The following is a 54,542-nucleotide window of genomic DNA, read 5'->3' as shown; positions in this document are numbered from 1 at the left end:
ACCCAGTCGCCGATGTCGGCGTGGTCGGCGGCGTCGAGCCGCAGGTATGCGTGCTGGTCGTTGAGCTTGGTGACGGCGCCTGACATGCCGTAGGGCACCGGCAGGTCCTGGTCGAACGACACGTCGCGGCGCCCCATGGTCAGCAGCGCCAGTCCCGGTTCGGGCCGCGACACCACCTGCGCCCACACGCTCAGCGCCGCCTCGAGTGCGCCGTCGCTGGTGCGGCCCAGCGGCGACGTCCGCCGGTACAACCCGTCGTCATGGGTGAGGTAGCACCCGCTGCGGACGACGGTCCGCACGGTCAGCCCGTCCGGCCAGCCGCCGGTGAGGACGTCGGCGACGAGGTCGAAGTACGTGCTGCCGCCGGCGGTGACCATGACCTCGTCGGATTCGAACAGGCCGGCCAGCCGGACCACGGCGGCCCGTAGGTCGTTCAGGTAGCCGGTGACCACGTCCAGCGCGTCGGCGGTGACGGCGTGGCCACCCGACGCCTCGTAACCGGCCACCCCGACCAGCCGCAGCCGCGGCGCCGCGACGGCCGCCCGCGCGACCGCGTCGACGGTCGCCGCGTCCCGGCAGCCCGTCCTGCCGCCCGCCATGCCGACCTCGACGCACACGTCGACCGGCCGGCCCGCGGCCCCGAGCGCCGCGGACATCGCCTCGACGCCGCGCACCGAGTCCACCCAGCAGACCAGGCCGAAGTCCGGGTCGGCGTCGAGTTCGGCGCCCAGCCACGCCAACCCGGCCGCATCGACCAGCTCGTTGGCCAGCACCATCCGCCGCACCCCGAACGCCCGGAACACCCGGACCTGGCTGATGGTGGCCACGGTGACCGCCACCGCTCCCGCGTCGAACTGGCGGGCCAGCAGCTGCGGAGCCATGTGCGTCTTCCCATGCGGCGCCAGCTCGACGCCCCGTCGGCGGCACCACCGCGCCATCGTCACGAGGTTGTGGGTGAGCGCCGACGCGCGCAGCACGCACACCGGTCCGACGGCGCCCGCGGCGAACAGATCGGGGGTGCGGCGACAGATCTCGGCGGGGCGCAGACCCCACCACGGCGCGGGGATGCCCTTGAACCGCCAGTCCAGTGGTTCGTCGGACAGGGCGGCCACCCGCTGCGCGTCGATTTCACCGGTCATTTGTTCATTTAAGCTGGCACCTCGTGATGGCAGCCGATGACCGCCCCGACGCGGAGCACGACGGACCCGACCTCCCGGAGCAGTTCCGGATCCGCCAGGCCAAGCGGGAGCGGCTGCTCGACGAGGGCCGCGATCCCTACCCGGTGGTGGTGGCCCGCACCCACAGCCTCGCCGAGGTCCGTGCCGCGCACCCCGACCTCGCCGCCGACACCGCGACCGGTGAGATGGTGGGCGTCACCGGCCGGGTGGTCTTCGCCCGCAACTCCGGCAAGCTCTGCTTCGCGACGCTGCAGGAAGGTGACGGCACCCAGCTGCAGGCCATGGTCAGCCTGGCGCAGGTGGGCCAGGAGTCCCTCGATGCGTGGAAGGCCGACGTCGACCTCGGCGACATCGTCTTCGTGCACGGCGAGGTGATCAGCTCGCGCCGCGGGGAGCTGTCTGTGCTCGCCGACAGCTGGCAAATGGCCTCCAAGGCGTTGCGGCCGCTTCCCGTTGCCCACAAGGAGATGAGCGAAGAGGCCCGGGTGCGGCAGCGGTACGTCGACCTGATCGTCCGCCCCGAGGCGCGCACCATCGCCCGGCAGCGCATCGCCGTGGTGCGGGCGGTGCGTTCGGCGCTGGAGCGCCGCGGCTTCCTCGAGGTCGAGACGCCGATGCTGCAGACGCTGGCCGGCGGCGCCGCGGCGCGCCCGTTCGTCACCCACTCCAATGCGCTCGACGCCGATCTGTACCTCCGTATCGCGCCGGAACTCTTCCTCAAGCGGTGTCTGGTCGGTGGATTCGAGCGGGTCTTCGAACTCAATCGAAATTTCCGGAACGAAGGCATTGATTCGACGCATTCGCCGGAATTCGCGATGCTCGAGACTTATCAGGCCTACGGTGACTACAACGATTCAGCCGTGGTGACGCGTGAGCTTATTCAGGAGGTCGCCGACGAGGCGATCGGCACCCGGCAGGTCCCATTGCCCGATGGCGATGTCTACGACCTGGACGGCCAATGGGACACGCTGGAAATGTACCCGTCGCTGTCGGAGGCCCTCGGCGAAGAGATCACTCCGCAGACTCCGGCCGAGACCTTGTGGTCGACGGCCGACCGGCTGGGTGTGGAGATTCCCCGGGACCGGGGCTACGGCCACGGGAAATTGGTGGAAGAACTGTGGGAACACACCGTCGGCGAGACGTTGTGGGCGCCGACCTTCGTGCGCGACTTCCCGGTGGAGACAACCCCGCTGACCCGGCCGCACCGCAGCGAGGCCGGGGTGACCGAGAAATGGGACCTCTACGTCCGGCGCTTCGAACTCGCCACCGGATACTCCGAACTCATCGACCCGATAATCCAGCGGGAAAGGTTCCAGGCCCAGGCCGCCGCGGCCGCCGCCGGTGACGACGAGGCAATGTCACTCGACGAGGATTTCCTCGCCGCTTTGGAGTACGGCATGCCACCCACGACCGGCACCGGAATGGGTATCGACCGGTTGTTGATGGCGTTGACGGGACTGTCGATTAGGGAGACGGTTCTTTTCCCCATAGTTCGCCGGCACGGTGGTTGAGCGACCGGGTATACCGGTTCGTTTAATGACGTACACTGCGAGCACATAACCGTTGTGGTCGAGAGACGAACAACTCGTCAATGCGCAGGCAGAAGGGTCAGTGTGAGCTGATGGCTAAGAAGGTGACCGTCACTTTGGTCGACGATTTCGACGGTTCGGGTAACGCCGACGAAACGGTCGAATTCGGCCTCGACGGGGTGAGCTACGAGATCGACCTTTCTGCGAAGAATGCGAAGAAGTTGCGCGAAGACCTGAAGCAGTGGGTCGAGGCAGGCCGTCGCGTCGGCGGCCGCCGCCGGGGCCGGTCGGCGGGCGCGAGCCGGGGCCGCGGTGCAATCGACCGCGAGCAGAGCGCCGCCATCCGGGACTGGGCGCGCCGCAACGGCCACAACGTGTCGACCCGCGGCCGGATCCCGGCCGACGTCATCGACGCATTCCATGCGGCAACCTGATTCGGTGTTGCCAGATCCGCACGTCGCGGGCTTTTCGGGGCGGGGCCGGGCCGGGTCGCTGACGTTTCGCTGACGGCGAAGCGCTCCGGCCGTGCCTGCGGAAACGATTGAGCCGACCGCTGCGTTGATGCAGGCAAGCACCGGGAACAGGGCAGACGCGGCGGGCGGCAACGACTCGCGACGGCTGCGGGCCGGATGGGGAAGGAACCGCCAACCACGGCACCCGGGGCAGCCGCCCGATACAGTGGACGGCAGGTGCAATGCGACTCGAAGCACACTTTCGGGACGCGGGGCGCCACCTATGCGATGGAGAGCAGGTAACCACCGATGTTCGAGAGATTCACCGACCGTGCCCGCAGGGTCGTCGTCCTGGCTCAGGAAGAAGCCCGGATGCTCAACCACAACTACATCGGCACCGAGCACATCCTCCTTGGACTCATCCATGAAGGCGAAGGCGTAGCGGCCAAGTCACTGGAGTCGCTGGGCATCTCGCTCGAAGGTGTCCGCAGCCAGGTCGAGGAGATCATCGGCCAGGGCCAGCAGGCGCCGTCGGGCCACATCCCCTTCACCCCGCGCGCCAAGAAGGTGCTCGAGCTGTCGCTGCGTGAGGCGCTGCAGCTCGGCCACAACTACATCGGCACCGAGCACATCCTGCTCGGCCTCATCCGCGAGGGCGAGGGCGTCGCCGCTCAGGTGCTGGTGAAGCTCGGCGCCGAACTGACGCGCGTCCGCCAGCAGGTCATCCAGCTGCTGTCCGGCTACCAGGGCAAGGAGGCCGCCGAGGCGGGCACCGGAGGCCGTGGTGGCGAGTCGGGCAATCCGTCCACCTCACTGGTCCTCGACCAGTTCGGCCGCAACCTGACCGCGGCCGCGATGGAGGGCAAGCTCGACCCGGTGATCGGCCGCGAGAAGGAAATCGAGCGGGTCATGCAGGTGCTGAGCCGCCGCACCAAGAACAACCCGGTGCTGATCGGCGAGCCCGGCGTCGGCAAGACCGCCGTGGTCGAGGGCCTCGCCCAGGCGATCGTGCACGGCGACGTGCCGGAGACGCTGAAGGACAAGCAGCTCTACACCCTCGACCTCGGGTCGCTGGTGGCGGGCAGCCGGTACCGCGGTGACTTCGAGGAGCGCCTGAAGAAGGTGCTCAAGGAGATCAACACCCGCGGCGACATCATCCTGTTCATCGACGAGCTGCACACGCTCGTGGGTGCCGGTGCCGCCGAGGGCGCCATCGACGCGGCGTCGATCCTCAAGCCGAAGCTGGCCCGCGGCGAGCTGCAGACCATCGGCGCGACCACGCTCGACGAGTACCGCAAGTACATCGAGAAGGACGCCGCTCTGGAGCGGCGCTTCCAGCCGGTGCAGGTCGGCGAGCCGACGGTCGAGCACACGGTGCTGATCCTCAAGGGGCTGCGCGACCGGTACGAGGCCCACCACCGGGTCTCCATCACCGACGGCGCGATCGTGGCCGCGGCGACGCTGGCCGACCGCTACATCAACGACCGCTTCCTGCCGGACAAGGCGATCGACCTGATCGACGAGGCCGGCGCCCGGATGCGCATCCGCCGGATGACCGCTCCGCCGGACCTGCGCGAGTTCGACGAGAAGATCGCCGACGCGCGCCGGGAGAAGGAGTCCGCGATCGACGCGCAGGACTTCGAGAAGGCGGCGAGCCTGCGTGACCGGGAGAAGACCCTGGTCGCCCAGCGTGCCGAGCGGGAGAAGCAGTGGCGCTCCGGCGACCTCGACGTGGTCGCCGAGGTCGACGACGAGCAGATCGCCGAGGTGCTCGGAAACTGGACCGGCATCCCGGTGTTCAAGCTCACCGAGGAGGAGACCACCCGTCTGCTCCGCATGGAGGACGAGCTGCACAAGCGGATCATCGGCCAGGAGGATGCCGTCAGGGCCGTCTCCAAGGCGATCCGGCGCACCCGTGCCGGGCTGAAGGATCCCAAGCGTCCGTCGGGCTCGTTCATCTTCGCCGGCCCGTCCGGTGTCGGTAAGACCGAGCTGTCCAAGGCGCTGGCGAACTTCCTGTTCGGCGACGACGACGCGCTCATCCAGATCGACATGGGCGAGTTCCACGACCGCTTCACCGCCTCGCGGCTGTTCGGTGCCCCTCCGGGCTACGTCGGCTACGAGGAGGGCGGCCAGCTCACCGAGAAGGTGCGTCGCAAGCCGTTCAGCGTGGTGCTGTTCGACGAGATCGAGAAGGCCCACCAGGAGATCTACAACAGCCTCCTGCAGGTCCTCGAGGACGGCCGCCTCACCGACGGTCAGGGCCGCACGGTCGACTTCAAGAACACCGTGCTGATCTTCACCTCGAACCTCGGCACGTCCGACATCAGCAAGGCGGTGGGCCTCGGCTTCACCCAGGGTGGCGGCGAGAACAACTACGAGCGGATGAAGCAGAAGGTCAACGACGAGCTGAAGAAGCACTTCCGCCCGGAGTTCCTCAACCGCATCGACGACATCATCGTCTTCCACCAGCTCACGACCGATCAGATCGTGATGATGGTCGACCTGATGATCGGCCGGGTCTCCAAGCAGTTGAAGGCCAAGGACATGACGATGGAGCTGACCGACAAGGCCAAGTCGCTGCTCGCCAAGCGCGGGTTCGACCCGGTGCTCGGGGCGCGGCCGCTGCGTCGGACCATCCAGCGCGAGATCGAGGACCAGCTCTCCGAGAAGATCCTGTTCGAGGAGATCGGCCCCGGTCAGCTCGTCACCGTCGACGTCGAGAACTGGGACGGCGAAGGTGCCGGCGAGGATGCGAAGTTCACCTTCAGCGGTGGACCGAAGCGGCCTGAGGCCGTCGAGCCGGATCTGGCCAGCGCCGGCGCGGCAGGCGCTCCGACCGCCGTCGTCGAATAGCAGCGCACGACCGTACGACGAAGCGGGCGGCTTTCCCTCACGGGAAAGCCGCCCGTTTTTCGTAGCGCGTCGCCAAGGAGTGCGACCAATGCTTACGATGCTCAGGTAATCGGCGGGCGAAGGAATCTGGTGAGAGTCCAGAACGGTCGCGCCACTGTGACAGTCAGACCCGACGTCCGCCACCCTGCCAACGGGACGCGACATCCCGAAAGGACCGGTCAATGACATCTCCTCAGGCTCGCGAGAGCGCAGCACCCGCACTCGACCTCTCCGCCACCCGCGCCGCGGTGTGGCTCTCGGCCACCGCCTTCCTCGCCCTCCTGGTGCTGTACTTCATCGGCCTGGACCAGGGGGCGACGTCGGTGTTCGGCAACAACACCGCCGTCCACGAGTTCGTCCACGACGCACGCCATCTCCTCGGGTTCCCCTGCCACTGACCAGCTGTAGGGAGAACAAATAAACATGGAGAAGCAGATCATCGGTCGCGGCCTGCTGGCCGGGGCCGCAGCGGGCGTGCTCGCGTTCGTCTTCGCCCGCATCTTCGTCGAACCCGTCATCGAGCGGGCCATCGGCTATGAGGAGGGTGTCGGCGCCGCGCACGAGGCGCTGGAGGCCGGCGCGCATGCGGGCCACAGTCACGGCGAGGACGGGGGCGGCTTCAGCCGCGCCGTGCAGATGAACATCGGCATGGGACTGGGCGTGCTGCTGTTCAGCCTGGCCATCGGCGCGATCTTCGCGGTGGTGTTCGCGGTGGCCTACGGCCGGGTCGGCGCCATCTCGGCCCGCCTGCTGTCGGTGTACGTGGCCGGCGGAATGTTGTTGAGCCTCTACGTCGTCCCGTTCCTCAAGTACCCGGCGAGCCCGCCCGCGCTCAGCCTGGACGAGACGATCCGGCAGCGCACGCTGCTGTACCTGCTGGTGGTTGTCCTCTCGGCTGCGATCCTGGTCGGCGCGGTCTACCTCGGCAGGCGGCTCACCGACCGGCTGGGCACCTGGAACGCCACCCTGGCGGCCGCGGGCGCCTATCTGGTGGCGGTCACGGTGCTGATGCTGGCGCTGCCCGCCGTCCACGAGACGCCGGGGCCGCTGAGAGACGACGCGGGTGCCATCGTGTACGAGGGTTTCCCGGCAGACGACCTGTACGAGTTCCGGTTGTTCTCGCTCGGCACGCAGGTGGTCATGTACGTGACGATGGCGCTGGTCTTCGCGGCCCTGGTTTCGCGACTGCTGGATGGCAAGCGCCACGAGGCGCTGAGCCGACAGTGAGTGAGGTCGTCCGGCTGACCCTCGTCTCGCACGCGATGACCGATGCGATGGCAGCCGGACGATTCCCCACCGACGAACCCCTGAACTCGACGGGCCACCGGCAGGTCGACGCGTGTGTGGAGCTCGGCCGCACCGACTCTGCCTACTGCGGGCCGGAGAAGCGCGCCCGGCAGACCGCAGAACTGCTCGGCCTGCCCGCTCGCATCGAACCTCAGCTGGCCGATCTGGACTGCGGCCGGTGGCGCGGTGACGTGCTGGGCGGGGTGCGGCCGGCCGAGCTGGCGATCTGGCTGACCGATCCGGCGCGCGCGCCGCACGGTGGCGAGTCGGTGGTGGACCTGATCGGCCGGGTGGGCACCTGGATGGAGTCACTGACCAGCCGGCGTGGCCGGCTGGTCGCCGTGACGCACCCGTCGGTGATCCGCGCCGCGATCCTGATCGCCCTCGACGCGCCGCCGAAGTCCTTCTGGCGCATCGACATCGCGCCGGTGAGCCGCACGGTGATGCACTTCCGGGGTCACGCCTGGACGCTGCGGTCCGCCGTCTAACGCCCGACCGGCACCAGCGCGAAGGTCTGGTGCACGATCGACAGCAGCCACGCCGCGGCGGTGGTGCTGCGGTACCTGGGCCAGTTGAGCTGGAAGCTCACCACCCACGGCTGGCCGGTGTTGTCGACGGCGTACCAGGAGAACGTCAGGTCGCCGGGCAGGTTGCCGCCCTTGGCGCCGATGTAGGTCCACTTCTTGCGGTCGAGGTCGACGCCGGGGATGGCCGACAGGATGTCTCGCACGGGAGCAGCGGGCCCGACCGCGGCCGCCTGCAGCGCCAGGTGCACGCGGCAGATGTCGGCGGCGCTGCCGTACCACTCGGCGCCGTGGGTCGACGCCGGGGTGTGGGTGCGGGCGGGGTCCGGCTCGTAGGGCCGGTTCTTGGTCTGCTGCAGCAGCTGTGCGCGCCGCGGGGGGTCGGCCTGCTTCCATTCCTCACGCAGGTCGGGCTCGCCCCAGCCGACCGAGAACAGCTCGTGCATCGTCGGGAACGGCGTCATGCTGGCTGGATCGTGGTGTCCGGCCGTCTTGAGCGCGTGCTCGACGGCGCCCGGCCCCAGCCGGTCGATCAGCAGGTCGGTGGCCATGTTGTCGCTGGCCGAGATCATCTGCTGCGCGGCGTCGCGGACCGACACCTGTGCGCCCGGCGGTAGCTCGTCGAGCCCGGCCGAGCCGACGGCCTTCGCCTGCTCGGTGATGGTCAGCCGGTCGTCCCAGGAGACCCGGCCCGCCGTGACGGCCTCGGCGACCGCGAGCAGCACGTAGAGCTTGAAGATCGACGCCAGCGGCAGCGAGAGGTCGAGATTGGTGCCTGCGACGGTGTCGCACCTGGCGCCGGTCCCGGGGGCGCCGGGCACCACCCGGGACACCTGGTAGGAGTACCGGGCGCCCGACGCGGTCAGTTCCCGGTCGATGTCGGCCCAGTTCCGGATGACCGTGGGTTGCAGGGCCACGTCGAACTGGTCGACCAGGCCGGCGTCGTCGGTGCGCAGCACGATGTCCTGGGCGACCCCGTATGACGTCTTGACGTGCAGGGTCGCGGTGCCCGCGCCGATGTCGACGCCGGTGACGGTGATCGGCCGGTCCCACCACAGATTGCCCATGGCGTCGATGATGTGGTCCACCTGATCGGGTGCGGCCATGGTGCGCACGTTGACGTCGCCGATGGGCCAGTCGGAGTTGACCATGTCCATGGTCTGCCTCGCGCGCAGGCCCTGCGGCGTGGTGGTCCCGATGTGAGCGCCGTAGGCGGCGTCCGCGGGTGCGGTGCCCGCATTGCCGCACCCGGAGGCGATGGTGACGACGAGGGCGGCAGCGGTGAGCAGGCCGGTGGCCCGGCGTCCCGCCCGCCTCGCGTCAGCTCTTGTCGTTGCTGCCGGCAACGTCCAACACGACCTCGAACTCCAGCAACGATGCCCCGGTCGCGACGGGGTTGTTCTGCTGGCCCTTGTGCGCCTCGATCGCCGGGCCGGTGGCCCAGGCCTGGAACGCCTCTTCGGTCTCCCACTGCGTCACCACGAAGTAGCGGTCCTCGCCCTTGACCGGCCGCAGCAACTGGAAGCCGAGGAAGCCGGGCTGGTTGTCCACCGCGTGCGCGCGGTGGGCGAACCGCTTCTCCAACTCGGGGCCGGCGTTCGGCGGCACCTCGATTGCGTTGATCTTCACCACGGACATGCGGTCAGGTTACCGCTTCGCCCACTGGGCAAGATGGCGGCATGCGCTCCGAACTGCTCACCCTTCGCGGCGGCCCGCCCGATGGCCGGGGCGCTCCGCTCGTGCTGGTCCACGGTCTGATGGGTCGCGGCAGCACGTGGTCGCGGCAATCGCCGTGGCTGGCGCGCTTCGGCGCGGTGTACACCTACGACGCGCCGTGGCACCGGGGCCGCGATGTCGTCGACCCCCACCCGATCAGCACCGAGCTGTTCGTCGCCGACCTCGGCGACGCCGTCGAGGAACTCGGCCGGCCGGTGGTGCTGGTGGGCCACTCCATGGGTGCGCTGCACTCCTGGTGTCTTGCGGCGGCGCGACCCGATCTGGTGAGCGCGCTCGTGGTCGAGGACATGGCGCCGGACTTCCGCGGCCGCACCACCGGCCCGTGGGAGCCCTGGGTGCACGCGCTGCCCGTCGAGTTCGGCACCGCGCAGCAGGTCTACGACCAGTTCGGACCGGTGGCCGGCCAGTACTTCCTCGAGGCGTTCGACCGGGTGGCCACCGGCTGGCGGCTGCACGGGTATCCGCGGCACTGGATCGAGATCGCCGCCGAGTGGGGTGTGCGCGACTACTGGGAGCAGTGGTCGGCGGTGCGGGCGCCGGCGTTGTTGATCGAGGCGGGCAACGGTGTCACGCCCACCGGGCAGATGCGGCGGATGGATGAGGCCGGCCACCGGACGACGTATCTGCTCGCGCCCGAGGCCGGTCATCTGGTGCACGACGACGCGCCGCAGCTCTACCGGAAGGCGGTCGAGACGTTCCTAGCGACGCTCGCCGACGGCGCCTGAGGCCGGCCACACGGGGTGCTGCTCGAAGCGGGTCCGGATGGCGTCGACGTCGTGGCTGACGCGGTGGAAGTCGCGGTCGTCCTCGAACAGCCGGCCCATCATCGGGGCCGACACCCGGAACTGGTCGAGGTGCAGTCGCAGTACGCCGGACCGGTGTGCCGCCCAGCCGAGCGTCGCGGCCAGCGCGAACGGTGCTGACATGATGAGGATGGCGAGTGCGATGTTCATGGCAGTAATTCTTTGCAACGCCACATACCGCCAACAGTGGCGGAACTGACACGGTGCGATAAAATGCTGCCATGGCGATCAAGAGCGTGTCGGCGATGGTGCTGGATGGTCTGGCGGTCTTCGAATTCGGTGTCATCTGCGAGGTGTTCGGCATCGACCGGTCCGCCGACGGCGTTCCCAACTTCGACTTCAAAGTCTGCGGCCCGGTCGCGGGTGTGCCCGTGCGGACGTCGGTCGGCGCGTCGGTCACCCCCGACCACGACTTCAGTCATCTCATCGGCGCCGACCTGGTGGCGGTGCCCGCCATCTCGGCCGGTCCGAACGGCTACCCGCCGGAGGCCCTCGAGGCGCTGCGGACGGCCAGTGCGGCCGGCTCGATCATCCTCACCGTGTGCTCCGGCGCGTTCGTCGTTGGCGCCGCGGGTCTGCTCGACGGCCGCCCCTGCACCACGCACTGGATGCACGCCGACGAACTGGCCCGGATGTACCCGACCGCGCTGGTCGACCGCAACGTGCTGTACGTCGACGACGGTGACCTGATCACCAGCGCCGGCACCGCGGCGGGCATCGACGCCTGCCTGCACCTGGTGCGGCGGGAACTGGGCAGCGAGGTCACCAACAAGATCGCCCGGCGGATGGTGGTGCCCCCGCAGCGCGACGGCGGCCAGCGCCAGTACATCGACCAGCCGATCCCGGTGCGCTGCTCGGAAAGGTTCGCCCCGCACCTGGACTGGATCCTGGCGCACCTCGAGAAGCCGCACACCGTGGCCACGCTGGCCCGGCGCGCCAACATGTCGGCGCGAACCTTCGCCCGCCGGTTCGTCGAGGAGACCGGCACCACCCCGATGCAGTGGGTCACCGACCAGCGCGTGCTCTACGCCCGCCGGATGCTCGAGGAGAGCGACCTCGACATCGACCACATCGCCGAGCGGTCGGGCTTCGGCACCGCGACCCTGCTGCGGCACCACTTCCGCCGGTTGATCGGGGTGACGCCGTCGGATTACCGCCGTCGCTTCTGCTGCACCGGCAACGACACCGGCAGCGCCAGCACACTGGACGACGAATTGGCCGCGGTGATAGCGGAATCCGAGCAGACGGCGTAGCGCTCAGCCGCCCTCGCCGGCCAGTGCGAACCGGCCGTCGGCGGTCTGCTCCACCAGCCCGTCGACCAGAAGCGAGTCCAGTGCCCGGTCGCGCTGGGCGGTGTCGGTCAGCCAGGCCAGGTCCAGCTGCGCACGGCTCACCGGAGAATCGTTGCCGCGCAACACGTCCAGCAGCCTGCCGCGGCACTGGCGGTCGGTGCCCGCGTACTTCTGCGGCCGCCGCGCCGGCGCGACGGCAGCGGGATAGCCCAGCGACTTCCACGCGCAGGCACTGAGCGGGCACAACCCGCAGCGCGGGCCGCGGGCCGTGCACACCGTGGCGCCGAGTTCCATCAGCGCCACCGAGAACACCGGCGCCCGTGCGCCGTCGGGCAGCAGCGCCTCGACGTCGGCGAGGTCACGGGTGCCGGCCGGGGCGTCGGCCCGGCCGTGCACCGCCCTGGCCACCACCCGCCGGACGTTGGTGTCCACCACCGGAACACGCTGCCGGTAGGCGAAGCAGGCGACGGCGCGGGCGGTGTAGGCGCCGATGCCCGGTAGCGTCAAAAGCGTCTCGACGTCAGCGGGCACCTCGTCGCCGTGGTCGGCGGCGATCACCGTCGCGCACTCGTGCAACCGCTTCGCCCGGCGCGGGTAACCCAGCTTCCCCCACGCCCGCAGCACCTCGCCCACGCCCGCCGCGGCGGTGGCCGACGGGGTGGGCCAGCGCGCGATCCAGTCGAGCCAGATCGGTTCCACCCGGGCCACCGGTGTCTGCTGCAGCATGAATTCGCTGACCAGGATCTGCCATGCGCTGACGCCCGGTCTGCGCCACGGCAGATCGCGCTGCGCGTGGGCGTACCACGTCAACAGCTCGGCCGGTGCGATCACCGGGAACCGCTCGGGCAGAATGTCGGCCATGCCCAATTCGAGTCCGAAGTCGGCGTGGAAGGCACTCACCGAGGGTAACGAGCGCTTCGTTGCCGGCCGTCCACAACACCCCAGCCAGAGCATCGAGCACCGGGCCAGCCTGGCCGCAGGTCAGAAGCCCACCGCCGTGGTGTTCGGCTGCGCCGACAGCAGGGTGGCCGCGGAGATCATCTTCGACCAGGGGCTCGGCGACATGTTCGTGGTGCGCACCGCGGGCCACGTCGCCGACTCGGCGGTGATGGGCTCCATCGAGTACGCGGTGACCGTCCTCGACGTGCCGCTGGTGGTCGTCCTCGGCCACGACAGCTGCGGCGCGGTGAAGGCCACCCTCTCCGCGCTCGACGACGGCGAGGTGCCCGGCGGGTATGTCCGCGACATCGTCGAGCGGGTGACGCCGTCGATCCTGCTGGGCCGCAACCAGGGCCTCACCCGCGTCGACGAGTTCGAGGCCAAGCACGTCATCGAGACGGTTCAGCAGCTGCGGGTGCGGTCGGCGCCGATCGCCCAGCGCATCATCGACGGCACGCTCGCGATCGCCGGGGTGACCTACCACCTGTCCGACGGGCGGGTGGTGCTGCGCGACCACGTGGGCGACATCGGCGAAGGCTGACTGGGCCTTTCTGCTCTTCGCGCAGGCGCTCATCGCGCGACACGCCGAGTCACCTCGGACGACTATGCGTGACCTGGCCTTACCGTGAACTTGTGCTGGATGTGGAACCGCAGGGCCCGCTGCCCCCTGAGATCTACCGGCGGCGCAGGGCGCTCGCGCTCGGTGTCGGCGTACTCGTCATCGGCATCATCGCCGCCCTCGTCATCATCATCGTGACCAGCGGTTCCGGTGGCGAGACCGCAGATCAGCAGACGCCGACCACCGCCGCCGCGCCCACCCCGCTGCCGGGCGAGAACCCCGAGATCAAGACGCCCGTCGTGCCGCCGGCGCAGGCCGCCCCGCCGCCGACGCCGACGCCGACCGCCGCGGTGACGCCGCCGCCGGTGCTCAAGGAGGGCGACGACTGCCCCGACTCCACGCTCGCGGTCAAGGGCATCACCAGCCAGCCCGAGTACGTCGTCGGCGACCAGCCGAAGTTCACCATGGTCGTCACGAACATCGGCCTGGTCGCCTGTCAGCGCGACGTCGGCGCCGCGGTGCTGGCCGCCTACGTCTACGCACTGGACAACACCCGGCTGTGGTCGAACCTCGACTGCGCGCCGTCCAACGAGACCCTGGTCAAGACGTTCGCCCCGGGTGAGCAGGTGACCACCGAGGTCACCTGGACCGGAATGGGATCGGCGCCGGACTGCCCGCTGCCCCGTCAGCCGATCGGCCCGGGCACCTACAACCTGATCGTCCAGTTGGGCAACCTGCGGTCCGCCACGGTGCCGTTCATCCTGGCCGCTCAGCCGGGCGCCCCTGCGCCTGTGGGTGCGCCGCCCGGCCCCGTGCCGCCCGTCGGCTGACGCCGGGTCAGGCCAGCCGGTCGGCGATCGTCGACTCGGCCAGCAACGACAGCCCTTCCCGAATGTGGCGCGCCCACATCGAGCCGATGCCCTCCACCGACTGCAGGTCGTCGGCGCTGGCGGCGAGCAAGCCCTGCAGCGACCCGAACGACCGGACCAGCAGGTCGACGTGGGCGAACTGCAGCCGCGGGATGCCCGCCATCGCCCGGTAGCCGCGCGAGCTCATCGCCGAGTCCTGCGCCTCCGGGGTGGACGGGTAGCCGAAAACCCTTGCCAGCGTGGTGAAGTCGAGCAGCTCCGCGTCCGACAGCCCGTCCAGCTCCTCCAACGTGGCGCCGACCTGCGCCGGGGACGGCGGATCGGGGTTGGCGTGATAGTCGCGCACGATCAGCTCGCGGGCGGTGTCGTTGTCGCCGACCAATTCCTCGAGCTGGAGCTTGAGCTGACGGCCGTCGGTGCCGAGTTCCACCACGTCGGCGTCGATCTCGAGGCTGATCCGGCGCACCATCTCCAGCCGCTGCACCACGGTCATCACGTCGCGCAGCGTCACGAAGTCCTCGATCTCGGCGGTGGACAGCTGCCTGCTCACCTCGTCGAGCCGGGTCTTGTAGCGCTCCAGGGTGTCGATCGTCTGATTGGCCCGCGACAGGATGGTCGGGGTGTCGGGGACGACGTGCCGCTCGCCGGCGACGTAGACGGTGACGATGCTCATCGAGTGGCTCACCGAGATCACCGGATACCCGGTCTGGATGGCGGTGCGCTCGGCCGAGCGGTGCCGCGTGCCGGACTCGTCGGTGGGGATCGACGGATCGGGCACCAGCTGCACGTTCGCGCGCAGGATGCGGCTGCCGTCGGTGGACAGCACCACCGCGCCGTCCATCTTGGACAGCTCACGCAGCCGGGTGGGCGCGTAGCGGATGTCGAGTTCGAACCCGCCGTCGCAGATGACCTCGACGCTGTCGTCGTAGCCGAGGACGATCAACGCGCCGGTGCGGCCGCGCAGGATGCGCTCCAGGCCGTCGCGCAGCGGGGTCCCGGGTGCGAGCCTGCCCAGCGTCTCCCGCAGCGTCGGACGCGTCAGTGGCACCACGTTGCGCCCGGTGCGGCCGGTCCGGCCGGTCGACTTCACTGCCATGGCTACTCCTCGGATCGGGCGCTATTGTCCGCGATCCGGCGCAGCACCCGCAATGCCGCGCCGATGTTGTCGGCGTGCAGCACGCGCATCCCCTTCGGGACGGACTTCAATCCGGCGGGCACCACGGCCGAGGTGAAGCCCAGCCGGGCCGCCTCGGCGAGCCGGCGGTCCATCCCGGTGACCCGGCGCAGATCACCGGCCAGCCCCACCTCGCCGATCACCACCGAGTCGGCGGGCATGGCCAGGTCCTTGCGCGCCGAGGCCATCGCGAGCGCGATGGCGAGGTCCGCCGACGGGTCGGTGAGCCGCATGCCGCCGACGGTGGACAGGTAGATGTCCTGGCTACCGACGCCGAGGCGGAGGTGCTTGTCGAGTACGGCGGCGATCATCGCGGCGCGGGCCGAGTCGATGCCGCTGACCGCGCGCCGCGGCATCGCCGCGGTCGGCGCACCGACCAGCGCCTGCACCTCACCGATCAGCGGCCGTTTGCCGTCGAGGGTGACGGTGACGGCGGTGCCCGGCACGGGTGTGGTGCGCTGGTCGCGGAACAGTCCGGACGGGTCGGCGACCCCCTCGATCCCGGTGTCGTGCAACTGAAAACAGCCCACCTCGTCGGCGGCGCCGAACCGGTTCTTGACGCCGCGCACCATCCGCAGCGTCGACGCCCGGTCCCCTTCGAAGTGCAGCACCACGTCGACCAGGTGTTCCAGCGACCGCGGCCCCGCGATGGCGCCGTCCTTGGTCACATGCCCGACCAGCAGCACCCCGACACCGCTGGTCTTGGCATAGGAGGTGAGCGCGGTGGTGACCGCCCGCACCTGCGTCACCCCGCCGGGGACGCCGTCGGTCTCGGCGCTGGTCATGGTCTGCACCGAGTCGACGATCACCAGCGTCGGCTGCACCGCGTCGATGTGGCCGAGCGCGGTCGACAGGTCGGATTCGGCGGCCAGGTACAGCTCGTCGTGGGTGCAGCCGGTGCGTTCGGCGCGCAACCGGACCTGGCCGGCCGACTCCTCACCGGACAGGTACAGCGCGCGCCGGCCTGCCGCGGCCCACCGGTGGGCGACCTCGAGCAGCAGCGTCGACTTGCCGACGCCCGGCTCGCCGGCCAGCAGTGTCACCGAGCCAGGGACCAGCCCACCGCCCAGCACCCGGTCGAGTTCGGCGACGCCGGTGTCGACATGGCGCGTGGTGCCCGCGGAGATGGTGCTGATGGGCACCGCGGGGGAGCCGGGCATGCGCAGCGCCGTGCCGGCGCCGCCGAGCTGGCCGGTCCGGACGGGCGCGAGGAGCGCTACCTCTTCGACGGTGCCCCAGGTGCCGCACTCAGCGCAGCGGCCGACCCACTTGGCGGTGATGTGCCGGCACTCCGAGCAGCGGTACTGCGCGCGCGCTCTTGCCACAGGTCGACGGTATCCCGCGCGACCGACAGAACGTCAGTGTCCGGCGCCGTGTCCTTCGTCGCCTTCGTTGTCGAGCTGGCCGGGATCGTCGCGGCGCTGTTGTTCGCCGGCGGAGATCGGCACCGCGACGGTGGTCTTGCCGCCGCGCTCGAAGGTGAACTCGAAGTCGTAGGTCAGGCCGTTGGAGATCGGCTTGGTCAGCGTCACCTCGGCGGTGACGGTGTCGGCGGCCTCGACGGCCTCCAGCGGCGCGATCTGCCCGTCGGGCTCGCCGACGATCAGGGCGCCACCCGCGGGCACCTGGGCGTCCCCGGCCAGGGTGACGGTCGCGACGTCGGACCGGATGGACACCAGCTTGTCGTTGACGTCGGGGGAGTTGTTGGCGGCCACGAAGAGCAGTTCGGCATCGCTGCCCGGGCGCACGTAGTCGGATGTCTGCGGGGCCCGCAGGTGCACGTTGCGCAGCGAGATCTCACCGGCGTTTGCGCTGACGCCGTTGATCGCGGGCTCCTGGGTGGCCGTCTGGGCGATCTGCCCGGCGCTGCATCCGCTGAGTGTCAGGGTCGCGGCCAGCCCGGCGACGGCCAGGCCGGTGGTGACCGCCGAAGCGCGCAGTCCGAAGCGGTTCACTCGAGCCTCCTGGGTGCGGGTCCGACGACGACGGACCGACGACATGCCGTTCGACTATGCAGAGTAGTAGGTGCGGTGAGCGGGCGGTACCGCAGGGCGGAGGGTGTTTGCGCGCAAGGCCGGTGCGGGTCGCCCAGGCAAGGGTTGCCTTGCACGGATTCCTGGCTCTGTCAACCCCTGGTCTTCCCGGTCAACGCCCCTGACCTGCATCGTTGATCCCCGCCTGTCCGCGCGTCGTGTTAACATGGACACGTGAAAGGGGCTCGAAACTGATGATTTTCAAGGTCGGAGACACCGTTGTTTACCCACATCACGGTGCTGCGTTGATCGATGCGATCGAAACCCGGACGATCAAGGGTGTGGCGAAGGAATACCTCGTCCTGAAGGTCGCCCAGGGTGATCTGACCGTTCGAGTGCCCGCCGACAACGCCGAATATGTGGGCGTTCGCGATGTGGTCGGACAGGAGGGCCTGGACAAGGTCTTCCAGGTGCTGCGTGCCCCGCACACCGAGGAGCCGACCAACTGGTCGCGCCGCTACAAGGCCAACCTCGAGAAGCTGGCGTCGGGTGACGTCAACAAGGTCGCCGAGGTGGTTCGCGATCTGTGGCGCCGGGATCAGGAGCGCGGTCTGTCGGCAGGCGAGAAGCGGATGCTGGCCAAGGCGCGGCAGATCCTCGTCGGCGAACTCGCACTGGCCGAGAACACCGATGACGAGAAGGCGATGAACATTCTCGACGAGGCGCTTGCTGCCGCGTCCTGACGCGCAATGACCACGGTGGCGGTCGTGCCTGCCGCGGGGTCCGGTCAACGGCTCGCGGCCGGTGCGCCCAAGGCGTTCGTCCATCTCACCGGTCGGCCGATGCTCGAACACGCGCTGGCCGGCCTGCGGGAATCTGGTGTCGTCGACAGCGTGGTGGTGGCGGTGCCGCCGAACCGCACCGACGAGGCCAAGCTGGTCTTTGGCGCCCATGCGGTGATCGTCGCCGGCGGGGCCGACCGCACCGAATCCGTGCGCTTGGCTCTCGAAGTGGTGGGCGACGCGGAATTCGTGCTGGTGCATGACGCTGCCCGCGCGCTGACCCCACCATCGCTGATCGTGCGCGTGGTGCGTGCACTGCAGGACGGCCACACCGCCGTCGTGCCTGCGCTCCCGCTGACCGACACCATCAAGGCCGTCGACGCGAACGGCGCGGTGCTCGGCACGCCGGAGCGGGCGGGACTGCGCGCCGTGCAGACCCCGCAGGGCTTCCACACCGACGTGCTGCGCCGCGCCTACCGGTCCGCAGTGGGTGGCGGGTTCACCGACGACGCGTCGATGGTCGAGCACATGGGCGGTCAGGTGCAGACCGTCGACGGGGACCCGCTGGCCTTCAAGATCACCACACCGAACGACCTGCTGCTGGCCGAGGCCCTGCTGGGCGCCCGGGTGTGAGTGGCCCCGCGATGAACCTGCCGCGGGTCGGCCTCGGCACCGACGTGCACCCCGTGCAGGCCGGCCGGCCGTGCTGGCTGCTCGGCCTGTTGTTTCCCGACGACGACGGCTGCGAGGGACACTCCGACGGCGACGTCGCCGCGCACGCGCTGTGCGACGCGCTGCTCTCGGCGGCCGGGCTCGGCGACCTGGGCTCGGTGTTCGGCACCGGCCGTGAGGAGTGGCGGGGCGTCGGCGGGGCGGACATGTTGCGCCACGTGCACGGTCTGCTGCGGGCCGAGGGCTTCCGCGTGGGCAACGCCGCCGTGCAGGTCATCGGCAACAGGCCCAAGATCGGGCCGCGGCGGGCGGAGGCTCAGCAGTTGCTGACCGAGCTGCTCGACGCGCCCGTGTCGGTGTCGGCGACCACCACCGACGGCCTCGGACTCACCGGGCGCGGCGAGGGGCTGGCGGCGATCGCGACGGCTCTTGTCGTCGCCGATGCCGGAATGTCGTAAACCTGCCGGTAAGCTGGCGCGTCGTGACCGAAGCCCGCGCCGGAGGCGACCTCCGCCTCCACGACACCTGGACCGGTGGCGTGCGCGACTTCGTCCCGCTGCGCGACGGGCACGTGTCGATCTATCTATGTGGCGCAACGGTTCAGGGCCTTCCGCACATCGGACACGTCCGCAGCGGCGTCGCCTTCGACGTGCTGCGCCGCTGGCTCACCGCCAAGGGCTACGACGTCGCGTTCATCCGCAACGTCACCGACATCGACGACAAGATCCTGAACAAGGCGGCCGACGCCGGCCGGCCGTGGTGGGAGTGGGCGGCCACCTTCGAGCGGGCGTTCTCGGCCGCCTACGACGCCCTCGGCGTGTTGCCGCCGTCGGCCGAACCCCGCGCGACCGGGCACATCACCCAGATGGTCGAGCTGATCGAGCGGCTCATCGACCAGGGGCACGCCTACACCGGTGACGGCGACGTGTACTTCGACGTGGCCAGCTATCCGGACTACGGCAGGCTGTCGGGGCACCGCATCGACGACGTCCACCAGGGTGAGGGCGTCGCCACCGGCAAGCGCGACCAGCGTGACTTCACGCTGTGGAAGGGCGCGAAACCCGGCGAGCCGTCGTGGCCGACGCCGTGGGGACCCGGCCGCCCGGGCTGGCACACCGAGTGCGTGGCGATGTGCGAGTCCTATCTCGGCGCCGAGTTCGACATCCACGCGGGCGGAATGGATCTGGTGTTCCCCCACCACGAGAACGAGATCGCCCAGGCCAAGGCGGTCGGCGACGGCTTCGCCCGTTACTGGCTGCACAACGGCTGGGTCACCATGGGCGGCGAGAAGATGAGCAAGTCGCTGGGCAACGTGCTCTCCATTCCCGCTGTCCTGCAACGGGTCCGGCCCGCGGAACTGCGGTACTACCTGGGCAGCGCGCATTACCGGTCGATGTTGGAGTTCTCCGAGAACGCACTGCAGGACGCGGTGAAGGCCTACACCGGCATCGAGGACTTCCTGCACCGGGTGTGCAGCCGCGTCGGCACCGTGGTGCCCGGCGACTGGACGCCGAGATTCGCCGCCGCTCTCGACGACGACCTGGCCGTGCCCGCCGCGCTGGCCGAGGTGCACGCCGCCCGCGCCGAGGGCAACCGGGCGCTCGAGTCCGGCGACCACGAGACGGCGATGGGCCACGCCCGCGCCATCCGGGCGATGATGGGCATCCTCGGGTGCGACCCGCTCGACGAGCGCTGGGAGTCCCGCGACGAGACGACGGCCGCGCTGGCCGCGGTCGACGTGCTGGTGCAGTGGGCGCTGGCCGGCCGCGCCGAGGCGCGCGCCGGCCGGGACTGGGCCACCGCCGACCAGATCCGCGACCGCCTCAAAGAGGCCGGCATCGAGGTCACCGACACCGCCGACGGTCCCCAGTGGACGCTGCTCGACGGCCACAGCAAGGACGACTGACCATGGCGGGTAATTCCAGGCGACGCGGCGCGGTACGCAAGGAAGGCACCAAGAAGGGGCCGACGGTCGGTTCGGGCGGGGTGCGCAGACGGGGCCTCGAGGGCCGCGGCGCGACGCCGCCGGCGAATCAGCGGCCGAGCCACCCGGCGGCGAAACGTGCCGCCAAGGCCGCGAGGTCACAGCAGGGCAGGCAGAAGAAGCCCGAGGACACCACAGAACTCGTGCTGGGCCGCAATCCGGTGGTGGAGTGCCTGCGGGCGGGGGTGCCTGCGACGGCGCTGTACGTGGCACTGGGCGCCGACAACGACGAACGCCTGACCGAGGCGGTGCAGATCGCCGCCGACGCCGGCATCTCCATCCTCGAGGTGCCGCGTTCCGACCTTGACCGGATGAGCGGGTTCACCCTGCACCAGGGGCTCGGCCTGCAGGTGCCGCCTTACGACTACGCCCATCCCGACGACCTGTTGAAAGCGGCCAAGGCCGCCGACGAGCCGCCGCTGCTGGTCGCGCTGGACAACATCTCCGATCCGCGGAACCTCGGCGCGATCGTGCGGTCGGTGTCGGCGTTCGGCGGCCACGGTGTGCTGATCCCGCAGCGCCGCTCGGCCTCGGTCACCGCCGTCGCGTGGCGCACCAGCGCGGGCGCCGCGGCCCGCCTGCGGGTGAGCCGGGCCACCAACCTGACCCGCACGCTGAAGTCGTGGTCCGACGCCGGTCTCCAGGTGGTCGGGCTCGACGCCGACGGCGACATCACGGTCGACGAGCTCGAGGGCACCGGGCCGATGGTGGTCGTGGTGGGTTCCGAGGGCAAGGGGCTCTCACGGCTGGTCCGCGAGACCTGCGACGCCGTGGTGTCGATCCCGATGGCCGGGCCGACCGAGTCGCTGAACGCGTCGGTGGCCGCAGGCGTGGTGCTCGCCGAGATCGCCCGCCAGCGGCGCAGCTGACCTATCCGCGTCGGGGCCGGGTCAACACGAACCGGTCCACCACCTCGGTGTCGCCGTACGGTCCGCGCACGGCGAGATAGGTGCCCGTCATCGTGGTCGGCCCGCCGGGCGGGCCGGGATCGACATCGAACACCAGGAATCCGCAGGGATTCTCGACGTCGCGCACCGCTGACCACACCGCGGCCTCCTCGACGTAGCGGGGCACCCGCAGGCCCGACACCGGGTCCACCTCGCCGACGCCGACGAGAACACGACACCGCGCGTCGGGGAAGAGCATCCGGTTCGACGGCACCGACGTGCCGCCCGCACCGGCCATCACGTGCACGGTGCCGCTGCTGGTGTCGACGGTCAGCGGGTCGGCGCCGACCGGGCGGGGTGTCAGCACGCCGGTGGGCAGGGTGCCGCGGCACGGATGGCTGCGTTCGTAGTGGTGCTCGTGGCCGCACAGCACCAGGTCGACGCCGTAGCGGTCGAACAGCGGCAACCAGTTCTCCCGGACGCCGAGGTCGGCGCCGTTGGTGCCGTCGCCGGTCGACACCGCCGTCTGGTGCATGCACACCACGATCCAGTCGATGTCGCCGTCCGCGGCAGTACGCGCGAGTTCGCCCTCCAGCCAACGCTTCTGGGCGCCGCCGGAGTAGCCGCGGATGTAGGAGTTGCCCGCATCCTGGTAGCAGACGTCGTCGTTGTTGAGGCTGATCACCCGGACCGCACCGGCGGTGAACGCATACCAGAGCCCGCGCAGGCCGGGCCCGGCGCCGGAGGCGGGCAGCGCGAAGTAGGACTGGTAGGCCGCATAGCCGACCGGGCCGTTGCCCAGTTCGTTCTCGTGGTTGCCCGCGGCGGGCATCCACGGCCGGTGCCTGGCCGAGCGGGAATTGTTCTCCAGCCAATCCGACCAGGCCCGGATCCGGTCGCCCGACAGGTTGGCGTAGGCCAGATCGCCGTTGCAGAGGTTGAACAGCGGCCGGGTCCGCTCGACGGCCGCGGTGATGTCACCCGCGGCGGGTGAGCCGATGCTGTCGCTGACGAAGCGGCCCTTGCGTGCGGCGTTGAGCATCGGGCTGCCCTGGTCGCCGAAGCTGGTGAACCGCAGCGGGACCCGGCCGCGAGGGGCGGTGCGCACGGTGCCCAGCGCGGGCTCGGCGCCGTCGTGCACGGCGGCGTAGACGTAGTTCGTGCCGGGCCGCAGCCCGGTCAGCCGGGCGTGGTGGGCCAGGATCTCCGTGCCCGACATGGCATCCCGGTAGCCGGTCGTCTCGGCGTCGGCCACCTCGCGGAACCCGTCGGCGGGCGTGCCGTAGTGCACGCGCGGGTGGCGCACCGGCGCCGCGGTGTGCCAGGACACGACGACCTCGGTCGCGGCGTCGGCGCCGAACTGCAGGTGGAGTCCGCCGACGCGCGGGGCGGCGGAGTCAGGATCGTCGGGCACGTCAGCCGTGCTACTCGGCCATTGCGAACGGCACCTCAATGGTGCGTGAACGCCGGCATGCGGACACCACGTCAGCCGACGCTGATGAGCGTGTTCGACTTCGGCTCGATGCCCGCCCCCGGTGTCATCCGTCGCAGCCGCCGGATCGCCCACGGTGCGGCGAACGAGATCGCCCACCGGACATTGGTGTACACGTCGGCGCCAGATGTCGGGGCGGGGACGAAGTTCGGTACCGGCGCCGCGCGCGACCCGGTGTCCGGGAGTGCCTCGAGCACCCGCGCCGCCATCACCTCGTGGCCGAGCGGCGAGAGGTGCACTCGATCGCCGTCCCACAGCAGCGGGTCGCGGAACTCGTCGAACCGCCAGAAGTCCACCAGGCCGATGCCGAGGTCGTCGGTGGTGGTGCGCAGCAGTTCGTTGTAGATGGCGGCGCGGCCGCGCAGTCCGCGGAACAGCGGCTTGGCGCCGAGGTCGGGTGCGGTGAAGGCGAGCACCACCGCGCCGGTCTGCTGCAGCGCCTTGAGCCCTTCGGCGTAGCGGGCCATCACCGCGTCGGTGTCGACGGCCAGCGCCATCAGGTCGTTCATGCCCGCGTACACGGTGACCAGGTCGGGTTCGAGCAGCGCGCACAGCGGGATCTGCTCGGCCACGATGTCGTCCATCACCCGGCCACGCACGGCGAGGTTGGCGTACCGGAAGCCCGGATGGTCCTCGGCGAGGTGGGCGGCCACCCGGTCGGCCCAGCCGCGCAGCCCGTTCCTGCTGCCCGGATGCGGGTCACCGACCCCTTCGGTGAAGGAGTCTCCGATCGCGACGTATCTGCTGAACGTCACCACGGGTGCAATTGTGCCCAGTCCCGGCCGGATCCGCTCGGTACGCCACGGCTCAGACGCCGATCAGCCGGATTCCGGCCCAGAGTGCGACCACCGCGGCGACCAGTGTCAGCGGCACGGTGACCACTCCGACCCGGCTGAACGCGAGCGCGCCCGCCGGGATGTCGTGTCTGCGGATCACGTTGCGCCACAGCAGGTTCGCCAGCGATCCCACGTAGGTGAGGTTGGGCCCGATGTTGACCCCGATCAGCACCGCGAGCACGGCGGCCGGACCTGCGCCTGCGATGAGCGGGAGCAGCACCAGCACCGCGGGCAGGTTGTTGACGACGTTGGACAGCACCGCGGCGACGGCCGCGATCCCCAGCAGCGCGGGCAGGGTGTGGCCGCCGGGCAGCACGTCGCGCATCGCGTCGTCGAGGCCGTGCACCATCACCGCCTTGACCACCACGCCGAGCGCCAGCACGAACGCCAGGAACGGCACGTTGACCGCTCGCGCGATGCCGGCCACCGAACTCCGGCGCTGCGCGAGGCTGCGCAGGCCGAGCACCACCGCCCCGGCCAGTGCCGTCCAGGCCGGTGCCAGCCCGGCCAGCGAGGTGAGCGCGAAGCCGAGCAGCGTGAGCGCCAGCACCACGAGCACGAACACCGGCACCTCCGCAGGCGGCGGGTGGTCGGCGTGCCGCGGTGTGACGGCCAGATCGCGGGCGAAGAACCAGCGCAGCAGCGCGAACTCGACGAGGATCGTGACCAGCCAGGGCAACGCCATCAGTGCGGCGAACCGGGTGAACGACAGTCCGGCCGCCGCGAATGCCAGCAGATTGGTCAGGTTGGACACCGGCAGTAGCAGCGACGCACTGTTGGCCAGATGGGCGGTGGCATAGGCGTGGGGCCGCGCCGGTATCGACAGGGTCGCCGCGGTGGCGATCACCACCGGCGTCAGCAGGACGACGGTGGCGTCCAGGCTCAGCACCGCGGTGACGGCGGCCGCGACGACGAACACCATCCGCAGCAGGCGCCGCGGATCGCCTGCGCTGACCCGGGCCATCAGCACACCGGCGGCGTGGAACAGCCCTTCGTCGTCGCACAGCCGCGACAGCACCAGCACCGCGGCCAGGAACCCGACAACCGGCAGCAGTTCCCGGATCTCGGTGGCGGCGTCGTCGAGTGAGATCGTGCCGATGCCGACCAGCAGCGCCGCGGCGGGCACGGCGACGACCGCCTCGGGCAGCCCTCGCGGGCGGACCACCGCGAACGCCAGCACGACGGCGAGCAGCAGCAGGCTCATGGCCAACGCGCGTGACATCCTTCCGAACTTTCGATGACGAAACTGCGTTGGTCCGCCTCGAGCCTGCCTGCGGCTGCGCCGGCGCCGATAACGTCTCAGCCATGCGCAGAGCTGCCACCCTCATCATGCTCGTCGCCGCCACGGTCGCGTTCGGCGGCGCACCCCCTGCCGCCGCGCAGCCGTCGGGCTTCGATCTGCAGGCGCACCGGGGTGGTCGCGGCGAGACCACCGAGGAGTCGCTGCGCGCGTTCACCAAGGCGCTCGAACTGGGGGTCAGCACACTCGAACTCGACATCGTCGTCACCAGGGACGACCAGCCGCTGGTCTGGCACGACCCGCGGATCGCACCGGAGAAGTGCGCGGACACCGCCCCTGCGTTCCCCGGCGACCCGCAGTTCCCCTACGTCGGCAAGCTGGTGCGTGACCTCACCCTCGCCCAGATTCGCACCCTCGACTGCGGGAAGCTGCTGGCCGGTTATCCGGATGCCGAAGTGGTGCGGGGCAACAGGATCGCCGTCCTGCCGGAGGTGTTCGCCCTCGCCGACGACTTCGGGGCCGACGTGCGGTTCAACATCGAGACCAAGGTGGAGGCCGAACACCCCGAGGAGTCGGCGCCGCCGGAGGTCTTCGTGGACGTGATCCTCGCGGCGGTGCGGGCGGCGGGCAAGGTCGGCCGGGTCGACATCCAGAGTTTCGACTGGCGCACGCTGCCGATGGTGCGCCGGGCAGAGCCGTCGATCCCGCTGGTGGCGCTGTGGGACGAGACCACCTGGGTGCCCGGCTCGCCGTGGCTGGCCGGCATCGACCCGGAGGCGACGCCCGACCCGATCGCCGCGGCGCAGCAGGTCGGCGCGAACATCCTGTCGCCGGGCTACTCGGTGCCCTATGGGCAGACGCCCGCCGATCCCGGCTTCGCGCTGGTGGCCGACCGGGCGTTCGTCGACCGGGCGCACGCGGCGGGCCTGCGGGTGATCCCGTGGACGATCAACGACGAGGGCGCGATGCGTGCGCAGATCGCCGCGGGCGCCGACGGCATCATCACCGACTACCCGACCCGGCTGCGGGCGGTGCTGGCCGACCTCGGGATGCCGCTGCCGCCTTCGTATGTCCGGATCAGGTGAGCCAGGGATCCTCGCGCTGCCACAGTGTCGGCAGGTGCAGCGGCACGCCGTCGGCTGCGGCGAGCCGGGTGAGCACGCGCACCGAGAAGTCGAGGTCGTCGCCGGCGTAGGGCAGCGCCCGCAGCGGCAGGTGCAGAGGCCGGAAGAAGTCATCCCAGTGGATGAGCACGACGCGGCGGGCGCCGACCGCGCGCACCACGTGGGTCCAGTAGTCGACGAGGTAGCGCTCCGGCTGCACGCCGAGCTGGCCGACCCCGAGGTAGACCACGTCGGCCTTGCTGCCGTCGAGTGCGCCGGGCACGAAGCCGGCGCTGCCCACGATCAGCAGCCGCCGGCCCGTGGGGGAGTGCTCGATCATCGTCGACCAGGCCTCGCCGCAGCGGTAGGCCGACGCCCGCACCGGCGGCGTGACGGGTTCGGTGATCGCACCCGGAAACCGGTCGGGCGGGCAGTGTTCCGACTCGAGAAGCGTGACGCGGTAGGCGCCGAGCGTCATCGCCGTCCCGGGTTCGGCGACCAGCAGCCGGTCGGCGGGCAGTCCGTGGCCGCGGCCGACCTGGGCGGCCGACGCGCCGCCGACCAGCGCGGCGCCGGTGCGCTCGGCGACCAGCGCGGAGTCGAGCGCGTGGTCGAAGTGGGTGTGCACCGGCAGCACGGCGTCGAGCCGCTGCACACCGAGCCGGGCGAGGCAGCCGTCCACGCGCGGCGGTGACGGCGCGATCCGGCGCAGCCCGACCGACAGCAGGCCGGGCCGGGAGAAGAAGCCGTCGGTCATCAGCGCCGACGTGCCGTCGTCGACCAGCAGGGTGGTGACGCCGGCCCACGTGACGGTCAGCGGGCTGTCGGCGTCGGCGGCGGGCGCGTCGAAGAGGCGGGCGTGGGCATCGAGGTGGGGCCTGCCGGCGCGAAGGCGCATGGGCCCACCCTAGAGCGGTGCCGCTCCCTGGCCGCCGTCGTGGCCGTCGTTGACCGCGGGGTCCTTGACCGCGTCCACGTCCAGGTCATCGCAGGGATCCTCGTGCCAGTCGCCGAACGGGTCGGGATAGGAGGGCCATTCGTCGGGCCGGGCCAGCTCGTCGTCGGTGAGCAGGGCGCGGTCGAGGGCGCGGGTGATCACCTCGGGGTCGGCGCCGCACAGCAGCGCGGTCATGGACACGTGGCGGTCACCGAAGCGGTCGTCCCAGTGCAGCGCGGCGAGCGCGGTGCGGTCGGGTGCGACGTAGGCGCGCTGGTTGGCCGACATCGCGACCAGCCACTCGCCGGCATGGCCGACGTGCAGTCCGCCACCGGCGGATTCGATCCAGACGACGGCGTCGGGCTGGCTGGCCAGCCAGGCCCGGCCGCGCACCCGCACCACGCCGTCGAGCAGGTCGTCGATGGCCTGGTGCAGCCGGTGCGGGTGGAACGGGCGGCGGGCGGTGAACTCGACGAGGCGGACGTCGCCGTCCGCGCGCAGCGGTGGTTCGCCGGCCAGCAGCGGGTCGTGCGGGTTGTGCTCGCGGCCGCGCCGGGCGTCGGGTTCCAGGTTGGCCAGCGCCGTCTCTACGTGGTCGGTGCCGACGGTGAGCCGGGCCCTGGGCGCCAGCCTGCGCAGCACCGCCAGCGTCCTCGGTTCCGGTGCGGTGAGCACCAGCACGTCGGCGAACTCGGCCTGCCCGACCACCACCTGGGCCACCGTGCGGTTGTCGTCGAGTTCGTCCTCGCCGAGCGCCTGCTCGAGCCAGTCCGCGGAGTCCACACAGGTGACCACGGAGTCGATGCGGACGTCGCGGCCGGCCGGGCCGTCGATATAGCCCGGCCCGACGTGCACCGGGATGTTCTCGATCGCCCAGCAGACGGGTTCGGGTTCCAGCCACGGTTGCAGCTGCACCACGATGCGGTCGACGTCACTGCGACGGTGCAGCCTGCGCAGCAGCACCAGCAGATCGTTGCGGACGGTGCAGCCGACACAGCCCCCGGTCAGCTCCAGCGGCCACTCGGACAGCTCGACCTGGTCGCCCCGCCGGATCGCGACCGCGCGCACCACCACCTGTCCGTCGAAGCGATGTACCACCGCGACAGTGCCGGGCGTCTGCAGCAGCAGATCACTCACCTTGTTGACGTAGCCCTGGCCGGCGACGACGACCACCGGTGTCCGCATCACACCTCCGTCGTGTTGACAATCGTTTTCATTTACTCGGTGGTTACGCTACCGTCTCCGTCGACGCTTGTCGAAAACGATTGTCATTAGTAGAGAAGGGAGGGCGACGTGTCCGCGCATTGTCAGGTCACCGGGCGCAAGCCAGGATTCGGCAACACGGTCTCGCACTCGCACCGGCGCAGCCCGCGCCGCTGGAACCCCAACATCCAGCGCAAGACCTACTTCCTGCCCTCGCAGGGCCGCCGGGTCACGCTCACGGTCAGCGCGAAGGGGATCAAGGTCATCGACCGTGACGGCATCGAGGCCGTGGTTGCCCGCATCCGGGCGCGGGGGGAGAAGATCTGATGGCGCGCAACGAGATCCGCCCGATCGTCAAACTGCGATCGACCGCGGGCACCGGCTACACGTACGTGACGCGCAAGAACCGCCGCAACGACCCGGACCGGCTGGTCATGAAGAAGTACGACCCCGTGGTGCGCCGTCACGTCGACTTCAGGGAGGAGCGCTGATGGCCAAGACGTCGAAGATCGTCAAGAACGAGCGGCGGCGGGCGACGGTGGCCCGCTACGCCGAACGCCGCGGTGAGCTCAAGGAGATCATCCGCCGGGCCGGCACCGTCGAGGAAAGGGCGGCCGCCCAGCGGGAGTTGCAGCGGATGCCCCGCGACGCCAGCCCGGTCCGGCTGCGCAACCGCGACGCGGTCGACGGCCGCCCGCGCGGGCACCTGCGCAAGTTCGGGCTGTCGCGGGTACGGGTCCGCGAACTCGCCCACCGCGGCGAGCTGCCCGGTATCCGGAAGTCGAGTTGGTGACCATGGCCAAGAAGAAGCCGAGGCAGCGCCGCGCGCCCCTACCCGAAACCAAACGGCAGAAACGTAATCCGCTCAAAGCCGCGGGAGTGACCCGCGTCGACTACAAGGACGTTCCGCTGTTGCGCACGTTCTTCAGTGAGCGCGGCAAGATCCGGTCGCGCCGGGTCACCGGGTTGACCGTGCAGCAGCAGCGTCAGGTGGCGATCGCGATCAAGAACGCCCGCGAGATGGCGCTGCTGCCCATGGGGCCCGCCTAGTAGGCGTACTGCTCCTTCGGCGGGTCGATGCTCGTCACCTGCGACACGTTGAGCATCGGGATGCTGCGGCCCGACGAATCGCCCTGTCCGGGAGGCACTTCGCCCTCGACGCGAACCCAGGTGTTCTCGGGCAGGTCGGCGAGTCGGGCTGCGGCCGGGCCGCCCACGTGGATGCGCGCCAGCCGGGCGTCGGCGGCGCAGCACATGATGACCACCCGCGCCAGGTCGGTGCGGGTGCCGTCCCTCATGGTGAAGCCGACGACGGTGATGGAGCGTCCGTTCAGAGTGCCCGCGCTGTCCTGGGCGACGCGGATCAGCACGTCCGGCAGTGAGACCTCAGGGGCGGGCTCCGCGGACAGTGGTGGGAACGGGCGGCGCAGGACGTCGGTGGACACCTCGGTCACCGACGGGCCCGCCGCCAGCGGTCCGATCGGCGGCGGCACGATGAACGCCAGCAGCGCGACGGGCAGGACCAGCAGCCACGCTGCTCCGGTGCGGTGTCCGTGACCATCGTCGTCGTGAGAATGGCCGCCGCGCCGGACATCCCGCACTATCGCGGTCACCGCGAGCACGATCAGCAGCGCCGCCGAGGCCGCGAGCCACGGCAGCAGCGACGGTTTGACGTATCGGGTGTAGACGCCGGTGGCGGTGATGATGGCGGTGCTCACACCGACCAGCAGCAGCAGCGCGTTCTCCGTCTCGCGGCTCATTGCGGCCCCAGCACCACCAGGCCGACACCGGTGGCCACCAGGGTCGCGACCACGAAGGTGGCCGGGCCGAACCGGACTGCGAACGCGCGGCCGAACATGCCGGCCTGCATCGCGAAGAGTTTGAGGTCGATCGCGGGGCCCACCACGAGGAACACCAACCGGGGCAGCAGCGGCAGCATCGTCAGGCTCGCCGCGACGAAGGCGTCGGCCTCCGAGCACAGAGCGAGCACCACCGCCAGCAGCGCCATGGTGACGATGCCGAGCACCAGTTGGCCGGCGAGATGCTCGAACACCCAGTCGGGCACCAGGATGTGCAGCGCCGCCGCGGCGGCCGCGCCGATCACGAGATAGGAAGCCGCCTGCAGGAAGTCGTGCCTTGCCGCCTCGGTGAACACCGTCCAGCGCGACGACGTGCCGTCGTCGTGAGCGCTGGGCAGCCGGCGGGTGATCCACTCGCCCCGGCCGAACCTCGCCCACACCGCACCCATGATCAGCGCGGTCAGCAGCGACGCCGCGCAGCGGGCCGCCACCATCTCCGGTGCGCCGGGGAACGCCACCGCCGTCGCGACCAGCACCACGGGGTTGATCGCGGGTGCGGCCAGCATGAAGGTCAGCGCCGCGGCGCCGACGGCCCCGTCGCCGAACAGCCGCCGAGCCACCGGCACCGAACCGCATTCGCATCCGGGCAGCGCAGCGCCCGCCACGCCCGCGGTCAGGATGGCCGGGCCGGTGCGCCGCGGCAGCCAGCGTGCCAGCCGGTCGGGGGTGACGAAGGTGGCGACCAGTCCGCTGATCACCACGCCCAGCGCGAGGAACGGCAGGGCCTGCACGAAGATTCCGCAGAACACGGTGGCCGCCGTCGCCAGCGTCGGCCGGTCGAGCACCACCTCGCGAAGCGCGCCGCCGAAGAGCGCCAGCGCCACGATGGTGACCACCAGCACCGGCATCGACCCCGGGCGGAGACGGGTCGGTGCGGGGGCGGCCACGGCGGCCATTGTGCCAGTCGCGATCGACGCCGAGCCTGCTCGCGAGAGCTCCCGGCGCGTCAGGCGCGGGCGGCGGCTCGGGTGCTGCGCAGGCCGAACGCGGCGGCCGCCAGGCAGGCCGCCGCGACGGCGCCGGCGAACCACGGGAACACCGCGGTGATGTCCCAGCGTGTCGCGGCCCATCCGGCCATCAGCGTCGGCACCGCCATCGCGGTGTAGGCCAGCAGGTAGTACGCCGACATGGTCTCGCCGCGACGGTCGGCGGGCACCACGTCCGACAGGTGGCGCAGCGAGCCGCCGAAGCCGAGTCCGAAGGTGGCGCCGAGCAGCGCGGCCGCGACGAACACCAGCTGCCACTGGTGCGACATCAGCACCGGGATCGTCACGAGCAGAGCCATCGCCATGCCGACGTCTCCGACGACGGCCGCGCGCCGTGCGGGCATCCGGGTGGCGAAGAGCTGGGCCAGCGCGGCGGCGAAGGCGGTGGTGCCGACGACGGCGCCGCCGAACACCAGGTTGTCGATGTGGGTCTGGCGGGCGGCCAGCGACGGGTACAGCGACAGCAGCACGCCGAGCACCGACCACGACGCCATCACGCCGAGGGCGGCGAACCAGAAGTCGGCGCGGATCTCGGCCGGCACGGCGGGACGCGCGATCCGAATGGGTCCGCCGCTGCGGGTGAGGTGCGGTTCGCGCAGCGCCAGCAGGCCGACACCGACGATCAGGCACAGGACGGCCACCACCGCATACGGGGTGCGCAGGGGGTGCGGCGCGTACTGGGCCAGCAGCGCGGAGCCGACGATGGCGACGGTCATGCCGATGTTGAAGCTCACGCCGCTCAGCTGGCCGGAGCGCACGCCGTGGTCAGGACGCAGATCGAGCAGTGCGGCGGCGCCCGCGACGACGATGGAGCCGACGGCCGCGCCGTGGATCGTGCGGGCCACCAGCAGCAGCGCCATGTTGTCGGCGATCAGGAACACGCCGAGCCCGACCAGCAGGGCGATCAGCGCGGTGACCAGGACGGGTTTGCGGCCCACCACATCGGAGATGCGACCGGACACCAGCACGGCGGCCAGGGCGGCGATGGCGTAGACCCCGAACACCACGGTGGTGGCCAGCGGCGAGAGGTGCCAGGCAGACTCGTAGATGCCGTACAGCGGGGCGGGCAGTCCCGAGACGCCGAGCGCCACGCCGCTGAGCACCAGCAGCAGCGGGTACGCCCAGCGCTGGGTGTCGACGTGCGGAGACTCGATCGCGACCACTCCGATCCCTCCCGATGATTGGTTTGACAGGCATCGAACTTCAACTGAGAGTACGTTAGGTTCGATCCTCATCAAACTTCGCGTGGCAAAGGACACATGACACCGCCAACCGCCGCCTACCCGACCCACCCGGTCGCGTCCGTGCAGCACGTGCTCGGCGCCATCGGGGACCCGGTGCGGCTGGAGATGGTGCGCCGGTTGTTCAACGCCGGCGCACCGGTGCAGTGCGGCGGGCTCTACGACGGCATCAACAAGTCGACGGCCGCGCACCATTTCCGGATCCTGCGCGAGGCGGGGCTCACGGAGCGACTTGTTCTCGACGGGCACACCTGCCAGCGACTGCGCGTCGAGGAGGTGGACGCGGCGCTGCCGGGTCTGCTCGGCTCCGTCGTCGCGGGCGCCAACCGGGAGGCGGTCGGCTAGGCGGTGAACGGTGCGACGGTGATGCCGTCGTCGGTGAGGCGGCGCCGCACCGCGGTGGCGATCTCCACCGCGCCCGGTGAGTCGCCGTGCACGCAGACCGAGGCGACGGAGATCGGGATCGTCGAACCGTCGACCGCGTCGACGCGGCCGGCGGTCACCATCGACACCACCCGTTCGACGATCTCACCGACGTCGCCGAGCACCGCGTTGGGTTCGCGGCGCGACACCAGTTGACCGTCGGCGCGGTAGGCCCGGTCGGCGAACGCCTCCGGCACCGTGCGCAGTCCGAGCTCCCCGGCGGCGGCGAAGAACGCCGACCCGGACAGGCCGAGCACCGGCAGCCCCGGATCGACGGCGTGCACCGCGGCCGCCACCGCGCGGGCCTGGCCGTGATGGCCGACGATCGAGTTGTACAGCGCACCATGGGGTTTGACGTAGGACACCCGTGACCCTGCGGCATGGGCGAGCGCCTGCAACGCACCGATCTGGTACATCACGTCCGCGGTGAGGTCCTCGGCGGTGGCGTCGATGAAGCGGCGGCCGAAGCCTGCGAGATCGCGGTAGCTGACCTGCGCGCCGACCCGGACGCCGCGCTCGGCGGCGGCCCGGCACACCCTCGCCAGCCGGGCGGGGTCGCCGGCGTGGAAGCCGCAGGCGACGTTGGCGCTGGTGACGATGTCCAGCATCGCGTCGTCGTCGCCGAGGTCCCAGATCCCGAAGCCCTCGCCGAGGTCGGCGTTGAGGTCGACGAACAGATCGGCACGAGCCGTTGGCATGCCGCCAGCCTAGTGCGGCGGCACCCGGTCGAGGTCGATGCGCTGATCGGCGGCGTCGACGACCGCGGCGTCGTGGGTGGCGGCGACGACCGTCGTGCCCGCATCGGCCAGTCGCCGGAGGTGTGAGATCACCGAGGCGGACGCCGCGGCGTCCAGTCCTGTGGTCGGCTCGTCGAGCAGCAGCAGGCCGGCGTCCTGGGCGAATGCCTGTGCGAGCAGCACCCGTTGGCGCTGGCCACCGGACAGCTCGCCGAGCGTCCGGCGTCGCAGCCCGTCGAGTCCCATCTCGACGAGCCAGTGGTCCACCACCGCGCGGTCGTCGCGGCTGGGTCGCCGAAGCAGTCCGAGCCGACGCCAGCGGCCCATCATCACCGCTTCGGCCGCGGTGATCGGGAAGGTGTCGGTGACCTCGCTGCGTTGCACGGCGAAGGCCACATCGCCTGTGGTGCCGCGGATGTCGCCGCGGTCGGGGCGTAGTACCCCGGCGAGGAGTCCGAGCAGGGTGGACTTGCCCGAGCCGTTCGATCCGACGACGGCCGTCACGGCGCCGGGCGGGATGGACAGCGTGAGGCCGCGAAAGACCGCCGTCCGCGGATAGCCGTAGTCGACGCCCGCCACGTCGATGCGGGGCGTGACGGCGCTCACCTTGTTGATAATGGTTTTCATTACTGCTAGGACTGTACGGCATGACCCGCTGGCTGACCGAACCCTTCGAGGCGGACATCGTGACTCGGGCGTTGGTCGCCGGTGTGATCGCCGCCTGCCTGTGCGCACTGGTCGGATGCTGGGTGCTGTTGCGCGGCAGCGTCTTCCTCGGCGAGGCGATGACGCACGGCATGCTGCCCGGGGTGGCGCTGGCAGCGCTGGCGGGGACGAGCCTGATGGTGGGCGGCATGGTCGCGGCGCTGGCCATGGCGATCGGCGTCGCCGCGATCGGCCGGTCTTCGAAGGTGTCGTCGGACACCAGCATCGGACTGCTGCTGGTCGGCATGCTCGCGGTCGGCGTGATCATCGTCTCGCGTTCGCAGAGCTTCGCCGTCGACCTCACCGGCTTCCTGTTCGGCGACGTGCTCGCGGTGCGTACCGGTGACCTGATCGTGCTGGCAGTGGCGCTCGGGCTCACTCTGGCGGCGGTGGTGATCGGCCATCGCGCGTTCGTGGCGGTCACCTTCGACCCCCGAAAGGCGGTCACCCTCGGGCTGCGACCACAGCTCGCCATCCCCGCCCTGACGGTGCTGATGGCGATCGCCATGGTGGCGTCCTTCCACGTGGTGGGGACGCTGCTGGTGCTCGGCCTTCTGGTGGCGCCACCGGCCACAGCGTTGACCTGGGCGCGCTCCATCGCCAGGGTCATGTTGCTCGCGGCCCTGTTCGGCTCGGCGGCTGTCTACCTGGGACTGGTGATCTCCTGGTACGCCGGTACCGCGGGCGGCGCCACCATCGCGGCTGTCGCCGTCGGGATCTCCTTCGTCTCGACGCTGATATCGCTGCTGCGGTCGAAATGGAGGCCGGTCGCCGTCGCGGCCGCCTCGGCGGTGCTGGTGGCGGGGTGCGCCGACAACGACGCGCCGCAACCTTCCGAGGAACCGGCCAACGGCGACGGGCACGACGAGGTCGTCGTCGAGGGCGCCCGCGAACTCGACGGGGCGCTGACCAAACTCGTGCTCGTCGATCCCGCCAGCGGTGACACCTCGGTGTACGACGCGGTCGACGAGACTGAGACGCGGGTCGGTTCGCACGGCCCCGTGAGCGGTTTGCTCGGGGATGGCCGCTTCGGCTATCTGCGCGCGGGCGACCGGACGGCGATCGTCGACGCGGGGGCGTGGACCTTCGATCACGGCGAGCACTACCACTACTTCGCCACGGATCCCGGTGAGGTCGGGACGCTCGAGGTGCCGGCCGCCTCGGTCAGCGCGAGCAACGTCGCGGTGGCCGTCGAGGCGACGGACGGCGGGGTACAGCTGCTTGATCGGGAGAAGTTGGGGGACACAGTCATTGAACCCGCTCCCGGGCTGACCGTTCCTGACGATGTCGCAGCCGCGGTGCCCTACGGCAGCAGGCTGGTGACGGTCACCCATGCCGGCCGCGTGCAGGTGGTCGGGGCCGACGGGACTGCGGACCTGGCCGGCGAATGCCCCAAACCGGTGTGGGGGCTGCCCACCCGGAGGGCGGTGGTGTTCGGCTGCGAGACCGGGGCGGTGCGGGTGACCGGTGGCGACGGTGACCTCACGGTGACCGCCATGCCGTTCCCGCCCGGCGCGCCCGCGCAGCGGCCGGAGCGGATGGACCACCGCGACCGCGCCGACGTCTTCGCCGGCCTGTCCGGCGGGGCCGTGTGGGTGCTCGACAGCCGGCAGCGGAAGTGGACCGTGATCCCGGTCGCCGACGCGGTGGCCACCAACACCGCCGGCGACGGCACAGTGCTGGTCCTGCACCGGGACGGCACGCTCGGCTCCTTCGACGTGAACACGCTCGCCGAGACGGCGCGGGTGCCGCTGTTCCCCGGTGACATTCCCATCGACGGTACGCAGCCGGTGCTCGAGATCGATTCCGACCGCGCCTATGTCAACAATGCCGCGGCCCACGAGGTGTACGAGATCGATTACGCCGACGGCCTGCGCATCGCCCGGACTCTGCGCACTCAGGTAGTTCCCGGCCTGATGGTGGAGGCGGGCCGGTGAGGCGCACGGTCGCGGCCGCGTTGGTCGCGCTGAGCACGGCGGTACTGGCGGCGTGCGGTGGCGGATCCGGTGACAGTGGTGCGCAGTCCGAGATCATCGTCACCACGAACATTCTCGGTGACGTCGTCCGCAACGTGGTCGGGGATGCCGCGGAGGTCCGCGTGCTGATGAAGCCGAACGCCGACCCGCACTCGTTCGGCCTCTCCGCCCAGGACGCCGCGGCGATGTCGAGCGCCGGCCTGATCGTCTACAACGGACTCGGGCTGGAGGAGAACGTCATCCGCAACGTCGACAGTGCCGCCGGTGACGGCGTGCCGACGCTGGCCGTCGGCGACCACATCGACGCGATCCCCTATGCCGACGGCGACAGCGTGGGTAGTCCTGATCCGCATTTCTGGAACGATCCGCAGCGGATGATCACCGCGGTCGACGTCATCGAGGACGCGCTGATGCGCGACGTCGACGGCATCGACGGCGCAGAGGTGTCCGAGAACGCAGAGGGATACCGGACCGAACTCCGCGACCTCGACGCGGCGATGGTCACCGGTTTCGGCGCCATCGCGCCCGAACGCCGCAAGCTCGTGACGAACCACCACGTGCTGGGTTACCTCGCGCAGCGATTCGGCTTCACCATCGTCGGCGCCGTCGTACCGAGCGGCACCACGCTCGCCGCACCGAGTCCCTCGGACCTGCAGTCACTGGTCGGCGCCATCGAAACCGCCGGGGTGCCGGCGATCTTCGTCGACTCGTCACAGCCCGAGCGGCTGGCCCGTGTGCTGGCCGAGGACGCAGGCCTGCAGGTGCGGATCGTCCCGCTGTACAGCGAATCACTCAGTCCGCCCGGTACGCCGGGCGCGACGTATCTCGACATGATGCGCGCCAACACCGACGCCATCGTCACCGGCCTGCGATAGCCGCCGGCCGCCCTGTAACAGATCCGAAGGGAAAGAACATGAACGCACCGCGGTGGCTGTACCGCGTCGGAGCATTGTCGTGCACAGTGGCCGTCCTGGCGGCCTGCTCGGGGGGCAACGAGGACGCCGGGACTACCGATTCGTCGCCGGCCCAGAGCCAGGCGCCGGCTGCGCCGATCAACGAGCCGCTGGTGACGACGTACGACGGCGGGCTCTACGTCCTCGACGGCGAGACGCTCGAGGTGAAGCAGGACATCCCGCTCGACGGCTTCCTGCGCGTCAACTCGGCAGGCGACCAGTCGCACGTCCTCGTCACCACCGACGAGGGCTTCCGCGTCCTCGACGCGACCGCGGGCGAGTTGACCGACGAGACCTTCCCGGCCGCAGAAGCCGGTCACGTCGTCGCGCACGGTGAACACACCGTCCTGTTCGCCGACGGCTCCGGGGAGATCACCGCTTTCGATCCGCACGCGCTGGCCGACGGGATGCCGAAAACCGAGAAGTTCACGACGCCACAGCCCCATCATGGCGTGGCGGTGATCCTCGAGGACGGCACCCTGGTGCACAGCATCGGCGATCCGGAGAACCGCACCGGAGCGGTCGCAATGCAGGGCGACCGGGAGATCGCCCGCAGCGAGGAGTGCCCGGGCATTCACGGGGAGTCGGTCGCCGCCGACGAAGTCGTCATCCTGGGTTGCGAGAACGGCGTCCTCGAGTACGCGAACGGCACGTTCACCAAGATTCCGAGCCCCACCCCCTACGGCCGGATCGGCAATACCCGCGGGCACGAGGACTCGCCGGTGGTACTCGGCGACATGAAGGTCGACCAGGACGCCGAACTGGAACGCCCGCAGCAGTTCTCACTCATCGACACCACCACGAACCAGCTCCGGCTGGTGCAGCTGCCTCCGTCGGTCAGCTACTGGTTCCGGTCGCTGGGCCGGGGTCCGCAGGGCGAGGCGCTGATTTTCGGCACCGACGGCAAGCTGCACGTGTTCGACCCGGTGACAGGGGACAGCCTCAAAGCCATCCAGGTGGCCGGCCAGTGGACGGAGCCCGACGACTGGCAGCAGCCGGGCCCGGCGGTCTTCACCCGCGAGGACGCCGTCTACGTCACGGACCCGGCGACCAAACAGGTGCACCTGATCGACCTGGCGAGAGGAACGGTGGCTGCGTCGACGACGCTGGAGCAGACGCCGAACGAGCTCAGTGGGGCTGTCGGTCACGATCACTGAGTGAAGCGTCGGGCCATGAGTTCTCGCTGACGAACTCGGCCAGTGGGCGGCCGTGCGTCCACTGGTCGAGTTCGAGCGCGGGCCGGTCGGGGAACTCGGGGACCGGGCCGAGGCACAGCACCGCCACCGCCTGTGCCTCGTCGGGCAGGCCGAGCAGCGCGCCGAGCCGGTCCGGGTCGAAGATCGACACCCAGCCCATGCCGAGGCCCTCGGCACGGGCGGCCAGCCACAAATTCTGAATCGCACACGACACCGAGGCGAGGTCCATCTGCGGCAGGGTGCGCCTGCCGAAGACGTGCCGCGCCCGATCGTCGCCCAGTGCGACGATCAGCAGTTCGGCGCACTCCAGGATGCCCTCGACCTTCAGCGCCAGGAACTCCGCCGCGCGGGGGCCGAGCGCCTCGGCGGTCCGCAGCCGCTCCTCGTCGACCAGTGCGTGGATCCGGCGCCGCAGTCCACCGTCGGAGACGCGGATGAAGCGCCACGGCTGCATCAGCCCCACGCTGGGCGCGGCGTGCGCCGCCTGCAACAGCCGCCCGAGCACCTCCTCGTCGACCGTCGCGCCCGCCACGAACCGGCGCATGTCGCGCCGCTCGGCGATCACCCGGTAGACGGCGCGCCGCTCGGCGGCGCTGAACGCATGGTCGGTCACCGGCCCAGCTTAGGGATGGCACCATCGAGACGTGGCCCGTGCCGACGTCCTCATCACCGCCGACGAACTGCTGCGCCTGCGCGCCGACGGGCGGCCGGTCACCCTGCTCGACGTGCGCTGGCAGCTCACCGAACCCGACGGCCGCGACGCCTACCTGCGCGGTCATCTGCCCGGAGCGGTGTATGTCTCGCTCGAGGACGAGCTGTCCGACCACGCCGTCACCGGCCGCGGCCGCCATCCTCTGCCTGCCGGCCGCGCGGTCGAGTCGGCGGCGCGCGGGTGGGGTGTGCGCGACGGTGTGCCGACCGTCGTCTACGACGACTGGAACCGCGCTGGGTCGGCCCGGGCGTGGTGGGTGCTGAGTGCTGCAGGCATCTCCGGGGTCCGGATCCTCGACGGCGGGCTCGCAGCGTGGCGCCAGGCGGGCGGCGCCGTCGAACCGGGTGCGGTCACTCCGGCTCCCGGCGACGTCAGCGTCTCGTACGATGATCTGTACGCCGGCGCGCTCCCCACGCTGACCGCCGACGACGTCTCCGGCTACGGCGGGGTGCTTCTCGACGCCCGTGCGCCCGAACGCTTCCGCGGTGAGGTCGAACCCGTCGACCCGGTGGCCGGCCACATCCCGGGCGCGCGCAACGCGCCGAGCACGGCCGCGCTCGCCGCCGACGGAACATTCCTGCCGACGCAGGACCTCACTCGGATCTTCGAATCACACGGCGCCACAGTGACTCCCGAAGTCGGCGTGTACTGCGGATCCGGAGTCACCGCCGCGGTGACGATCGCGGCGTTGCGTGCCGCGGGGGTAGAGGCGGAGCTGTTCCCCGGTTCGTGGTCGCAGTGGTCGTCGGACGCCACTCGGCCGGTGGCCGTCGGTCACTGACACGCTCGGCCCCTCGGTTCAGTAGCGCCACGGCAGAGCTTATTGAAAACGATTGCCAATTAGGCGTACCGTTGCGACCGTGAAACAAGGCATCCATCCCGACTACCGCCACGTCGTCTTCCAGGACGCCAACACCGGAGCCGCCATCCTGACCCGGTCGACGATCACGTCGTCGCGCACCACCGAGTGGGTGACGCCCGAAGGCGTCCACACCTATCCGCTCGTCGTGGTCGAGGTGTCCGCGGACTCCCACCCGTTCTGGACGGGAACGCAGCGCCACACCGACAGTGCTGGCCAGATCGAGAAGTTCCACCGCCGCTACGGTCGCCGTGCCGGCTCCCGATGAACAGCGGGCCACCGGACGGCCTTTCACCGTCGCCGTCTGCACGGCCTGTGGCACCCCACCCGACGACGGTCTGATGCCTGCACTGCGTGCCGTGGTCTCGCAGTGCCCGCACGCGATCCTGGTGGCCACCCGATGCCTGCTCGGCGAGCTGACCTGCGCGACGCGTTCCCCGGGCGGCCCGATGCTGCTGCTGCAGCCGTGCACCGCGGAGCGGGTGCCGGTGGCCGCGGTGCAGTGGATCGGCCCGGTCGTGACGGGCGACGACGTGCGGGCCGCGTGTGACTGGATCCGCGCCGGCCGCTGGACCCGAGAGACGCTGCCGGTGCGGCTGCGCGCCGAGCTGAACCTCGCCAGGGCGGGCCGGATGAACTGACCGGCCCGGGTGCTCAGTGGGCGTGGCTGTGGGTAATTCCCCAGGCCGGTAGCGGGTCGGGCATCGTCGCCCATCCGTGCGCTCCGAGGGCGACCTCGTCGTCGGTCAGCAGCGCAGAGACCAGCAGCGCCTGGATCCGGTCCCGGTCGAGCCGCACCCCGATCAGCACGATCTCCTGGCCGGGCTGCAGCTCGGTCGCCGACCAGAACTGGGCCGGCTCGATCACCAGGTTGGGCCCCGCCTGCGACCAGATCGCGGCGATCTCCGGCCGGCTGGCGATCCAGCAGAACCCCTTGCTGCGCAACACGCCCCGCACCTCGTCGAGCGCGTCGAACAACCGCTGCGGGTGGAACGGCCGGTCGGCACGGAAGGTCATCGAAGCGATGCCGTACTCCTCGGTCTCGGGGGTGTGGCCGTCGGCGATCTCCTCGTCCCAGCCGGGCGCCTCCGCCGCGGCGACCGGGTCGAAGAGTCCGGTGTCGAGGACCTCGCCGATCTCGACGACGCCGCGCTGCGTGTGCAGGATCTTGGCGGTCGGGTTGAGCCGCCGGACCATTGTCTCCACCGCGCCGAGCCGCGCGGGCGGCACCAGGTCGGTCTTGTTGAGCAAAATCACGTCGGCGAACTCGACCTGGTCGACGAGGAGGTCCGCGACGCTGCGGGCGTCGCCCTCACCCGCGGTCATGTCGCGGTCGGCGAGCGCCTCACCCTTGGCGATCTCGGCGAGGAACGTCGAGGTGTCGACGACAGTGACCAGGGTGTCCAGCCGCGCTACGCGGGCGAGGCTGAAGCCGTCGTCGAATTCCCAGCTGAACGTGGCGGCCACCGGCATGGGTTCGGAGATGCCCGTCGACTCGATCACCAGCTGGTCGAACCGCTGCTGCCGGGCCAGCTCGCCGACCGCTTCGACGAGGTCTTCCCGCAGGGTGCAGCAGATGCACCCGTTGGTCAGTTCGACCAGCCGCTCCTCGGTGCGGCCGAGATGGCCGCCGGCGGCGATCAGCGCGGCGTCGACGTTCACCTCGCTCATGTCGTTGACGATCACCGCCACCCGCCGTCCCTCCCGGTTGGCCAGTATGTGGTTGAGCAGTGTGGTCTTCCCCGCGCCGAGGAATCCGGACAGGACGGTGACGGGGAGCGGGCGCGCCGCGGGGCTGGACATCTCTTGATGATAATCATTTTCATTAAGACCCACCTCGGTTCGCCACTGATAATGCAAACCGTTATCGTTATCGGGTGACGACGAAGCGCGTTGCGGTCCGCACAATGGCCGCCGGTGTCCTGCTGGTCCTGCCCTTCGGGACGGCGGCCTGCGGCAACGGCGACCAGAGCTCCTCCGCCCCGGCGCAATCCAGCGCGCCGGCGTGCCCCACCGATCCGGTGTCGGTGGTGGTGAGCGTCGACCAGTGGGGCGACATCGTGTCCGAGCTGGGCGGACAGTGTGCCAAGGTCACCACGGTGCTCGCCGGCTCGGCCGTCGATCCGCACGACTTCGAGCCTGCGCCCAAGGACGCCGCGCTGTTCGAGGACGCCCAGCTGATCGTCATCAACGGCGGTCACTACGACGAGTGGGCCGCTAAGCTGGCGGCCGGCTCGGCGCCGGACGCACCGCTGGTCGACGCGCTCGAAGCGAGCGGCGGCGAGGCCGGGCACGACGAGCCCGCGCACGGGGCCGGCGAAGAACATGCCAACGAGGCCGGCGGCGACCACGCCCACGCACATGAGGACCACGCCGCTGAGGCCGGCGCAGCCAATCCGCACGCCTGGTACAGCCCCACCGCGGTCACGGCGGTCGCCGACACCGTCACCGCCGAGCTCGGAGAGCTCGCACCCGAGGCCAAGGGCTACTTCGACGAGCGGCGGGCTCAGTTCGGCGAGTCGCTGGTGCCGTACGACGAGCTGATCTCGTCGATCAAGGCCGGCGCGTCCGGCAAGACCTACGCCGCCACCGAGAGCGTCTTCGACGACATGGCAGCCGCCGTCGGCCTGACCGACCGCACGCCCGAGGGCTACCGGACTGCCTCGGCGAGCGAGACCGACCCGTCGCCCGCCGACCTCGACGCGTTCCTGCGGCTGCTCGAGGATCGTGGAGTGGATGTCCTGGTCTACAACGTGCAGACCGAAGGCTCTGTGCCACAGCAGATCCGGGCAGCGGCCGAGAAGTCGGGCGTGCCGGTGGTCGAGGTGACCGAGACGGTGCCCGCAGACGCCTCGTCGTTCCAGTCCTGGCAGGTCGACCAGTTGACCGCACTCGCGAAGGCGCTTGGTGTCCCTGCCTGATCCGGTCTCCGCTGCACCGGCGCTCACCTTCGAGGGCGCCGCCGTTGCCCGTGGCGGGCGCACGGTCTGGTCGCAGGCCGACTTCGAGATCCCCGCGGGCGGGATCGTCGCGGTCATCGGCTCCAACGGCACCGGCAAGACCACCCTGCTGCAGGTGGTGCTCGGAGTGCTGCCCGTCTCCGCGGGACGGGTCCAGGTGTTCGGCCGCCCGCCGGGCACCGACAACGAACGCATCGGCTACGTGCCGCAGACAATCGGCTCACACACCGGTGAGGCCATCCGGGTGCGCGACGCGGTGACGCTCGGACTCAACGGACACCGCTGGGGTTTCGGCGTCGCGAACCGTGACCAGCGCATGCGGGTCGACGAGGTGCTCGCCGCCGTCGACGCGACCGAGCTGGCCGACAAGCGGCTGTCGCAGCTCTCCGGCGGGCAGCGACAGCGCGTCGCCCTGGCCGAGGCGCTGGTGAGCGGCCCGGAGATGCTGATCCTCGACGAACCGCTGGCATCGCTGGACCCGCGCAACCAGCGCGAGATGGTCTCGCTGCTCGGCCGCATCAACGCCGAGCTGGGCGTGACCATCCTGGTCGTCGCCCACGATCTGAACCCGCTGCTCGGGGTGCTCACCGGTGCGGTCTACCTGCTCGACGGGCACCCGCACTACGACACCATCGACGGCGTCGTCGACGAGGAACTGCTGACCCACCTGTACGGCACCACGGTCGAGGTCGTGCACACTCCACAGGGCGACCTGTACGTGCGGAGGACATGAGTGACCACGACTTTGGTGGCGTTGGGCTACCAGGAGAACTGGTGGCAGATCCTGACGTCGAGCTTCATGCGCAACGCCCTGGTCGGCGGCACCCTGGTGGCGCTCGCCGCCGGGCTCATCGGCTACTTCGTCGTCGTGCGCAACACGGCGTTCGCCGCGCACGCACTCGCGCACATCGGTCTGCCCGGAGCCACCGGCGCCGTGCTGCTCGGTCTGCCGGTGGTGCTCGGCCTCGGGGTGTTCTGTGTCGGGGGAGCACTGGTCATCGGCGCGCTGGGGCGCCGCGCCGCCGACCGGGAGGTCGCCACGGGAACCGTGCTGGCGATGGCCACCGGTCTCGGCCTGCTGTTCAACTCGTTGGCCACGCGCAACTCGAGCACCCTGACCAACGTGCTGTTCGGCAACCTGCTGGCCATCACCGATCAGCAACTGCTCACCTTCGCCGTGCTGCTCGCGATGGTGGTGCTCAGCATCGGCGTCATCTACCGGCCGCTGCTGTTCACCTCGATCAACGCGCAGGTGGCCGACGCCCGCGGAGTGCCGGTGCGCGGGCTGTCCATCACGTTCATGGTGCTGCTGGGCCTGACCGTGACGATGGCCGTGCAGGCCGTCGGCACGCTGCTGCTGTTCGCGCTCGTCGTCACCCCGGCGGCCGCGGCCATCATGCTCACGCCACGGCCCCCCGCGGCGATCGGCGTCGCGACGCTGATCAGCCTGGTGTCGGTGTGGCTGGGACTGGGAGTGTCGGCGATGTTCAACGCCCCGCCGAGCTTCGTCGTCGTCACCATCGCGTGCGCGGTCTGGGCGGTGGTGTGGGCGGCGCAGCGCGGGCTGCGGTCGTCGGCGAACCGCGTGCTCGTCACCTGACCGGACGGCACCGGACTCGCCGTCGACGGCGCGTCCGCTAACCTGACACAGCATGTCGAGGAGTCCGCACCCGCGCCGGCGTGCGACCCTGGCCTCACTGGCCGCCGAACTCAAGGTGTCGCGGACCACGATCTCCAACGCGTACAACCGGCCCGACCAGTTGTCGTCGGACCTGCGTGACCGAATCTTCGCCGCCGCCAAGCAACTCGGCTATCCCGGGCCGGATCCGGTGGCCCGCTCACTGCGCACCCGCCGTGCCGGTGCGGTGGGCCTGATGATCACCGAGCCGCTCAACTACTCGTTCAGCGATCCGGCGGCCCTCGATTTCGTTGCCGGCCTTGCCGAATCATGCGAGGAGGCCGGACAGGGCCTACTGCTGGTGGCCATCGGGCCCAACCGCAGCGTCGAGGACGGGTCGGCCGCCGTACTGGCCGCCGGGGTCGACGGCTTCGTGGTGTACTCCGCCTCCGACGACGACCCGTACCTCCCTGTGGTCCAGCAGCGGCACCTGCCGGTGGTGGTGGTCGACCAGCCCAAGGACGTGCCGGGCCTGTCGCGGGTCGGCATCGACGACCGGTCGGCGATGCGCCGCCTCGCCGAACACGTTGTCGGACTGGGCCATCAGCAGATCGGGCTGCTGACGATGCGGCTGGGCATGGCACCGCCGAACGGCACGGTCAAGCCTGCGGTGGCCGACCCGCAGCGGTTGACCACGCCCCACTTCCACGTTCAGCGCGAACGCGTCAACGGGGTGTACGACGCACTCGCCGCGGCCGGACTGTCACGCGAATCGCTGACGGTGGTCGAGAGTTACGAGCACCTGCCCTCCTCCGGCGGGGCCGCGGCCGACGTGGCGCTGAACGCCAATCCGCGGATCACCGCGCTGATGTGCACCGCCGACGTGCTGGCGCTGTCGGCGATGGACCACCTGCGCGGCCGCGGCATCTACGTGCCCGGCCAGATGACCGTGACGGGTTTCGACGGCATCCCCGACGCGCTGCGCCGCGGCCTGACCACCGTGGTGCAACCCAGCATGGACAAGGGCAGGCGCGCCGGCCGGTTGCTGCACCACCCGCCGCGGTCGGGGCTGCCGGAGGTCGAACTGCTCGACACCGAGCTGATCCGCGGCCGCACGTCCGGCCCACCCGCCTAAGCCAGCGAGCGCCACTCGTCGACCGTCGGCCGCAGCGCGTCGGCGAGCATCGGCAGCTGCGGAGCCATCGCCAGGGCCGCCACCGCGGCGAGCCGGCCCGCGGCCTCGGTGAGCGCGAGCACCCGTGAGTCGAGCACCCGCATCCCCAGCCGCTCGGCGGCCGCGTCGTAGGCGGCCACCCCCTCGGCGCCGGCGAGCGCGAGGTCGGACTCCACGGCACCGAGTGTGACCAGCTCGAAGTCCGACCAGTACTCGCCCGACGGCGTCGAGATCATGTTGTAGAAGGGTGCGTCGCCATGGATGGGTTGCACGTCCACGCCCGGGAACTCGGCCTCGAACGCCACACGCGAGCCGAACACCGGTGCGATCTTCTCCCACTCCTCCTGCGCGCGTGCCACATCCGCGGGTGCGATCAGGTCGGGCCGCCGGGAAAGGTCCGCGAGCCCCTCGGGGATGTAGGTGGTGAACTGCGTCCAGAATCCCAGTTCCGCTGCGTCGCAGTCACGCAGCGCGGCATGCAGCCGCGCGGTCGCCTCGCAGCGCCGCGGCCAGTCCGGCTCCGCACCGGGTAGCTCGTCGAGATACTGCCAGAACGTCATCGAAAAGTCGTCGCGCCGAACGGGTTCGCGCGCCACCAGAGGGGAGGGCGGAACCACCGGATGTCCGCGGTCGGCGAGCCACCCCGCCACCGCCAGCTCCGAGCGCTGCTGCGCCGCCTGCCGGTCGGGATCGGCGGCCATCGACCGCGGCAGTACCGTCGGCACCCGGACCACCACCGGCGCAGGCGCCAGATGGACGATCACCGAGAAGACGTCGTAGAGCACTCTCGGTTCGTCGAACCGGATTCCGAGGTCGCGGCCTGCCGCGGCGGCCGCCGCGACGGCGCGGGCGGTCCGCGCGGCGATGTCGTCGGGAGTCAGCATCCGCGCCAGTATGGCCGCCGAAGCCGCCGCGGTCGAACCGTTTTCAGCCGCGCCGCGCGGCCAGCAGGTACCCGAGCGCCTCCGCGACGTCCTCGGGTGCGTCGACCCGGTAGACCGCCAGCGACTCGCCCGGCCCGACCTTCACCCCGACGTCGCCGTCGCGCATCCGGCGGAAGGCCTTCTCGTCGGTGACGTCGTCGCCGAGGAAGATCACCGCCGACGCACCGGTCTGCTCACGAAGGATGTCGACGGCCTCGCCCTTGTCGGTGGAGATCACCGCGAACTCGAGCACGGCCTTGCCTGCGGTGGCCTGCGCATCCCAGGCGGTGGCCGCCTCCTTCGCGGCGGCGAGTGCGGCCTCACCGTCGGCAGGGCTCGCGTTGCGCACATGCAGCGCCACGCTCGCCGGCTTGGTCTCCACCGTCACCCCCGGCCGGTCCGCCGCGATCTCGCGCAGTTCGGCGACGATCCGTGCCAGCAGTTCCTCGTCCACATCATGGGTGAAGCCGGTGACATTCCCCGAGTCGCTGCGCTCCTGCCCGCCGGTGTCGAACTCCGCGCCGTGACTGCCCACCAGGTGCACCGCCGCGGGCATCGCCGACAGCTCGCGCAGCACACCCAGCGCCCGACCGGACACCAGGGCCGCGTCGGTGTCGGGGAGGTCGGCCAGCGCGGTCAGCGCCTCGGCGGAGGCGGGCAGGGCGCGGGCGGCGGACGGATCGCTGACGATCGGCGCCAGCGTCCCGTCGAAATCGGAGACGACGAGCAGGCGGGGTGTGGCTGCGAGGCCGTCGAGCGCGCGGGTCAGGTCGTCAGGGAGCACACCGACCATCATTCCCCCGGTCGCTTCGCTCCTGCCCGCCGGACCATCATTCCCCCGGCCGCTTCGCTCAGATCTTGGGGTGGTCCCCGTCGCCGATCAGCAGCCGCACCGCGAGGTCCAGCCGCTTGCTCACGTCGGTGGCCGATGCCCGGCGGGTCAGCCAGGCCAGCAGGTTCGACAGCCACACGTCGGAGATCACGCGGGCGATGTGGTACTGGTCCTCGGTGGGTTCGCCGTCGCTCATCGCGCGGGCGAACATCGAGTCCATCAGCTTGCCGACATGGTCGACCTCACCGGCGGCCGACGCGTCGGCGAACACGAACGCGCGCGTCATCGCCTCGGTCAGCAGCGGGTTGCGCTGCATGGCGCGGTTGAGCTTGCCGACCATGAAGTTGAGCCGCTGGTAGGGAGTCCCACCCGACAGGGCGGCGCGGTCGGTCTTGGCGTCGATGCGCTCGAACTCCCGGCCGAGCGCCGAGACGAGCAGGTGCACCTTCGAGGGGAAGTAGCGGTACAGGGTGCCGACGGCGACGTCGGCGCGTTCGGCGACGGCGCGCATCTGCACGGCTTCGTAGCCGCCCTTGGAGGCGATGGCCAGGGTCGCGTCGAGGATGCGCTTGCGCCGCTCCCGCTGCGCTTCGGAGCCGAGTTCGGATTCCGCGAGGACCGACACGTTCATCACCTCACGTGGCCGCGAGTCCGAGCCCGAAGATTGTGCTGGCGACGACATGCAGCGGAAAACTCCTTCATCCTGCGTATCCACCTGAAACGATACGCATGCCCAACCCCATTTTCTCACCTCAGTGCCGCTGCAGCAGCGACCTGTCCTGCTGTGATGCCGGTCGACTTGACGGTCGAACGCTGGCACCATTAGAACACGTTCTAGTGAGAAGCATGTCCTTCTCGCCCTAGGCTAGGAGGCCGGTAGATGACCCAGTCGGTCATGTCGGGGTCGGAGTCCGGCACCGACGAGCAGTCCGCTGCCCGTGAACTGGTGCGGAGCTGGGCCGCCGGCTCGAATGCGGTGAGCGCTGCCCGCGACGTGGAGCAGGGCGACCGCGACGCCTGGAAGGCCCCGTACGCAGGCCTGGCCGAACTAGGCATCTTCGGTGTGGCGGTCGACGAAGACCTCGGTGGCGCCGGCGGCACGATCGCCGACCTGTGCGCGATGGTCGAGGAGGCGGCGGCCGCGCTGGTGCCGGGACCGGTCGCCACGACGGCGCTGGCCACACTCGTCGCGCCCGATGAGTGGCTCGAGGCGCTGATGACGGGTGAACGCACCGCGGGCGTCGCGCTGGACACCGACGTGCGGGTGGACGGGAACCGGGTCTCCGGCGCCGCGGGCTACGTGCTCGGCGCCGATCCGGCCGGCCTGCTGCTGCTCTCCGCGGGCGACAAGGTGCTGCTGATCGACGCCGGGGCGGACGGCGTGACGGTGGAACCGCTGACGCCGACCGACTTCTCCCGTCCGCTGGCGCGGGTGGCGCTCGACGGCGCACCGGCGACCGAACTGCCGGTCTCGGCGCGACGGTTCGCCGACCTGGCCGCGACGGTGCTGGCGGCCGAGGCCGCGGGCCTTGCCCACTGGCTGCTGCGCACCGCCACCGACTACGCCAAGGTGCGCGAGCAGTTCGGCAAGCCGATCGGCAGCTTCCAGGCCATCAAGCACATGTGCGCCGAGATGCTGTTGCGCTCGGAGCAGGCGTCGGTGGCCGCGGCGGACGCGGCTCGGGCCGCGGCGGAGTCCGACGACGACCAGCTGTCGATCGCCGCAGCCGTGGCGGCCGCCACCGGCATCGAGTCGGCCAAGGCCAACGCCAAGGACGGCATCCAGGTGCTGGGCGGCATCGGCATCACCTGGGAACACGACGCGCACCTGTATCTGCGTCGCGCGTACGGCATCTCGCAGTTCCTTGGCGGGCGGCCGCGCTGGCTGCGGCGCGTCGCCACCCTCACCCAGCAGGGCGTCCGGCGCCGGCTGCGCATCGACCTCGACTCGGTGGAGCACCTGCGCGCCGAGATCGCCTCCGCCGTGGCCGACGTCGCCGCGCTGCCGCAGGACCGGCGGCAGGCCGCGCTCGCCGAGGCCGGCCTGCAAGCGCCGCACTGGCCGCCACCGCACGGGCGCGGGGCCGGTCCGGCCGAGCAGCTGCTCATCGACCAGGAGCTGGCCGCGGCCGGGGTCGACCGGCCCGACCTGGTCATCGGCTGGTGGGCGGCTCCCACGATCCTCGAGCACGGCACCCCCGAGCAGGTCGAGCGGTTCGTGCCGCCCACCCTGAGTGGCGAGCTGATCTGGTGCCAGTTGTTCTCCGAGCCGGGCGCCGGCTCCGACCTCGCGGCCTTGCGCACCAAAGCCGTTCGCGCCGAGGGTGGTTGGAAGCTGACGGGGCAGAAGGTGTGGACGTCCTCGGCACACCGGGCGCAGTGGGGAGTCTGCCTGGCGCGCACCGATCCCGACGCTCCGAAACACAAGGGCATCACCTACTTCCTCGTCGACATGGCCTCGCCCGGCATCGTGATCCGGCCGCTGCGTGAGATCACCGGCGACGAACTGTTCAACGAGGTGTTCTTCGACGACGTGTTCGTGCCCGACGAGATGGTGGTCGGCTCGGTCAACGACGGCTGGCGACTGGCGCGCACCACCCTCGCCAACGAGCGCGTCGCGATGGCCGCGGGCACCGCGCTGGGCAATCCGATGGAGGAATTGCTGCGCACCGTCACCGAAATCGACCTCGACGTCGCCGAGCAGGACCGCCTCGGCACCCTGATCCTGTCCGCCCAGATCGGCGCGCTGCTCGACCAACGGATCGCCCAACTCGCGGTGGGCGGTCAGGATCCCGGTCCGCAGTCCAGTGTGCGCAAGCTGATCGGGGTGCGGCACCGTCAGGCGCTGGCGGAGTTCAAGATGGACCTGTCAGAGGGTGCCGGCGCCGTGCACAGCCCCCAGGTGTTCGACTTCCTCAACACCCGCTGCCTGACCATCGCGGGCGGCACGGAGCAGATCCTGCTGACGCTCGCCGGGGAGCGCCTGCTGGGCCTGCCGCGCTAGTTGAACGAGGCCTGCGCGCAGGCGTCCGGCGACGTCAAGTTGACGCCTGCGTACACGACTTGGATGTGGGCGCACACGATCAGCGGGACGTCGTTCCTGTGCTGTCCCGTCCGCCAGTCCGTGGGCCAGGTGTTGCCCTGCACAGTGAACTTCTCGGGCGGCCCGCCGCCGAAGTAAACCGTCGACAACTCGACGTAAGTCTGCGACTTGAACAGCCGGGTGTTCGGCGAAACGAACTGAGTCTCGACCCAGACCCCGCGGTCCATGGTTCGCACCGTCGTGGTCTGGCGGCCGTAGGCGTCGCCGGGAAACCCGATCACACCCTCGGGGGCGCGCAGGTTGGCGGCAGTGTTCCACAGGCAGTTCGATTCGGCCGCAATGCAGTTCGCGGTGACGTGCATCTCGAGCGTGGTGGTGGGGTTCACCGGAATAGAGGAGTGGGCCGTGTCGATCGCAGCGGATGCGGCCGGATTCGGTGTGATGAACATCAACGCCGATATCCCCGCCAGCCAGACTGTCAATCGCTTGGTCACGTTGTTCCCTTCGGTGCGGCGAATGATAGCCCTTCGCTACTCGTCGTAAGTGACTTCAACCGATTCCGACCGCGGCAGCGCCTGGCATCCCAGGATCAGGCCCTCGTCGAGATCGGACTGCTCGAGCACGTCGTTGATCGGCATCTCGACGTCCCCGCTCTTCTTGAGCACCGCGCAGGCGCCGCAGTGGCCCTCGCGGCAGGAGAACGGCGCGTCGAGTCCCTTGTCGAGCAGGACGTCGAGCAGCTTGGCCTTGCGCGGCCACGTCACCTCGTGGGTGGCGCCGTCGAGCGTCACCACCGCGGTGGCGGGGCCCTCGTCGCTGTCGTCGGCCTCGATCACCACCGCGGCGAACGGGTCGGATTCGAGCGACTTGAACACCTCGAGGTGGATGCGGTTGTCGGCGGTGCCCGCGCTGCGCAGGGCCTTCTCGGCGGCGGTCATGAACGGTCCGGGCCCGCAGATGTACGCGTCGTGGCCGGCGTACGGCGCGATGAGGCCGGCCAGCGCGCCAGGATCGGGCAGGCCCTGCACGGTCTCGAGCCAGTGCACGACGGTCAACCGGTCGGTGTACTCGGCCGCCAGGTCGCGCAGCGCGCCACCGAAGATCACCGACTTCTCGTCGCGGTTCGCGTAGAGCAGGACCACCTTGCCGTTGCCCTTCACCAGCGCCGACTTCAGGATCGCCAGCATCGGCGTGATCCCGCTGCCCGCGGCGAGCAACAGGAAGTCGCCGTCCAGTGTCTTGGGCACGAACGTGCCCGACGGCGCCAGCACGTGCAGCTTCATGCCGGGGTGCGCGTGATCGCACAGCCAGTTCGACGCGTAGCCGTCGGCGGTGCGCTTGACCGTCACGGTCAGCGGATCGTCGGTGAACGGCGAGCTGCACAGCGAGTAGCAGCGGGCGACGGAACCGGTGCGGTCGCTGGGCACCCGAAGGGTCAGGAACTGCCCCGGCGCGTAGCGCAGCCGCTCGGCGGGAATCTCCGGGTCACCGGGCCCGTCTGGCACCTTGAACACCAACGAACGCGCGTCGGCGGTCTCCTCGACCACGTCGGCCACTTCGAGCTCGAGCACGTGGCTGCCGAGCGGCTCGTCGGTCACGTCGCCTCAACCCTTCCGTCGCGTAGAATTAGAACAGGTTACAGAAATGCATGTGCGCAGGTCCAGCCGCCACAGGAATACGCTGCTCGACACAAATCGTAACGTGTTCTAATCTTTGTCCAGCCCTACTTCCGGGAGGCACTCCAGTGACGTCCATTGAACAGCGTGACGTGCAGTCGGTCCTAGCCGGCATCGACGATCTGCTGCCGCTGATCGCCAAGCGCGCCCAATCCGCCGAGGAATTACGGCGCCTCCCCGACGAGACGATCAACGAACTCGACGAGGTCGGCTTCTTCAAGCTGCTGCAACCCGAGCAGTGGGGCGGCCTGCAGTGCGACCCGACCGCCTTCTACGAGGCCGTCCGGCGGATCGCCAGCGCATGCGGATCCACCGGCTGGGTGAGCTCGATCATCGGCGTGCACAACTGGCATCTGGCGCTGTTCGACCAGCAGGCCCAGGACGAGGTGTGGGGCAGCGACCCGACCGTTCGGGTGTCCTCGTCGTACGCCCCGATGGGTGCGGGCACCGTGGTCGACGGCGGCTACCTGGTCAGCGGTGCGTGGCAGTGGTCGTCCGGATGTGACCATGCCACCTGGGCGTTCCTCGGCGGCCCGGTGATCAAGGACGGCAGGCCGGTCGACTTCGGCAGCTTCCTGATCCCGCGCAGCGACTACCGCATCGACGACGTCTGGAATGTGGTGGGGCTCAAGGGCACCGGCAGCAACACCGTCGTGGTCAAGGACGTCTTCGTCCCGCGTCACCGGTTCCTGTCGTATCGGGCGATGAACGACGGCACCGCGGGCGGCTACGAGAACAACACCGCGCCGGTCTACAAGATGCCGTGGGGCACCATGCATCCCACCACGATCAGCGCGCCCATCATGGGAATGGCCTACGGCGCCTACGACGCGCACGTCGAGCATCAGGGCAAACGCGTGCGTGCGGCGTTCGCGGGCGAGAAGTCCAAGGACGACCCGTTCGCCAAGATCCGCATCGCCGAGGCCGCCAGCGACATCGACGCCGGCTGGCGTCAGCTGATCGGCAACGTCCGCGACGAGTACCAGCTGCTGCAGGCCGGCCAGGACATCCCGTTCGAGCTGCGCGCCAGGGCCCGCCGCGACCAGGTGCGCGCCACCGCCCGCGCCATCGCGTCGATCGACCTGCTCTTCGAGGCGTCGGGCGCCACCGCGCTCAATCTCGACCAGCCCGTCCAGCGATTCTGGCGCGACGCACACGCCGGCCGAGTGCACGCCGCCAATGAGCCCGAGCGTGCCTACCTGATCTTCGGCAACGACGCATTCGGGCTGCCGCCGCAGGACACGATGGTCTAAATGACGTCGTACATCAAACAGGTCGAGACGCAGGCCGAGGTCACCTTCGAGTCGACGTCGCGGTACGCGCAGGTGGCCGACGACATGAAGCTGCACTACCACGAGGCGGGCGTCGGCAACGGCGAGACGATCGTGCTGCTGCACGGCGGCGGACCCGGCGCGTCGAGCTGGTCGAACTTCGGCCGCAACATCGCGGTGCTGGCCAGGCACTTCCACGTCCTGGCCGTCGACCAGCCGGGCTACGGCCACTCGAGCAAGCACACCGAGCACGAGCAGTACAACCGCTACAGCGCCAACGCGCTGCTCGGTCTGTTCGACCACCTCGGCATCGAACGCGCAGCGCTGGTGGGCAACTCGCTCGGCGGCGGCACCGCCGTGCGCTTCGCGCTGGACAATCCGAAGCGGGCGGGCCGGCTGGTGCTGATGGGGCCCGGGGGTCTGAGCGTCAACCTGTTCGCCCCCGATCCCACCGAGGGCGTCAAGCTCCTGGGCCGCTTCACCGCGGACCCCACCCGCGAGAACATGGAGCGCTTCCTGCGAATCATGGTCTTCGATCAGAAGATGGTGACGCCGGAGCTGGTCGACGAGCGGTTCGAGATCGCGAGCCAGCCGGAGTCGCTGGCCGCCGCCCGGGCGATGGGGAAGTCGTTCGCCGGGGCGGACTTCGAGCTCGGCATGATGTGGCGCGAGGTGTACAAGCTGCGGCAGCCGGTCCTGCTGATCTGGGGCCGGGAGGACCGGGTCAATCCGCTCGACGGCGCCCTGGTGGCGCTCAAGCAGATCCCCCGGGTGCAGCTGCACGTCTTCGGGCAGTGCGGCCACTGGGCCCAGCTGGAGAAGTTCGACGAATTCAACAAGCTCACCATCGACTTCCTGGGAGGTACACGATGAGCATCCGTTCTCTGGGGTACCTGCGCATCGAGAGCGCCGACGTCGGCGCCTGGCGCGAGTACGCGTTGAAGGTGCTCGGCATGGTCGAGGGCAAGGGCCCCACCGAGGGCGCGCTCTACCTGCGGATGGACGAGTTCCCGGCCCGCATGGTGATCGTGCCCGGTGACCGTGACCGGCT

General features: G+C 70.4%; 60 protein-coding genes (2 of these 60 only partly in view). 35 read left to right on the top strand and 25 right to left on the bottom strand.

Annotation, left to right across the window (positions count from 1 at the left end; translation table 11 throughout):
• On the bottom strand, positions 1-1,139 hold the 5' portion of the coding sequence (locus tag O6P37_RS05115) for an alanine racemase (RefSeq protein ID WP_269893013.1). 106 nt of this gene lie to the left of the window's left edge; 1,139 of the gene's 1,245 nt are visible here — the first part of the coding sequence; the start codon lies at positions 1,137-1,139; the stop codon falls past the left edge of the window.
• Between the two features lie 26 nt (positions 1,140-1,165).
• Here O6P37_RS05115 and lysS point away from each other — a divergent pair, with 26 nt between their 5' ends.
• The 6 genes from lysS to O6P37_RS05085 all read left to right on the top strand — a co-directional run bounded on the left by lysS (position 1,166) and on the right by O6P37_RS05085 (position 7,829).
• Positions 1,166-2,689, top strand: a complete 1,524-nt coding sequence (gene lysS, locus O6P37_RS05110) for a lysine--tRNA ligase (RefSeq protein WP_269893012.1) — start codon at positions 1,166-1,168, stop codon at positions 2,687-2,689.
• A 110-nt stretch (positions 2,690-2,799) separates the two neighbouring features.
• Positions 2,800-3,141: a histone-like nucleoid-structuring protein Lsr2 gene (lsr2, locus tag O6P37_RS05105; RefSeq protein WP_269893011.1), complete on the top strand. Its 342-nt coding sequence runs from the start codon at positions 2,800-2,802 to the stop codon at positions 3,139-3,141.
• Between the two features lie 327 nt (positions 3,142-3,468).
• Complete coding sequence (gene clpC1 / locus O6P37_RS05100) at positions 3,469-6,015, top strand: ATP-dependent protease ATP-binding subunit ClpC (RefSeq protein WP_264014765.1); 2,547 nt, start codon at positions 3,469-3,471, stop codon at positions 6,013-6,015.
• Positions 6,016-6,236: 221 nt separating this feature from the next.
• Complete coding sequence (locus O6P37_RS05095; protein WP_264014764.1) at positions 6,237-6,452, top strand: CbtB-domain containing protein; 216 nt, start codon at positions 6,237-6,239, stop codon at positions 6,450-6,452.
• 25 nt (positions 6,453-6,477) lie between these two features.
• The gene (locus O6P37_RS05090; RefSeq protein WP_269893010.1) at positions 6,478-7,281 is read left to right on the top strand and encodes a CbtA family protein; all 804 of its coding nucleotides are present in this window, start codon (positions 6,478-6,480) and stop codon (positions 7,279-7,281) included.
• Complete coding sequence (locus O6P37_RS05085) at positions 7,278-7,829, top strand: histidine phosphatase family protein (protein ID WP_269893009.1); 552 nt, start codon at positions 7,278-7,280, stop codon at positions 7,827-7,829. The genes O6P37_RS05090 and O6P37_RS05085 overlap by 4 nt, the downstream gene beginning before the upstream one ends.
• On the opposite strand, the gene O6P37_RS05080 is transcribed toward O6P37_RS05085, so the two are convergent.
• Entirely contained in the window at positions 7,826-9,211 is a 1,386-nt protein-coding gene (locus tag O6P37_RS05080) for a serine hydrolase (protein ID WP_269893008.1), read from the bottom strand. The two genes, O6P37_RS05085 and O6P37_RS05080, sit on opposite strands and share 4 nt — an antisense overlap.
• Entirely contained in the window at positions 9,186-9,503 is a 318-nt protein-coding gene (gene mhuD / locus O6P37_RS05075) for a mycobilin-forming heme oxygenase MhuD (protein WP_264014760.1), read from the bottom strand. Before mhuD ends, O6P37_RS05080 begins: the two co-directional genes overlap by 26 nt.
• Before the next feature lie 41 nt (positions 9,504-9,544).
• Between mhuD and O6P37_RS05070 the strand changes: the two genes are divergently transcribed.
• Positions 9,545-10,327, top strand: coding sequence for an alpha/beta fold hydrolase (locus tag O6P37_RS05070; protein WP_269893007.1), 783 nt, complete (start codon positions 9,545-9,547; stop codon positions 10,325-10,327).
• Here the strand turns inward: O6P37_RS05070 and O6P37_RS05065 are convergent.
• Positions 10,301-10,555, bottom strand: coding sequence for a hypothetical protein (locus O6P37_RS05065; protein ID WP_264014758.1), 255 nt, complete (start codon positions 10,553-10,555; stop codon positions 10,301-10,303). The two genes, O6P37_RS05070 and O6P37_RS05065, sit on opposite strands and share 27 nt — an antisense overlap.
• A gap of 71 nt (positions 10,556-10,626) precedes the next feature.
• Between O6P37_RS05065 and O6P37_RS05060 the strand changes: the two genes are divergently transcribed.
• Entirely contained in the window at positions 10,627-11,658 is a 1,032-nt protein-coding gene (locus tag O6P37_RS05060; protein WP_269893006.1) for a helix-turn-helix domain-containing protein, read from the top strand.
• A 3-nt stretch (positions 11,659-11,661) separates the two neighbouring features.
• Here the strand turns inward: O6P37_RS05060 and O6P37_RS05055 are convergent, their stop codons facing one another.
• Positions 11,662-12,558 (bottom strand): HhH-GPD family protein, encoded by an 897-nt coding sequence (locus O6P37_RS05055; protein WP_269893005.1) that lies wholly within the window; start codon positions 12,556-12,558, stop codon positions 11,662-11,664.
• Between O6P37_RS05055 and O6P37_RS05050 the strand changes: the two genes are divergently transcribed.
• Both O6P37_RS05050 and O6P37_RS05045 read left to right on the top strand, forming a co-directional pair.
• The gene (locus O6P37_RS05050; protein WP_269893004.1) at positions 12,557-13,177 is read left to right on the top strand and encodes a carbonic anhydrase; all 621 of its coding nucleotides are present in this window, start codon (positions 12,557-12,559) and stop codon (positions 13,175-13,177) included. The genes O6P37_RS05055 and O6P37_RS05050 overlap by 2 nt on opposite strands.
• Positions 13,178-13,269: 92 nt before the next feature.
• Positions 13,270-14,025 (top strand): hypothetical protein, encoded by a 756-nt coding sequence (locus tag O6P37_RS05045; protein ID WP_269893003.1) that lies wholly within the window; start codon positions 13,270-13,272, stop codon positions 14,023-14,025.
• A gap of 7 nt (positions 14,026-14,032) precedes the next feature.
• On the opposite strand, the gene disA is transcribed toward O6P37_RS05045, so the two are convergent.
• From disA to O6P37_RS05030, 3 genes are read right to left on the bottom strand one after another with little or no spacing between them, the layout of a single operon-like run.
• Positions 14,033-15,115 carry a DNA integrity scanning diadenylate cyclase DisA gene (gene disA / locus O6P37_RS05040; RefSeq protein WP_264014767.1) on the bottom strand — a complete coding sequence of 361 codons (1,083 nt, stop codon included), beginning with the start codon at positions 15,113-15,115 and terminating at the stop codon, positions 14,033-14,035.
• Positions 15,116-15,162: 47 nt separating this feature from the next.
• The gene (gene radA / locus O6P37_RS05035) at positions 15,163-16,563 is read right to left on the bottom strand and encodes a DNA repair protein RadA (RefSeq protein WP_264014753.1); all 1,401 of its coding nucleotides are present in this window, start codon (positions 16,561-16,563) and stop codon (positions 15,163-15,165) included.
• 33 nt (positions 16,564-16,596) lie between these two features.
• Positions 16,597-17,193, bottom strand: coding sequence for a hypothetical protein (locus tag O6P37_RS05030; protein ID WP_269893002.1), 597 nt, complete (start codon positions 17,191-17,193; stop codon positions 16,597-16,599).
• 272 nt (positions 17,194-17,465) lie between these two features.
• On the opposite strand from O6P37_RS05030, the gene O6P37_RS05025 reads away from it, so the two are divergent.
• The 5 genes from O6P37_RS05025 to rlmB are packed head-to-tail and all read left to right on the top strand — an operon-like array spanning position 17,466 to position 21,518.
• Entirely contained in the window at positions 17,466-17,954 is a 489-nt protein-coding gene (locus tag O6P37_RS05025) for a CarD family transcriptional regulator (protein ID WP_269893001.1), read from the top strand.
• A gap of 6 nt (positions 17,955-17,960) precedes the next feature.
• The gene (gene ispD, locus O6P37_RS05020) at positions 17,961-18,626 is read left to right on the top strand and encodes a 2-C-methyl-D-erythritol 4-phosphate cytidylyltransferase (RefSeq protein WP_269893000.1); all 666 of its coding nucleotides are present in this window, start codon (positions 17,961-17,963) and stop codon (positions 18,624-18,626) included.
• An 11-nt stretch (positions 18,627-18,637) separates the two neighbouring features.
• Positions 18,638-19,123, top strand: a complete 486-nt coding sequence (ispF, locus tag O6P37_RS05015; protein ID WP_264014749.1) for a 2-C-methyl-D-erythritol 2,4-cyclodiphosphate synthase — start codon at positions 18,638-18,640, stop codon at positions 19,121-19,123.
• Positions 19,124-19,146: 23 nt separating this feature from the next.
• Complete coding sequence (gene cysS / locus O6P37_RS05010; RefSeq protein ID WP_269892999.1) at positions 19,147-20,571, top strand: cysteine--tRNA ligase; 1,425 nt, start codon at positions 19,147-19,149, stop codon at positions 20,569-20,571.
• A 2-nt stretch (positions 20,572-20,573) separates the two neighbouring features.
• Positions 20,574-21,518: a 23S rRNA (guanosine(2251)-2'-O)-methyltransferase RlmB gene (gene rlmB / locus O6P37_RS05005; RefSeq protein WP_269892998.1), complete on the top strand. Its 945-nt coding sequence runs from the start codon at positions 20,574-20,576 to the stop codon at positions 21,516-21,518.
• A 1-nt stretch (position 21,519) separates the two neighbouring features.
• Here rlmB and O6P37_RS05000 read toward each other — a convergent pair whose 3' ends face one another.
• Genes O6P37_RS05000 through O6P37_RS04990 form a run of 3 tightly spaced genes read right to left on the bottom strand, consistent with a single transcriptional unit; the run spans position 21,520 to position 25,086 of the window.
• The gene (locus O6P37_RS05000) at positions 21,520-23,025 is read right to left on the bottom strand and encodes a purple acid phosphatase family protein (protein WP_408633113.1); all 1,506 of its coding nucleotides are present in this window, start codon (positions 23,023-23,025) and stop codon (positions 21,520-21,522) included.
• Entirely contained in the window at positions 23,022-23,786 is a 765-nt protein-coding gene (locus O6P37_RS04995) for an SGNH/GDSL hydrolase family protein (RefSeq protein ID WP_269892997.1), read from the bottom strand. Before O6P37_RS04995 ends, O6P37_RS05000 begins: the two co-directional genes overlap by 4 nt.
• Before the next feature lie 49 nt (positions 23,787-23,835).
• A complete protein-coding gene (locus O6P37_RS04990; RefSeq protein ID WP_269892996.1) occupies positions 23,836-25,086 on the bottom strand; it encodes an SLC13 family permease in 1,251 nt (416 codons plus the stop codon).
• 83 nt (positions 25,087-25,169) lie between these two features.
• Between O6P37_RS04990 and O6P37_RS04985 the strand changes: the two genes are divergently transcribed.
• Positions 25,170-26,189: a glycerophosphodiester phosphodiesterase gene (locus O6P37_RS04985; protein WP_269892995.1), complete on the top strand. Its 1,020-nt coding sequence runs from the start codon at positions 25,170-25,172 to the stop codon at positions 26,187-26,189.
• Here the strand turns inward: O6P37_RS04985 and O6P37_RS04980 are convergent.
• The gene (locus O6P37_RS04980) at positions 26,182-27,105 is read right to left on the bottom strand and encodes an MBL fold metallo-hydrolase (RefSeq protein ID WP_269892994.1); all 924 of its coding nucleotides are present in this window, start codon (positions 27,103-27,105) and stop codon (positions 26,182-26,184) included. The genes O6P37_RS04985 and O6P37_RS04980 overlap by 8 nt on opposite strands.
• Positions 27,106-27,114: 9 nt before the next feature.
• A complete protein-coding gene (mrf, locus tag O6P37_RS04975; RefSeq protein WP_269892993.1) occupies positions 27,115-28,329 on the bottom strand; it encodes a ribosome hibernation factor-recruiting GTPase MRF in 1,215 nt (404 codons plus the stop codon).
• Between the two features lie 108 nt (positions 28,330-28,437).
• On the opposite strand from mrf, the gene rpmB reads away from it, so the two are divergent.
• Genes rpmB through rpsR form a run of 4 tightly spaced genes read left to right on the top strand, consistent with a single transcriptional unit; the run spans position 28,438 to position 29,397 of the window.
• The gene (rpmB, locus tag O6P37_RS04970) at positions 28,438-28,674 is read left to right on the top strand and encodes a 50S ribosomal protein L28 (RefSeq protein WP_269892992.1); all 237 of its coding nucleotides are present in this window, start codon (positions 28,438-28,440) and stop codon (positions 28,672-28,674) included.
• Positions 28,674-28,838: a 50S ribosomal protein L33 gene (gene rpmG, locus O6P37_RS04965; RefSeq protein WP_269892991.1), complete on the top strand. Its 165-nt coding sequence runs from the start codon at positions 28,674-28,676 to the stop codon at positions 28,836-28,838. The genes rpmB and rpmG overlap by 1 nt, the downstream gene beginning before the upstream one ends.
• Complete coding sequence (gene rpsN, locus O6P37_RS04960) at positions 28,838-29,140, top strand: 30S ribosomal protein S14 (protein ID WP_269892990.1); 303 nt, start codon at positions 28,838-28,840, stop codon at positions 29,138-29,140. Before rpmG ends, rpsN begins: the two co-directional genes overlap by 1 nt.
• Before the next feature lie 2 nt (positions 29,141-29,142).
• A complete protein-coding gene (gene rpsR / locus O6P37_RS04955) occupies positions 29,143-29,397 on the top strand; it encodes a 30S ribosomal protein S18 (RefSeq protein WP_269892989.1) in 255 nt (84 codons plus the stop codon).
• Here the strand turns inward: rpsR and O6P37_RS04950 are convergent.
• Genes O6P37_RS04950 through O6P37_RS04940 form a run of 3 tightly spaced genes read right to left on the bottom strand, consistent with a single transcriptional unit; the run spans position 29,394 to position 32,355 of the window.
• Positions 29,394-30,107 (bottom strand): TIGR03943 family putative permease subunit, encoded by a 714-nt coding sequence (locus tag O6P37_RS04950; RefSeq protein ID WP_269892988.1) that lies wholly within the window; start codon positions 30,105-30,107, stop codon positions 29,394-29,396. The two genes, rpsR and O6P37_RS04950, sit on opposite strands and share 4 nt — an antisense overlap.
• Complete coding sequence (locus tag O6P37_RS04945; RefSeq protein ID WP_269892987.1) at positions 30,104-31,102, bottom strand: permease; 999 nt, start codon at positions 31,100-31,102, stop codon at positions 30,104-30,106. The genes O6P37_RS04950 and O6P37_RS04945 overlap by 4 nt, the downstream gene beginning before the upstream one ends.
• Positions 31,103-31,152: 50 nt before the next feature.
• Positions 31,153-32,355, bottom strand: coding sequence for an MFS transporter (locus O6P37_RS04940; protein ID WP_269892986.1), 1,203 nt, complete (start codon positions 32,353-32,355; stop codon positions 31,153-31,155).
• Positions 32,356-32,451: 96 nt separating this feature from the next.
• Between O6P37_RS04940 and O6P37_RS04935 the strand changes: the two genes are divergently transcribed.
• Complete coding sequence (locus O6P37_RS04935) at positions 32,452-32,778, top strand: ArsR/SmtB family transcription factor (RefSeq protein ID WP_269892985.1); 327 nt, start codon at positions 32,452-32,454, stop codon at positions 32,776-32,778.
• On the opposite strand, the gene O6P37_RS04930 is transcribed toward O6P37_RS04935, so the two are convergent.
• Together O6P37_RS04930 and aztA are read right to left on the bottom strand one after the other, a co-directional pair.
• A complete protein-coding gene (locus O6P37_RS04930) occupies positions 32,775-33,554 on the bottom strand; it encodes a LamB/YcsF family protein (RefSeq protein WP_269892984.1) in 780 nt (259 codons plus the stop codon). The two genes, O6P37_RS04935 and O6P37_RS04930, sit on opposite strands and share 4 nt — an antisense overlap.
• 9 nt (positions 33,555-33,563) lie before the next feature.
• Entirely contained in the window at positions 33,564-34,220 is a 657-nt protein-coding gene (gene aztA, locus O6P37_RS04925) for a zinc ABC transporter ATP-binding protein AztA (protein WP_269892983.1), read from the bottom strand.
• A 20-nt stretch (positions 34,221-34,240) separates the two neighbouring features.
• On the opposite strand from aztA, the gene aztB reads away from it, so the two are divergent.
• From aztB to aztD, 3 genes are read left to right on the top strand one after another with little or no spacing between them, the layout of a single operon-like run.
• Positions 34,241-36,235, top strand: a complete 1,995-nt coding sequence (gene aztB / locus O6P37_RS04920) for a zinc ABC transporter permease AztB (protein WP_269892982.1) — start codon at positions 34,241-34,243, stop codon at positions 36,233-36,235.
• The gene (gene aztC, locus O6P37_RS04915) at positions 36,232-37,149 is read left to right on the top strand and encodes a zinc ABC transporter substrate-binding protein AztC (RefSeq protein ID WP_269892981.1); all 918 of its coding nucleotides are present in this window, start codon (positions 36,232-36,234) and stop codon (positions 37,147-37,149) included. Before aztB ends, aztC begins: the two co-directional genes overlap by 4 nt.
• 38 nt (positions 37,150-37,187) lie before the next feature.
• Positions 37,188-38,384, top strand: coding sequence for a zinc metallochaperone AztD (gene aztD, locus O6P37_RS04910; RefSeq protein WP_269892980.1), 1,197 nt, complete (start codon positions 37,188-37,190; stop codon positions 38,382-38,384).
• On the opposite strand, the gene bluB is transcribed toward aztD, so the two are convergent.
• Positions 38,356-39,036 (bottom strand): 5,6-dimethylbenzimidazole synthase, encoded by a 681-nt coding sequence (bluB, locus tag O6P37_RS04905; protein ID WP_269892979.1) that lies wholly within the window; start codon positions 39,034-39,036, stop codon positions 38,356-38,358. The two genes, aztD and bluB, sit on opposite strands and share 29 nt — an antisense overlap.
• Positions 39,037-39,067: 31 nt before the next feature.
• Here bluB and O6P37_RS04900 point away from each other — a divergent pair, with 31 nt between their 5' ends.
• The 3 genes from O6P37_RS04900 to O6P37_RS04890 all read left to right on the top strand — a co-directional run bounded on the left by O6P37_RS04900 (position 39,068) and on the right by O6P37_RS04890 (position 40,635).
• Positions 39,068-39,916 carry a sulfurtransferase gene (locus O6P37_RS04900; protein WP_269892978.1) on the top strand — a complete coding sequence of 283 codons (849 nt, stop codon included), beginning with the start codon at positions 39,068-39,070 and terminating at the stop codon, positions 39,914-39,916.
• A 79-nt stretch (positions 39,917-39,995) separates the two neighbouring features.
• Entirely contained in the window at positions 39,996-40,262 is a 267-nt protein-coding gene (locus O6P37_RS04895) for a type B 50S ribosomal protein L31 (protein WP_269892977.1), read from the top strand.
• Positions 40,246-40,635: a hypothetical protein gene (locus O6P37_RS04890; RefSeq protein ID WP_269892976.1), complete on the top strand. Its 390-nt coding sequence runs from the start codon at positions 40,246-40,248 to the stop codon at positions 40,633-40,635. Before O6P37_RS04895 ends, O6P37_RS04890 begins: the two co-directional genes overlap by 17 nt.
• 13 nt (positions 40,636-40,648) lie before the next feature.
• Here the strand turns inward: O6P37_RS04890 and O6P37_RS04885 are convergent, their stop codons facing one another.
• Entirely contained in the window at positions 40,649-41,797 is a 1,149-nt protein-coding gene (locus tag O6P37_RS04885; protein ID WP_269892975.1) for a GTP-binding protein, read from the bottom strand.
• 104 nt (positions 41,798-41,901) lie between these two features.
• Between O6P37_RS04885 and O6P37_RS04880 the strand changes: the two genes are divergently transcribed.
• The 4 genes from O6P37_RS04880 to O6P37_RS04865 are packed head-to-tail and all read left to right on the top strand — an operon-like array spanning position 41,902 to position 45,707.
• Complete coding sequence (locus O6P37_RS04880) at positions 41,902-42,915, top strand: metal ABC transporter solute-binding protein, Zn/Mn family (protein WP_269893174.1); 1,014 nt, start codon at positions 41,902-41,904, stop codon at positions 42,913-42,915.
• On the top strand, positions 42,902-43,687 hold the full coding sequence (locus O6P37_RS04875) for a metal ABC transporter ATP-binding protein (protein ID WP_269892974.1): 786 nt from the start codon (positions 42,902-42,904) through the stop codon (positions 43,685-43,687). Before O6P37_RS04880 ends, O6P37_RS04875 begins: the two co-directional genes overlap by 14 nt.
• The gene (locus O6P37_RS04870; RefSeq protein WP_269892973.1) at positions 43,688-44,554 is read left to right on the top strand and encodes a metal ABC transporter permease; all 867 of its coding nucleotides are present in this window, start codon (positions 43,688-43,690) and stop codon (positions 44,552-44,554) included.
• Positions 44,555-44,606: 52 nt separating this feature from the next.
• Complete coding sequence (locus tag O6P37_RS04865; protein WP_269892972.1) at positions 44,607-45,707, top strand: LacI family DNA-binding transcriptional regulator; 1,101 nt, start codon at positions 44,607-44,609, stop codon at positions 45,705-45,707.
• Here O6P37_RS04865 and O6P37_RS04860 read toward each other — a convergent pair.
• Genes O6P37_RS04860 through kstR form a run of 3 tightly spaced genes read right to left on the bottom strand, consistent with a single transcriptional unit; the run spans position 45,704 to position 48,126 of the window.
• Positions 45,704-46,630 carry an aminoglycoside phosphotransferase family protein gene (locus tag O6P37_RS04860; protein WP_269892971.1) on the bottom strand — a complete coding sequence of 309 codons (927 nt, stop codon included), beginning with the start codon at positions 46,628-46,630 and terminating at the stop codon, positions 45,704-45,706. The genes O6P37_RS04865 and O6P37_RS04860 overlap by 4 nt on opposite strands.
• A gap of 43 nt (positions 46,631-46,673) precedes the next feature.
• Positions 46,674-47,462, bottom strand: coding sequence for a trehalose-phosphatase (gene otsB, locus O6P37_RS04855; RefSeq protein WP_269892970.1), 789 nt, complete (start codon positions 47,460-47,462; stop codon positions 46,674-46,676).
• A 58-nt stretch (positions 47,463-47,520) separates the two neighbouring features.
• On the bottom strand, positions 47,521-48,126 hold the full coding sequence (gene kstR, locus O6P37_RS04850) for a cholesterol catabolism transcriptional regulator KstR (protein ID WP_264014724.1): 606 nt from the start codon (positions 48,124-48,126) through the stop codon (positions 47,521-47,523).
• A 270-nt stretch (positions 48,127-48,396) separates the two neighbouring features.
• Between kstR and O6P37_RS04845 the strand changes: the two genes are divergently transcribed.
• The gene (locus O6P37_RS04845; protein ID WP_408633112.1) at positions 48,397-50,505 is read left to right on the top strand and encodes an acyl-CoA dehydrogenase; all 2,109 of its coding nucleotides are present in this window, start codon (positions 48,397-48,399) and stop codon (positions 50,503-50,505) included.
• Here O6P37_RS04845 and O6P37_RS04840 read toward each other — a convergent pair.
• Positions 50,502-51,038: a hypothetical protein gene (locus tag O6P37_RS04840; protein ID WP_332909774.1), complete on the bottom strand. Its 537-nt coding sequence runs from the start codon at positions 51,036-51,038 to the stop codon at positions 50,502-50,504. The two genes, O6P37_RS04845 and O6P37_RS04840, sit on opposite strands and share 4 nt — an antisense overlap.
• A 36-nt stretch (positions 51,039-51,074) precedes the next feature.
• Positions 51,075-52,142, bottom strand: coding sequence for a ferredoxin--NADP reductase (locus O6P37_RS04835; protein WP_269892968.1), 1,068 nt, complete (start codon positions 52,140-52,142; stop codon positions 51,075-51,077).
• A gap of 146 nt (positions 52,143-52,288) precedes the next feature.
• On the opposite strand from O6P37_RS04835, the gene hsaA reads away from it, so the two are divergent.
• The 3 genes in view from hsaA to hsaC are tightly spaced (each overlapping or abutting the next) and all read left to right on the top strand, a layout consistent with a single transcriptional unit that may run on beyond the window.
• Entirely contained in the window at positions 52,289-53,473 is a 1,185-nt protein-coding gene (gene hsaA, locus O6P37_RS04830; protein WP_269892967.1) for a 3-hydroxy-9,10-secoandrosta-1,3,5(10)-triene-9,17-dione monooxygenase oxygenase subunit, read from the top strand.
• Entirely contained in the window at positions 53,474-54,364 is an 891-nt protein-coding gene (gene hsaD, locus O6P37_RS04825) for a 4,5:9,10-diseco-3-hydroxy-5,9,17-trioxoandrosta-1(10),2-diene-4-oate hydrolase (RefSeq protein WP_269892966.1), read from the top strand.
• A protein-coding gene (gene hsaC / locus O6P37_RS04820) for an iron-dependent extradiol dioxygenase HsaC (protein WP_269892965.1) crosses the window boundary here: on the top strand, positions 54,361-54,542 show its beginning. Its footprint extends 727 nt past the window's final position; 182 of the gene's 909 nt are visible here — the first part of the coding sequence; it begins with the start codon at positions 54,361-54,363; its stop codon lies beyond the right edge, outside the window. The genes hsaD and hsaC overlap by 4 nt, the downstream gene beginning before the upstream one ends.

This window comes from Mycobacterium hippophais, assembly GCF_027529605.1.
Taxonomy (GTDB): Bacteria; Actinomycetota; Actinomycetes; order Mycobacteriales; family Mycobacteriaceae; genus Mycobacterium; species Mycobacterium arseniciresistens.
This window is presented reverse-complemented; position numbering and strand designations above follow the sequence as displayed.

Excerpts from the sequence above, each read along its gene's own strand:
- lysS (WP_269893012.1), top strand. The coding sequence starts at position 1,166 with ATGGCAGCCGATGACCGCCCCGACGCGGAGCACGACGGACCCGACCTC.
- lsr2 (WP_269893011.1), top strand. The coding sequence starts at position 2,800 with ATGGCTAAGAAGGTGACCGTCACTTTGGTCGACGATTTCGACGGTTCG.
- clpC1 (WP_264014765.1), top strand. The coding sequence starts at position 3,469 with ATGTTCGAGAGATTCACCGACCGTGCCCGCAGGGTCGTCGTCCTGGCT.
- O6P37_RS05095 (WP_264014764.1), top strand. The coding sequence starts at position 6,237 with ATGACATCTCCTCAGGCTCGCGAGAGCGCAGCACCCGCACTCGACCTC.
- O6P37_RS05090 (WP_269893010.1), top strand. The coding sequence starts at position 6,478 with ATGGAGAAGCAGATCATCGGTCGCGGCCTGCTGGCCGGGGCCGCAGCG.
- mhuD (WP_264014760.1), bottom strand. The coding sequence starts at position 9,503 with ATGTCCGTGGTGAAGATCAACGCAATCGAGGTGCCGCCGAACGCCGGC.
- O6P37_RS05070 (WP_269893007.1), top strand. The coding sequence starts at position 9,545 with ATGCGCTCCGAACTGCTCACCCTTCGCGGCGGCCCGCCCGATGGCCGG.
- O6P37_RS05065 (WP_264014758.1), bottom strand. The coding sequence starts at position 10,555 with ATGAACATCGCACTCGCCATCCTCATCATGTCAGCACCGTTCGCGCTG.
- O6P37_RS05060 (WP_269893006.1), top strand. The coding sequence starts at position 10,627 with ATGGCGATCAAGAGCGTGTCGGCGATGGTGCTGGATGGTCTGGCGGTC.
- O6P37_RS05050 (WP_269893004.1), top strand. The coding sequence starts at position 12,557 with ATGCCCAATTCGAGTCCGAAGTCGGCGTGGAAGGCACTCACCGAGGGT.
- O6P37_RS05055 (WP_269893005.1), bottom strand. The coding sequence starts at position 12,558 with ATGGCCGACATTCTGCCCGAGCGGTTCCCGGTGATCGCACCGGCCGAG.
- O6P37_RS05025 (WP_269893001.1), top strand. The coding sequence starts at position 17,466 with ATGATTTTCAAGGTCGGAGACACCGTTGTTTACCCACATCACGGTGCT.
- ispD (WP_269893000.1), top strand. The coding sequence starts at position 17,961 with ATGACCACGGTGGCGGTCGTGCCTGCCGCGGGGTCCGGTCAACGGCTC.
- ispF (WP_264014749.1), top strand. The coding sequence starts at position 18,638 with ATGAACCTGCCGCGGGTCGGCCTCGGCACCGACGTGCACCCCGTGCAG.
- rlmB (WP_269892998.1), top strand. The coding sequence starts at position 20,574 with ATGGCGGGTAATTCCAGGCGACGCGGCGCGGTACGCAAGGAAGGCACC.
- O6P37_RS04990 (WP_269892996.1), bottom strand. The coding sequence starts at position 25,086 with ATGTCACGCGCGTTGGCCATGAGCCTGCTGCTGCTCGCCGTCGTGCTG.
- O6P37_RS04985 (WP_269892995.1), top strand. The coding sequence starts at position 25,170 with ATGCGCAGAGCTGCCACCCTCATCATGCTCGTCGCCGCCACGGTCGCG.
- O6P37_RS04980 (WP_269892994.1), bottom strand. The coding sequence starts at position 27,105 with ATGCGCCTTCGCGCCGGCAGGCCCCACCTCGATGCCCACGCCCGCCTC.
- mrf (WP_269892993.1), bottom strand. The coding sequence starts at position 28,329 with ATGCGGACACCGGTGGTCGTCGTCGCCGGCCAGGGCTACGTCAACAAG.
- rpmG (WP_269892991.1), top strand. The coding sequence starts at position 28,674 with ATGGCGCGCAACGAGATCCGCCCGATCGTCAAACTGCGATCGACCGCG.
- rpsN (WP_269892990.1), top strand. The coding sequence starts at position 28,838 with ATGGCCAAGACGTCGAAGATCGTCAAGAACGAGCGGCGGCGGGCGACG.
- rpsR (WP_269892989.1), top strand. The coding sequence starts at position 29,143 with ATGGCCAAGAAGAAGCCGAGGCAGCGCCGCGCGCCCCTACCCGAAACC.
- O6P37_RS04950 (WP_269892988.1), bottom strand. The coding sequence starts at position 30,107 with ATGAGCCGCGAGACGGAGAACGCGCTGCTGCTGCTGGTCGGTGTGAGC.
- O6P37_RS04945 (WP_269892987.1), bottom strand. The coding sequence starts at position 31,102 with ATGGCCGCCGTGGCCGCCCCCGCACCGACCCGTCTCCGCCCGGGGTCG.
- O6P37_RS04935 (WP_269892985.1), top strand. The coding sequence starts at position 32,452 with ATGACACCGCCAACCGCCGCCTACCCGACCCACCCGGTCGCGTCCGTG.
- O6P37_RS04930 (WP_269892984.1), bottom strand. The coding sequence starts at position 33,554 with ATGCCAACGGCTCGTGCCGATCTGTTCGTCGACCTCAACGCCGACCTC.
- aztA (WP_269892983.1), bottom strand. The coding sequence starts at position 34,220 with ATGAAAACCATTATCAACAAGGTGAGCGCCGTCACGCCCCGCATCGAC.
- aztB (WP_269892982.1), top strand. The coding sequence starts at position 34,241 with ATGACCCGCTGGCTGACCGAACCCTTCGAGGCGGACATCGTGACTCGG.
- aztD (WP_269892980.1), top strand. The coding sequence starts at position 37,188 with ATGAACGCACCGCGGTGGCTGTACCGCGTCGGAGCATTGTCGTGCACA.
- O6P37_RS04885 (WP_269892975.1), bottom strand. The coding sequence starts at position 41,797 with ATGTCCAGCCCCGCGGCGCGCCCGCTCCCCGTCACCGTCCTGTCCGGA.
- O6P37_RS04880 (WP_269893174.1), top strand. The coding sequence starts at position 41,902 with ATGGCCGCCGGTGTCCTGCTGGTCCTGCCCTTCGGGACGGCGGCCTGC.
- O6P37_RS04865 (WP_269892972.1), top strand. The coding sequence starts at position 44,607 with ATGTCGAGGAGTCCGCACCCGCGCCGGCGTGCGACCCTGGCCTCACTG.
- O6P37_RS04860 (WP_269892971.1), bottom strand. The coding sequence starts at position 46,630 with ATGCTGACTCCCGACGACATCGCCGCGCGGACCGCCCGCGCCGTCGCG.
- otsB (WP_269892970.1), bottom strand. The coding sequence starts at position 47,462 with ATGGTCGGTGTGCTCCCTGACGACCTGACCCGCGCGCTCGACGGCCTC.
- O6P37_RS04845 (WP_408633112.1), top strand. The coding sequence starts at position 48,397 with ATGTCGGGGTCGGAGTCCGGCACCGACGAGCAGTCCGCTGCCCGTGAA.
- hsaD (WP_269892966.1), top strand. The coding sequence starts at position 53,474 with ATGACGTCGTACATCAAACAGGTCGAGACGCAGGCCGAGGTCACCTTC.